We start from the raw sequence: 57,671 nt of genomic DNA on the forward strand, positions 1-57,671 counted from the left end.
ATCTTTAACAAATAACGATTGTCACTAGCTGTCACTTTATATTTATTTGGCCACTGGTATCATTGCGGATATACATATAGGAAAAATATAAGTTTCTCGCAGACGCAGAACAAAAAAAGAAAAATTAAGTATAATGGTTGCATCTTCACAAACATTGGCCGCGATCGACCACGAAGTGGTCAAATATGGGTAGCCCCGAGAAAGGAACGTAACTCGGGGTTAGAAACGAAAACAGGGAAATCAAAATCCTTTGCATCCATTGCGAAACCTTCTTTTCCTTTGCGGTAAAAAATATACCTCACGCAGGAGGCGCCAAGACGCAAAGAACTCTAATTTCAAATCCTAGGAATTAAATCCCTTGCGCTCTATGAGAAACATTAGCGCCCATTGCGGTAAGAAATATCATTTTTTCTGACTTTGTTATTCTGATCCTAAAAAAAGCCAACATCAATTCGCATATTTGCAAATCAAAAACACACCTGTTTGTAAAGGTGTGATGTTTCATCAAGTAAAAATTTTAAATGTCTAACCAACAGATCAACATTACACTTCCCGACGGTTCTGTCAGGGAGTATGAAAAGGGAGTTTCGGGGCTACAAATTGCACTTAGTATCAGCGAGGGTCTAGCCAGAAATGTACTTGCAGCAAAAGTAAACGGTGAGGTTTGGGACTCAAGCAGACCCATTCACCAAGATTCCAAAGTCCAACTTTTGACTTGGAATGACACTGAAGGGAAAAACACTTTTTGGCACTCCTCCGCCCACTTGATGGCAGAAGCTTTGGAAGCGCTTTATCCCGGTACAAAATTCGGAATCGGTCCTCCTATCGAAAATGGATTTTACTACGATGTGGATTTTGGAGACAAATCTCTTGACGGCTCAGAGCTTGAAAAGATTGAAGCCAAAATGATGGAATTGGCCAAACTGAAAAGCGACTTTATCAGAAAGGAAGTTCCTAAGAAAGAAGCAGTAGCCTATTTCACAGAAAAAAATGATCCCTACAAACTTGATTTGTTGGAAGGCCTTGAAGATGGTTCAATTACTTTCTATGAGCAGGGCAACTTTACCGACCTTTGCCGTGGTCCGCATATTCCAAACACGGGTTTTATCAAATCTGTAAAGCTTCTCAATATTGCAGGAGCTTATTGGAGAGGGGACGAGAAAAACAAGATGCTGACCCGTCTGTATGGCATCACGTTTCCAAAAGCCAAAGAACTTCAGGATTACCTTTTTATGCTTGAAGAAGCCAAAAAGCGTGACCATAGAAAGTTAGGCAGGGAGTTAGAGTTGTTTACCTTCTCTGAAAAAGTTGGGATGGGATTACCGCTTTGGTTGCCGAAGGGAACACTGCTTCGTGAGCGGTTGGTAAACTTCATGAAGAAGGCCCAGGATAAATCAGGGTACCAACAAGTGGTGACACCACATATTGGACATAAGGCACTTTATGAAACTTCCGGTCACTATGAGAAGTACGGGAAGGATTCCTTTCAACCCATCCATACCCCAAATGAAGGGGAGGAATTTTTGTTGAAGCCAATGAATTGCCCTCATCACTGCGAAATTTATAAGCACAAGCCTAGGTCATATAAGGATCTTCCGATTAGATATGCTGAGTTTGGAACTGTTTACAGGTATGAGCAAAGTGGGGAATTGCATGGATTGACTAGGGTTCGTGGATTTACACAGGATGATGCGCATATTTTCTGCAGGCCTGATCAGGTCAAGGAGGAATTCATTAAAGTCATTGACTTGGTTTTATATGTATTCAAAGCCTTGGGATTTGATGATTATACAGCTCAGATATCATTGAGAGATCCTGAGAAAAAGGAAAAATACATCGGAACGGACGAAGCTTGGGAAAAAGCAGAGTCTGCTATTGTAGAAGCAGCCGCTGAGAAAGGATTGGAAACTGTCACTGAACTTGGTGAAGCCGCCTTCTATGGACCGAAACTTGATTTCATGGTCAAAGATGCTTTGGGAAGAAAATGGCAGCTTGGAACTATTCAAGTTGACTATAACCTACCGGAAAGATTCCAATTGGAATACATTGGTTCTGATAACCAAAAACACAGACCTGTCATGATTCACAGGGCGCCATTTGGTTCCTTGGAAAGATTTGTGGCGGTATTGATCGAGCATTGCGCCGGAAATTTCCCGCTTTGGCTTTCTCCCGAACAGATTACAATTTTGCCGATTTCTGAGAAATTCATTGAATATGCAGAGGAAATAAAAGGAATCCTTGAGGATGAGGACATCATCGGAATGATTGACAACCGGGACGAAAAAATCGGAAGGAAAATCCGGGATGCTGAAGTTAAGAAAATCCCTTTCATGCTTATCGTGGGAGAGAAAGAGCAACAGGAAGGTAAGATTTCTGTCAGGAAGCACGGAGAAGGAGATCTTGGAAGTCTTTCCCCGGCTGAGTTTGTATCCTATTTCAAAAAAATAATAGGAGAGTCTTTAAAAAATTAAATTAATCGGTAATAATGAAGCAGATTTTTTAAATCTCAAATTAATTCCGATATTTGTACGCAATTTCATTAAATAACCATAAGAATTTGAAAGGAAAACCACCGTTCAGACAGAGACAAGAAGAACCTTATAAGGTTAACGACAGGATCAGAGCAAGAGAAGTCAGGGTCGTAGGAGACTACGTAGAAGGCGGAAACGCTGTTTTGACACTCGCTCAGGCCTTGAAAGTAGCTGAAGAGAATGAACTTGATCTCGTAGAAATTTCCCCAAATGCCACTCCACCTGTATGTAAGGTGATTGACTATGCGAAATTTAAATACGAACAGAAAAAGAAGCAGAAGGAGATCAAAGCCAATGCAGCTAAGACTGTTCTCAAAGAAATCCGATTCGGACCCAATACAGATGACCATGATTTCAATTTTAAATTGAAACACGCGATCAACTTCTTAAAGGAGGGGGCAAAAGTAAAAGCTTATGTCCATTTCGTGGGAAGATCTATTGTATTCAAGGAAAGAGGAGAGATGCTGTTATTGAAATTTGCACAGGAGCTGGAGGAGTATGCACAAGTGGAGCAACTTCCAAAACTGGAAGGGAAACGTATGTTTCTATTCTTGGCGCCGAAGTCATCAAAGAAATAATTTCAACAAACAAACACAGTTATGCCTAAAGTAAAAACAAAATCAGGTGCAAAAAAGAGGTTCACCCTTACGGGAACCGGTAAAATCAGGAGAAAGCATGCTTACAAAAGCCACATTCTGACCAAAAAATCAACCAAAAGGAAGAGAAATCTTACCAAAATGGGAATGGTTCATGAATCAGATGAAGGAAGAGTAAAAGCAATGTTGAGAATCGGTTGATCCGATCTTTAATTTCGATTGACAATTAGGTTTATTTATTCACCAGGCGCTTCGGTCTACAAGATCAACTGAGAAAAAGGTTGACACCAAGAGTCAAAAAATCAAAAAATTATGCCAAGATCAGTAAACGCCGTCGCTTCCAGAGCAAGAAGAAAAAAAGTTCTAAAAGCAACAAGAGGCTACTTCGGAAGAGGTAAAAACGTTTGGACCGTAGCCAAAAACAAATACGAAAAAGGTTTACAGTACGCTTACAGAGACAGGAAAGCAAAGAAGAGAGAATTCAGAGCTTTATGGATCCAGCGTATCAATGCAGGTGCCAGACAATTTGGTATCTCATACTCACAATTTATGGGATTGTTGAAAAAAGCGGACATCGAATTGAACAGAAAAGTTCTTGCAGATTTGGCCATGAATCATCCCGAGGCATTCAAAGCTGTTGTTGAAAAAGTAAAATAAGAACGCACTTTCTTATTTTAATATAAAAAGCCCCTTTTTGGGGCTTTTTTTTGTACCTATTTTTTGGATGATTGAAGTCTACTTGGGATTTTTTCTTATATTACAATTGTGCAAAAAATAGTAAAACCGATCATAAAAACTCTTGGATACATGGTTTTGAGAAATTGGTTTTAAAGCAAAAAAGCTTCTCAGGAGGAGAAGCTTTGTGTAGCGAGGAGGGATCCCGATAGCTATCGGGAGAACCCCTGTCCGCCGCGGCGGATATGAATCCAAGCTAGATGTAAAGTGGAAGAATGTTTGTTTTAATCCAATCTCTTCCCTTTCCTGATTTGAGTTCAGTTTCCCTTTGGAGTGCCATTGATTTATCATCAAAAAACTCCACATAGATGCAGTACCAAGGTCTAAATTGAGTTGTGAAACCTTCGATTCCTTTCTCGTTGTGAAACTTAAAACGGGTTATGAGATCTGAAGTCATTCCGGTGTAAAATCTGGAGGCCGAAAAGGAATAGAGAACGTAGACAGTATACATATTTAAAAATAATAGAAATAAAAAAAGCTTCTCAGAAGGAGAAGCTAAAAGTAGCGAGGAGGGATCCCGATAGCTATCGGGAGAACCCCTGTCCGCCGCGGCGGATATGAATCCAAGCTAGATGTAAAGTGGAAGAATGTTTGTTTTAATCCAATCTCTTCCCTTTCCTGATTTGAGTTCAGTTTCCCTTTGGAGTGCCATTGATTTATCATCAAAAAACTCCACATAGATGCAGTACCAAGGTCTAAATTGAGTTGTGAAACCTTCGATTCCTTTCTCGTTGTGAAACTTAAAACGGGTTATGAGATCTGAAGTCATTCCGGTGTAAAATCTGGAGGCCGAAAAGGAATAGAGAACGTAGACAGTATACATATTTAAAAATAATAGAAATAAAAAAAGCTTCTCAGAAGGAGAAGCTTAAAGTAGCGAGGAGGGGAGTTGAACCCCTGACCTCAGGGTTATGAATCCTGCGCTCTAACCAACTGAGCTACCTCGCCAGGTAATGATATAAGGAAATGAACAGGTACTATCAGTTTAGATCGGAAACCCTGTCCGCCGCGGCGGATATGAATCCTGCGCTCTAACCGACTGAGCTACCTCGCCAGGTAATGTAAGGAACGGTAATCTTTGACTCCGGATAACTTTCAAAAATAGTACCTTTCCAAATCGGATTGCAAATATGAGGTCTTAAGTCATGAATTGCAAACAAAATGCTCCAAAAAAAGTGACTTTTTGTTAACTAAAATAAAGTAATAATGGTAAAAAATAAGTTTGTTGCTGATTATCAAATCAATACTTCCAAGAAAATTCTATTCCCTTATTTAAGTACGGCTAGTGGTTTGGCTGAATGGTTTGCGGATGATGTAAATATCAATGAAGATAAAACCTATAAGTTTCATTTCGATGGCGAGGACCATTATGCAAGAATTACAGCATTAAGGACTAACATCCACGTGAAGTTTGAATTTTTTGACCCGACCATTCAAGAAGAAAAGGACCATTCTTTCATTGAATTTAAGATAGACGAAAATGAATTGACACAAACCATGTTTCTGAAAGTCATAGATTATAGCGATTCGTATGATGGTGATGAGTTGGAGTCAATCTGGGAAAGTTTAATCCACACACTCAAAGAAATTATTGGTGGTTAATTGACGGTATTTTCTTTTCTTTTGAAAATATTTCCAACCTTTGCCGTTACATTCCTTCGTAAGGGTTTTCATAATTAATGAAGAAAATAGATAAATTGATTTTGGGGTCTTTTATAGGCCCCTTCTTTTTGACCTTTGTAGTGGTGGATTTTATTCTACTCACTGTCAACATGCTCAAATATTTCGACGAAATCTTTGGTAAAGGCCTGAGTTTTTGGATTTATATGGAGCTGTTTTCTTATTTTGTAATCAGCATTTCCCCCATGGCCTTGCCTTTGGCTGTGCTGCTTTCAGCATTGATGACTTTTGGAAATCTGGGAGAGCATTTTGAATTGACCGCATTGAAAAGTGCCGGTATATCCTTGGTCAGGGCCTTAATGCCTATCGGAGTGTTTGTGTTGTTGCTGACCATCGCAGCTTTTCTCTCAAACAATTACCTGGTTCCTAAGGTCAACCTCAAAACATTTGGACTCCTATATGATATCAGAATGAAGTCGCCTGCACTGGACATCAAAGAAGGTGTTTTTTACAATGGAATTCCAAATTATAGTATCAAAGTCAACCGCAAATTAGATGAAGTGAGATTGAACGATATTATCATCTACAACCACGCGGATGGACAGGGTAATATCAATGTAATTATGGCCGATTCCGGTAGGATGGAACCTTTTTTCAATAATAACTACATGAAGTTGACCTTATATAACGGGGTCAGTTATAAAGAATCAAGGTCACAGAGAGGAATTACTGAAAAACCTGCTGATTTGAGCAGAACCCTTTTTTCAGAAAATCAAATTGTCTTTGACCTCGCATCTTTTCAATTGAACCGAACCCCCGAGGATTTATGGTCTACAAACCGGTCGATAAAAAACATTGCCCAACTCAAACTCGGGCTCGATTCCATGAATTCGGAAATCAACCAAATTGTGTATTACAATTACCTTAATACCGAATCTTCCTTTCCTTATTTTACAAGAGATAGAAAATTATCTCCTCCTTTGGAGGTTGTAAGGAGAAAAGAAAGAGATGATTCAATTAAAATCGCGAAAGCTGGTTTGCAAAAAAAGGCAGAAGAAGCGGTTTTATCAGGTTCCAAATCAATGGATTCACTTAACCTAATGGCTTTTCCAAAAGGTGCAGATTCCATGATTACGTTGGATAGAGAATTGATTTTTCAGAAAGATTCCATTCCGGATTTATCAAAAATAGAGTCGATTGTAAATAATAAGACTGCAAACGGTTCAAATGACACCTCAATAAATGTAGACAGGAATGTTCCAAAACGTAACATCAACAGGAAAGTGTTAAAAATTAATGCACCGACCACTGCCATTGATTCTTTGGTTCCTAAATCCAATATTGACAGTATTGTCTCCCCCGGAAATACCCCTAACAATACCATTACTCCACAAAAGACCGCCGTATTTACAGATGCTAAAAGAGCTGCAATGGATTCCATAATTTCGAAAGGTGATTACAATTCAAAAGCAGCGACTGTTGGAATGAATAATGCCCGAACGATAAAGAATAACTTCAGTACAAAATTGACGCAGGTAGATGCCCTGGAAAGGGAATTCCGGCGGTTTGAAATCGCCTGGTATCAGAAATATACTACGGCTTTTGCCTGCATTGTCATGTTTATGATTGGAGCCCCTTTGGGAGCGATTATTAAAAAAGGTGGCTTGGGCATGCCTGTTTTGATGTCAATTATATTCTTTATTCTGTTCTATATGTTGACGATTACGGGTGAAAAATGGGCGAAAGAAGGAATAACCAATACCGTATTTGGAACCTGGTTTTCAAATCTTGTTTTGCTTCCATTCGGATTCTTCTTTTTGAGGCAGGCAAGAAAGGACGCAAGGTTGTTTGAACCGGATACCTATACCAATTTTTTTAAGAAGATTAAGGCCAAATTCACCGTAAAACCAGCTAAATCTCAAGCCTGATTTTTGAATTTCAATTATAAGGATTACCTTTGTACCTGTTTTAAAAATTAAAATAATTAACTAGGCATGTATTTAACATCAGAGAAAAAAGCGGAGTTGTTCAAAAATCATGGCAGGTTAAAGGCTGAAACCGATACCGGTTCTTCGGAATCACAGATCGCACTGTTCACCTTCAGAATTCAGCATTTGACGGACCATTTGAAAACAAACAAGAAAGACCACTCTTCAAGATTGGGTCTTTTGAAATTAGTAGGTAAAAGAAGAAGCCTTCTCAATTACCTTATCAAGAATGATATCGAAAGATATAGAGCTATTATCACCGAATTAGGAATTAGAAAATAACTCAATTTAATGTAAGGTTCTCATGGGAGAACCTTACTTTTTTATTTACCCCTGATATTAAGCCTTACTTTTAAAACTATTCTACACCTATTATTATTTACAAAATTGTATGTTACCAAACGTAATTTCTAAAACTATCGTCCTTGAAGACGGCAGGGAGATCATCATTGAAACAGGGGCATTGGCAAAACAAGCCGATGGGGCAGTAGTTGTCCGCATGGGAAAAGCCATGTTGTTGGCCACTGTTGTTTCTAAAAAAGAAGCTGGCGAAGGAGTCGATTTTCTCCCGATGTCTGTGGATTACCAAGAAAAATTTGCTGCATCCGGAAAGATTCCCGGAGGTTTTTTGAAAAGAGAAGGAAGACTTTCCGACTATGAAATATTGATCAGCCGTATTGTAGACAGGGCTATCAGACCGATTTTCCCCGATGATTACCACGCTGACACACAAATCGGCATTACTTTGATGTCCGCTGACTCTGAGGTTCTTCCTGATTGTTTGGCAGGTCTTGCGGCTTCTGCAGCCTTGGCCGTATCCGACATTCCTTTTAACGGGCCTATATCTGAAGTCCGAGTAGGAAAGATCAATGGGAAGTTGCTTATCAATCCTACTCCTGCGCAGCTCGAAACAGCTTCTTTGGAGTTTATTGTAGCAGGTTCCGAAGAATACATTTTGATGGTAGAGGGAGAGGCCAACGAAATTTCTGAAGATGAAATGGTAGAGGCACTCCAGTTTGCACATGAAGAAATTAAAAAACACTGCAAAATTCAGAAAGAATTGACCATTGCAGTCGGAAAAGAGAAGAAGAGAGAATACAACCATGAAAAATCAGATACTGCATTGTATGAAAAAATGCATGCTGAATTATACGGGAAGTGTTACGAAGTAGTGGCAAGGTTGATTGCCAATAAATCTGAAAGATATGACCTGATCAAGGCTGTCAAGGAAGAGTTCGTAGCATCTTTGGGCGAAGGCCATGGCTTTGAAGCAAGTTTGATTGGACCATATTTCTCTAAAATCCATAAAGAAGCTGCAAGGAACCTTACATTAAATGAGAAAAAGAGACTTGACGGCAGAAGATTGGACGAAATCAGGCCAATTTGGTCAGTTATTGACTACTTGCCATCAGCTCACGGTTCCGCAGTGTTTACAAGAGGAGAAACACAGTCTGTTACCACTTGTACTTTAGGTACCAAAATGGACGAGCAGATGATTGACGGGGCAATGATATCCGGATATAACAAGTTTTATCTTCATTACAACTTCCCGGGATTCTCTACAGGTGAAGTAAAACCTAATAGAGGAGTTGGAAGAAGAGAAGTGGGTCATGGTAACTTAGCCATGAGAGCTTTGAAAAAAGTCCTTCCTTCAGGTGATGAAAATCCTTACACTATCAGGATTGTTTCCGATATCTTGGAATCAAACGGATCATCTTCTATGGCTACCGTTTGCGCGGGATCTTTGGCTTTGATGGATGCGGGCATTCAGATCAAAGCTCCGGTAACCGGAATCGCAATGGGAATGATCTCTGATGCAAAAACAGGAAAATATTCTATTCTTTCCGACATCTTGGGCGATGAAGATCACCTTGGCGATATGGACTTCAAAGTTACGGGAACTGAAAAAGGAATCACAGCCTGTCAGATGGACCTTAAAGTTGAAGGTCTTGATTATAGTGTGTTGAAAGAAGCTTTGTATCAAGCAAAAGATGGCAGACTTCATATCATGAATGAGATCAAAAAGACCATTTCAGCCCCTAAGCCGGATCTCAAGCCGCATACTCCAAGGTCATTTATGATGAGTATTCCTAAGGAGCTAATCGGAGCAGTGATCGGTCCAGGAGGAAAAGTCATTCAGGAAATCCAAAAAGATACCGGAGCCACCATCATCATTGAGGAAAAAGATAATATGGGAAAAATCAATATTTTCTCAAACAATCAGGAATCTATGAATGCGGCAATTTCAAGAATCAGGGCTATCGTAGCCATGCCTGAAATCGGAGAGACCTACACAGGCAAAGTGAAAAACATCATGCCTTTTGGGGCTTTTGTAGAATTTATGCCAGGTAAAGACGGATTGTTACATATTTCTGAAATCAAGTGGGAAAGACTTGAAAATATGGAAGGTGTCCTCGAACCGGGAGAAGAAATCATGGTCAAACTGATTGATGTAGACAAAAAAACAGGGAAGTTTAAGCTTTCCAGAAAAGTATTATTGCCAAAACCGGAAAAATCTGATAAAAACGACTAAGTTCAATAGAGTATTTGTTATTTTGAACTTTGTTTATTTGGATTCCTGTTATTAATTGAATCTTAACTGAAAATTATATTCTTGAATGAGGCAGCTAAAAATTAGCAAACAGATCACCAACAGGGAAAGTCAGTCCCTTGATAAATATCTACAGGAGATTGGAAAAGTAGATCTATTGACAGCCGATGAGGAAGTGGTTCTTGCCAAAAGAATCAGAGAAGGCGATCAATTGGCATTAGAAAAACTTACAAAAGCCAACCTCCGATTTGTTGTTTCTGTAGCCAAACAATATCAAAACCAAGGACTTTCGTTGGGCGATCTGATCAACGAAGGAAATCTCGGTCTGATCAAAGCAGCCCAAAGATTTGACGAAACCAGAGGTTTCAAGTTTATTTCTTATGCTGTGTGGTGGATCAGACAATCGATCCTTCAGGCATTGGCTGAACAATCCAGAATTGTAAGGCTTCCTCTGAACAGGGTCGGATCTTTGAACAAGATCAGCAAGACCTTCAGCGAACTGGAGCAAAAATTTGAAAGAGAACCATCTCCTGAAGAATTGGCTGAAGTGCTCGAAGTGACTGCTGCTGAAGTAGTGGATACCATGAAAATTTCAGGTAGACACGTTTCTATGGATGCTCCTTTTGTTCAGGGTGAAGAAAACAGTTTGTTGGATGTTCTTGAAAATGATGGAGATGAAAAGCCGGATGACGGCTTGATGACTGATTCCTTGAGAAAAGAAGTTCAAAGAGCGCTTTCAACCCTTACCCAAAGAGAAGCAGATGTAATTACACTTTACTTTGGTTTGAATGGCGAACATGCAATGACCTTGGAAGAAATCGGTGAAAAATTCAACCTCACCAGAGAAAGAGTAAGACAAATTAAAGAAAAGGCTATCAGGAGATTAAGGCATACTTCCAGAAGTAAAACATTAAAGCCTTATCTTGGGTAATCTTATTTAATGATTTGGATTAAAATATAAAGGGGATTTATCCCCTTTTTTTATTTAATTACTTATCGAAAGACATTTTAAAAATAAACTCCCTGATCATCACTTCATAATACCTCAATTAGGGAATTTTAACACCCATTAACTTTGTTGTGAAGGGGATTTTAACAAAATTTGCCAACTTCAAAAAATTCAATCAAATGACTTCCGAAATTGAAAAAATCAAAGTCTTGATAATTGGTTCAGGGCCGGCAGGATACACCGCTGCGATTTATGCGTCTCGGGCGGGCCTAAATCCGGTTCTCTATACAGGTGGACAGCCTGGCGGCCAACTTACGATTACTACCGATGTAGAAAATTATCCCGGATACCCGGAAGGAATCCAAGGTCCGGAAATGATGGAGGACTTTAGAAAACAAGCTGAAAGATTTGGAACCAAAGTCAGGTATGGGGTAGTGACCTCTGTTGACTTTGATTCTTTTCCACATAAGGTGATAGTTGATGACCAACTTGAAGTACATGCCGATACAGTGATAATTTCTACTGGTGCTTCCGCCAAATGGCTAGGATTGGAAAGTGAAACAAGGCTGAATGGGAGGGGAGTTTCTGCGTGTGCGGTTTGTGATGGATTTTTCTTTAGAGGTCAGGATGTGGCCATTGTCGGTGCAGGGGATACCGCCTGTGAGGAAGCTTCCTATCTTTCAAATATTTGCAGCAAGGTCTACATGATCGTCAGAAAAGGCGAAATGCGGGCTTCACAAATCATGCAAAGAAGGGTTTTGAACAACCCTAAAATTGAAGTCCTTTGGAATACTGAAACAGAAGAGATCCTTGGTGAAGATGAGGTAAAAGGGGTGAGGCTGTATAACAACGTCACTAAAGAATCAAAAGAACTGCAAATAACCGGGTTCTTCGTCGCCATTGGACATCATCCCAATACTGATATTTTTAAAAATATCATTGACATGGATGAAAATGGATATATCAAGACTATTCCGGGAAGTACCCGGACCAATAAAGAAGGCGTATTTGCCTGTGGGGATGCCCAAGACCATATTTATAGACAAGCAGTCACCGCCGCAGGTACAGGTTGTATGGCAGCTCTGGATGCAGAAAGATTTCTCGCTGCAAAAGAATCTGCGTAATTTAAAAAAATGAAAGTAAAAGGTCTCTGGATATTGATAATTGTATTTTTGGGCATGGGATCTATTCAATCCCATGCCCAAAATTTTCCAAAGATAATTAAGAAAAAATCTGGAGAAAAACCTAAATCCAACCCTCTGACAAGGGATTTAAGACTTTTTGATCCTGACAAATACCTTCAGGATATTACCAAATCTACAGATTCATTGTTTTTTAAAGATTATGTAGAATTAAAAAAACGCCTAAGCATTGTTGCTGAAGATACGATTTCCTTGGATTGGGCACCCACAAATCAATTGGTGCAAGTTTCGGAACAGGTACTCATAGACAGTATTTGGGTGACAGCATTCGAGTATTATTCTTCTTGGGACAGTAAAAAAATCAATATCTATGATTTTAATCCAAAGGAATTCAAAGACACTGTTCAGATAAAACTGTTCGACCCGTTTTTTGGAACAGATTGGAAAATGCCTTTGGACGAAACCCGTATTACCTCCGAATTTGGGTTTAGGCGATACCGTTGGCACCACGGAACAGACCTCAAGCTGAATGTCGGCGATCCGGTTTACAGTTCATTTGATGGAATCGTGAGAATACGGTCATATGACAGAACAGGTTATGGCTATTACGTTGTAGTAAGGCATAAAAACGGTTTGGAAACATTGTATGGTCACCTATCAAAATTTCGTGTAGAAATCGGACAGGAAGTCAAAGCAGGTGAATTGATAGGTCTGGGAGGCAATACAGGAAGAAGCACAGGACCGCATCTGCATTTCGAAATCAGATACCAAGGTCTCTCCATTAATCCCACCGAAGTTTTTGATTTTAATCTGGGGAGTATCAAAGCACAATACTATGACATTACCTCTTCTAGCTTTGACCATGTGGTCAAAACCCAGGAGGCTGTATACCACAAAGTCAGAAGTGGGGAAACATTAAGTGCCATTGCAAGGAGATATGGAGTCAGAGTCAGCACCTTGACAAGACTGAATGGAATTTCCACCAATACGATTCTCAAGGTTGGAAGAAGACTGAGAGTGAAATAGTGAAAAGGAGATTATCTTTCTCAAAATCCAAAATTTATGAAATTAGACATCTTAGTCATCGCTGCACATCCCGATGATGCTGAATTGGCCTGTTCCGGTACGATTGCGGCGCAAATTGCGAAAGGCTATAAAGTTGGTATACTCGACCTGACCAAAGGTGAGATGGGAACAAGAGGTACACCTGAAATCAGGATGCAGGAATCTGAGGAATCTTCCAAAATTCTCGGCATTGCGGTGCGCGAGAATATCGGCTTCAAAGACATTTTCTTTAAAGATGATGACCATCACCGCCTTGAAATAATCAAAATTATAAGAAAGTACCAACCGGAAATTGTGCTGGCAAATGCCGTCACCGACAGGCATCCCGATCATGGGAAAGGGGGTTCCGTGGCTTCTAATGCGTGTTTTATGAGTGGATTAAGAAAAATTGAGACGACCCTAGAGGGAATTTCCCAAGATCCATGGAGGCCAAAATACGTTTACCATTACATTCAAAACAACTATATCAAGCCTGACTTTGTAGTGGACATTACGGATTTTTGGGAGACTAAAATCGAAAGCATTAAGGTTTTCAAGTCGCAATTTTATGATCCGAGCAACAAAGAACCTGCAAGTTTTATTTCTTCAGCAGAATTTTTGGATTTTATTGAAGCAAGGTCTCGGGAATTAGGCCACAGTATTATGGTCAAATATGGTGAAGGTTTTACCGTGGAAAGAACTTTGGGAATCACGGATTTATTTGACCTAAAATAAATCCGCTATTCCCTTAATGGACTTAAGGAGCAAGCCTTTCGATTTTCCATGAAGCTTCACCTTCTTTTTGATAATGAATCCTGTCGTGAAGCCTGCTTGATCTTCCTTGCCAAAACTCTACCTCTTCCGGCATCAACCGGTAACCTCCCCAATGCTGGGGCCTTGTAATATTTTCCTCATTTATTTGAGTTAATAGTTGGGCTTCTTTGTCCTCCAAAAAGGCCCTGTTCGGAATTACTTCGCTTTGAGGCGATGCCCAAGCTCCGACTTGACTGGCAAAAGGCCTTGAAAAATAATATTCATCAGATTCTTCAGGAGAAATTTTTGAAACCTTTCCCATAAACCTGACCTGCCTTTCCAATACCGGCCAAAAAAACGTAATGGCAGCATAGGGATTGTTCTCCAATTCTTTTCCTTTGGCACTATTATAGTTAGTAAAAAAAACCAAACCAGTGTCCACATCTTTGAGAAGGACAATCCTTGAATTAGGCCTTCCGTCGGGGCGAACAGTTGAAAGGTTCATCGCATTCCATTCATTGACTTTGGATTGGTGAGCTTCTTCCACCCAAATTTTAAATTGATCAATCGGAGAAGCATGTACATCCTTCTCATCAAGTGATTTTAATGTATAATCAATTCGGATATCGGCTAGTTTCATAAGGTATTATAATTTTCTTCTAAAATTACCAGACTTATTGCATTTATAAAATTTAGATATAACTTAAGAAAATTATCAGACACTTTTTCTATGAGCCAAAGCTTTAAAAAAACTCCATTAGCAGGTCAATTATTGATATCTGAGCCTTTTTTGCAGGATGAGAATTTTGTGCGTTCTGTTATTCTTTTATGTGAAAACAATGATAAAGGCTCGTTTGGGCTTGTTCTGAACAAGCTCTCGATCTTGAAAATCAGTGAACTTGTAGAAGATTTGTTTTTTCTTGACTTAGATGTGTATGTTGGTGGTCCGGTGGAGCAGAATACCCTGCATTTTGTTTATTCAGGCGAGGAAATCCTTTCGGGAAGCATCAAGCTTGGGGAAGGCTTATGGTGGGGCGGAGATTTTGAAACCCTGATCCAAAAACTCAAAAACGGGGAGTTGAACAATGGAAATATCAGGTTTTTCATTGGGTATTCGGGATGGACAGAAGGACAGCTTAACGAAGAATTGGAAGAGAAAACATGGATCGTCTGTGAAAAAATTGAACCACAAAATATATTCAACGATTCTCCGGTAGAATTATGGAGAAATATTTTGAAAACCATGGGAGGAGAATTTCAGCTGTTGGCAAATTATCCCATTGATCCGAGGCTAAATTGATCCAATTTTATTACTTTTGTTTTAGACGTCCTGCAAAAAAGTATCAGTTTTATTATGAGCAATGAAAAAGAAGTGTCTGAAGAAGACAAGGTGACCCAAACCAATGAAGTAATTCAGGAAGCAGAGGGTAGTGAAATTACAAATGAAAAAATGCCAGAACCTGAAGCGGTGGAGCATGAACCTGAAGAGGAAATTTCAGAAACAGTTGATTACTCTGATTTATCCAAAAGCCAACTCCTTGCCACATTGAAGCAACTTGTGGAATCAGGTAAATTCCTAAAAATAGATGGTCAGGTCAATGAAATAAAAGCCCATTTTGACGAGATTTTTCATAAAGAAAAAGAAGCTGCACTGGAGGAATTTACCAAAAACGGTGGTTCCGCTGATGATTTTGAATACAGACCGTCTGAGGAAGACAGGTCCTTGTTTGCAGTAATCAATGAATTCAGAGAGAAAAAAATAGAATTCCTGAAAGAACAGGAAAAAAATAAAGAAAAAAATCTCATTGCCAAAAATACAATTCTCGACAGGTTAAGAGAACTTGTAGATGGCGAGGAAACCACCCACAGCATCAACACCATCAAGCATATTCAGGATGATTGGAAGAAAATCGGACCTGTACCTGCCGCCCAAAACAAAAACTTATGGGCGTCTTTCAATGCATTGATGGACAGGTTCTATGACAATAGAAGTATCTACTTTGAGTTAAAAGAGCTTGACCGAAAGAAAAACCTAACCCATAAACTTGAAATATGCGAAAAAGCGGAGGCTTTGGTAGCGATGGGGGATTTGAAGGATGCAATCAAAATCTTGAATGACCTTCATGAAGAATTTAAGCACGTAGGTCCCGTTCCCAGGGAAGAGCAAGAAACCCTTTGGAACAGATTCAAAGAAGCTTCTGATGCTGTTTACTCCCGTAGAAAAGAGTTTTATGATGGCCAAAAAGAAGGTTTGAAAGAAAATCTACTAAAAAAAGAAGCGCTCATTAAAAAACTGGAGGTAGACGCTGATTATAAAGGATCAAAAATCAAGGACTGGAACAGTAAAACAAAAGAAATTTTGGGGCTTCAAAAAGAATGGGAAGCCATTGGGCCTGTGCCTAGAGAAAATGGAAAAGAGATAAACAAGCAATTCTGGGGCTTGTTTAAGCATTTCTTTCAAAAGAAAAACCATTTTTTCAAAGAGTTGGACGAAATCCGTCAGTTGAACAAGAAAAAAGCCGAAGAACTGATTGCAAAAGCTGAATCGCTTAAGGAAAATAAAGATTGGCAGCAAACAGCCAATCAGATGATTTCTTTGCAACAGGACTGGAAACAAATAGGTCCCACTCCCGAAAAAGTGAGAGACGATCTTTATCAGAGATTCAAGACTGCCTGCGATGCTTTCTTTGAAAATAGAAGAAACTCCAACAAGCAGGTAAACAAGGAGTTTGATCAAAATCTGTTAGCCAAAGAAGAACTCATCAAAAAGATTAAAGAAGAGGCAGGAAGCGGTTCTACTAAGGAAAGTTCTTTGGAGGAATACATCGCCAAGTTTAATTCTTTGGGATTTGTTCCGCGCAAAAACATGAAGGAGATCGTTCATAAGTTCAATGAGGCAGTAGATGAATACGTCAAAAACCTTGGCTTTGCAGGAGGGGCGAAGGATGATTTCTTGTTCAGGTTGAATCTGAACAAGCTTCAATCAGATCCAAACAGTAACCGTGTTCTCAATAAAAAAGAACATGGAATCAGAAAACAGATTGCTGACCTTGAAAACAACGTGACACTTTGGAGAAACAATATCGAATTTTTTGCTTCCTCAAAGACTGCAGATAAGCTCAAAAACCAATTTGACGAGAAAATCCAAAAGGCCGAAAGTGAAATCGATAAGCTGAAGAAAAAATTAACAATTCTGAAAGAATTTTAATACACTCATAAATAAGGAGATACCAAATGTCTCCTTATTTTTTTTGTATTTCTTTTTGCACGATTGCATGATACGGCTATATTTGCACCACGATTTGAGACAACGGTCGATTTCGAATTACAAACCTTCTTATTTATCGCCTCCTTAGCTCAGCTGGTAGAGCAACTGACTTGTAATCAGTAGGTCGCTGGTTCGATCCCGGCAGGGGGCTCAAAAGGGTAGCAATAGCTACCCTTTTTTCGTATATCCAAATTCGATGATTTCATTAAATCGGGAAATATTCTTTAAAACAAAGAATATTTTTTTTAGGCATTTTTTCAATATTGAAATAAAACTAGAATTGAAGTACAATTGCAATGGCTAAGGACTATTGACCGTGATCGGATTTTCTGAATTTTTGATCTCAAAATTCACTTTGTTGAAAAGAACCTGATAATCATTTAAAAGGTATCTCCATTTTATTCAATTAAGTTTTTTCATTTAGCTTTTTTACAGGCCATTAAATCACCTATATTGATATATCATATCAAACACCGGTAGTGGGTTTAATACCTATAAATATTTATCCCAAACCAAACTAAGACCATTGATGCAGAGTGTTTTTTCACATATCGCCACCTTTCAATATTTCCATGAGTACCATGCAATGAAAAGTGCCGATATTTTTCAATTGAAAATTCCTAAGGAAACCCAAAAAATACTATCGAATTTAAATCTGATTATTAAACCATTTGAGTCTGGGTTTCATCTTTTGTCAGGAAACTCTTCACTGTTGCCGAATGAATTGAAACCTTTGAGATTTCACTTTCAGGTCAAAGATCCGCTATTTTGGAATTACACTGAATTAGAAGGATTCTATCCTCAAAAGAATTTGATATTTCATAGTAATTTGTTTCCAACAGAAGAAAATGAAACCGAAACCAAAGGAAAACTTATAGACCAAAATGCACTCTTCAACATTTATAAAGGTATGAAATTCCCCTTTGAACTTATCACTTCCCAAAATCCTATTGTTCTGGATGAATTGGGAAATTCAATAGAGGTAGATCCAAATGGATCACTTGGAGAAGAAATAGAAGAAGAAGGGAGCTTCACTTTACCTTCAAATACAGAGGTAAAGAAAATCTATTTCTTTCCAGACCAACTTTTTGTGTTACCGGGCATGGTTTTTTCCTTGCATATAGCAAAGCTTCTTGAAGATATCCTGTCCAATTACCCAATTTCATACCAAGTAAATTTCAAAGCCAGAGCTACTAAGTGGCGGTATATATTGGCCGATCAAGACTTAAACAAAAAACCTAGTTTAGGAATAAAGGATCTGAGAACAAACAGCTACACTTTTACAGAAAAACAAATAGAGATCAATGGCCCAGGAACAGTTAGGTGTTTTGAGTCCGATCAGGAGATTATACTTAAAAATTCAGCAACTGTAGATTTTCAACTGGTAGAAAATTCCAAACTGGAAGAAGGTGAAAAAATAGTTATTTCACATCTACCAACTGCCACTCCCGAATATCTGCATCATGAAGATTCTTCCCCAAATCATATCTATTCACATATTTTTATCTAACCAATATTTCACTAAAAATTAAAACCTGTGGAACAACCACTAATGACTCCCGGCGTCTACATCGAAGAGAAAAACGCCTTTCCTGGTTCTGTTGTAGAAGTTGCTACGGCCATACCTGCATTTATTGGCTACACTGAAAAGGCTTCCCGCAACGGTAAATCGCTTTTAAATATCCCCACAAGGATTACTTCCTTCGCGGAATATGTAGAATTATTTGGTGGTGCTTTTAATCCATTATTCAAACTTGAAACACCACAAGACGGAGACAAAAACAGGGTTAGTATTAGAGATACTGAATTTGTTATAAAATATGCGAAGGACAACCACCTGCTTTTTTATAACAGCATCAAGCTGTTTTATGCCAATGGGGGAGGGACTTGTTATATAGTATCAGTGGGGACTTATGAGGGAAAAGATTCCCTAAAGATTAATAAGGATCAGCTTTTGGGTTATGGCAAGGATGAAAATGGTAAACCTATTGATGGGGGTTTGCACTCATTGGAAAAAGAACAGGAACCTACTATGGTAGGTATACCGGAGGCGGTTTTATTGGGAAAGGAATGTTATGAGATTTACAGAGAGGTGTTGGCGCATTGTAATCACATGCAAAACAGAATCGGGATTTTTGACCTCTTTGATGGATATAAAAGCAGAGAGAAAGGAGACGATCCAATTGATTTTTTTAGAGATAATATAGGTATAGATTTTTTGAGTTATGCGGCTGCCTATTATCCATGGCTTTATACCACAGTGGTCCAAAAAGGTGAAGTGAGTTTTAAAAACCTTGATCCTGAAATAGATTTGGAATCAATACTTCCTGAGTCAAATGCTCAAAAATTGATATTGGAATTTCCAAAAAATGAAGATGATTTTAGAATTGCCTTTCAAAAGGAATTTCCCAATATTTCACAAATACCTGAGGTTGCTCTTAATGACTTTTTCAATAAGAAAAAAGACCACTTACACTTGGGCTTGATGGCAACAAGTCCAACGTATGCCTCGATTTTGGAAGAAATAAGGAGTATGATGAATTTATTGCCATCCGCTGCGGCTTTGGCAGGAATATATACGATGGTGGACAATAACAGAGGAGTTTGGAAATCTCCGGCAAATGTTTCCCTGAATGCCGTGATTAAGCCTGCTGTGGAGATATCCCATGAAGAACAGGAGAACTTAAATGTACATGTCTCAGGAAAATCAATCAATGCGATCAGGACCTTTCCCGGAGTCGGAACTTTGGTATGGGGTGCAAGGACCCTCGATGGCAACAGCTTAGATTGGCGATATATCAATGTCAGGAGAACCATCATCATGGTCGAGCAATCAATCAAACTTGCACTCAGAGCTTATGTCTTTGAACCTAATGATGCCAATACTTGGATCACTGTCAAGAGTATGATTGTCAGTTTCTTGACTGAAAAGTGGAAGCAGGGTGCATTAGCTGGTTCATCTCCTGAGGATGCCTTTGATGTTCAGATCGGCTTGGGTGCTACGATGACAGGGTTGGACATTTTGCAAGGAAAAATGCTAGTTTCAGTCAAATTGGCAATTGTCAGACCTGCAGAATTTATTGTAGTCACTTTCCAACAACAAATGCAGAAATCATAATCATTTAAAACATTGACATAAATCTATTTTTCTTTTCACTTCAATTTTTAAAATTTAACCAAAACCATAAAAAAACAAAATCATGGCAGGAGAAGCACAAGATAGCGATTGGCCATTACCCAAGTTTTACTTTAAAGTAGATTTGGGAAGCACCACAGACGTTCCTTTTCAGGAAGTAAGTGGCCTGGAAGTGACTGCACAGCCCATTGAATACAGACATGGCAACAGCCCGGTATTCTCGACGATCAATATGCCCGGAATTGTCAAAAACAACAATGTGACATTGAAAAAGGGCGTGTTTGCAAAGGACAATAAGTTCTTTGATTGGTACACCAAGATCAAAATGAACACAGTTGAACGTCAAAATGTCGTCATCAAGTTATGTGACGAAGGTGGAAATCCTACAATGACCTGGACTTTAGCCAATGCTTGGCCAACAAAAATCAGCTCAACGGATATGAAATCTGATGCCAATGAAGTAGCTGTGGAAACTATCGAAATTTCACACGAGGGGCTAACTATTGCTAACGGTTAATCAGCATGGATACCTCAAGTTTCTTTACGCAGGGGTATGTACCACCTATTGCTTTCTATTTTGAAGTAGTTTTTATAAGAAACGGAAACTCCAAGATGGACAGCAGTTTTCAGGAAGTATCCGGATTGAAAGTGACGATTGAAACGATGGAAAAAAAAAGAAGGCGAGGACAATATTTTTGTCCACCACCTTCCCAAATCCATTAAATATGATGATTTAGTTTTGTAGAGGTGTCTAATGAAAGGTTTGAATTTAGAAAGTTGGTGTAGGGATGCAATTGAAAATTTCAAATTCAAGCCATTCGACATCAGTTTGAGATTGGTATCTTCCAAATCAGAAGCAAATGAAGGTGTAGCCAATATTCCACTGGCCGTATGGTCTTTTGAACAGGCATTTCCTATTTCTTGGGAACTTGCAGCCATAGGATATGAGAAAAATGAATTTACGATAGAGACCTTAACATTGAAGTACCGAAATTTTTACAAAACCCTATAGGACATGACATTGATCATTAAAGAACTAATCATAAAAGGTGAAGTAACGGATGAAAATCCTGATTTTGAAAAAGTGAAATGATTGAAGAAAAACTGAAAGAATATCTATACCAACTCAAAAAGGAAATAGAGAATGATTGTATTGACAGAATTATGGAAAAGCTCCAAAACCGTTCACAAAGATAAAATCCAAACAAATGGCTGATATCCTCAAAGAGTCCTCCGACCCGATTTCTCTATCCATCAAGATCAATGGAAGTACAATAAAAGACACTGTTGAAATACTTTCAGTCAGTGTTTCAAAAGAAGTAAATAGGATTTCCAGTGCAAAGTTTATCGTTATGGAAGGGAGTGCATTTGGGGTTTCAAACGAGTCATTTTCAAATGCAGAAGGCCCTGATTTTGTTCCCGGCAATGTAGTCGAAATAGAGATGGGATATGGAAATAGTAGGGAACTGGTATATGCCGGAATTTTGCTTTCCCAAAGAATGATTGTAAAAAAAACCAAATCTTATCTGGAAATCACCTGTAAAGACAAAGCAGTCCAACTTACCAAAGGGAGGTTTACCAATGTTTATACTGAAGCAACGGATAGCGATACATTTGGGAAAATTGCAGGAAAATTTGGTTTGGAAAATAACATTGACAGCACCAATGTGACATTTGGCCAAATGGTGCAACATCATTGTTCCTATTGGGATTTTATTCTCATGAGGGCCGAGATGAATAACCAAATTGTTATTACTGAGAATAATCAACTTAAAATAAAAGAAATCGATCTAAGTTCTTCCCCTGTGATATCTATTCAGGCAGATACGGTTGTGCTGGAAGCTGATCTGGATATTGATGCTGAGGATATAGTGAAAGAGTTCAATGTTGTGTCCTGGGATGAAAGTAGTCAACAGATCGCTTCTGCCACATCGAATGTAAGTGATTCGCTAAATCTTGGGAATATAACGACCCAAAAACTTTCAGATGTTCTTTCCGGAATTTCAAGTAACCGGTTAAGTTCTGCCTCCTTGACCAAAGAGGAACTGCAAAATATCGGTAAGAGTGCAGCAAACCGGGTTGTCTTGAATAAAATAAAGGGGAGAATTAAGCTCCCTGGAACTTCCAAAGTCCTGCCTGGAAATATTGTTGAATTAAAGGGATTTAATCAAAGATTCAACGGAAATGCCTTCGTTTCCAAAGTAATTCATGAAATGGAAGAAGGGGATTGGATCACTTCACTGTATATAGGAATGTCCTCCAGTTTCCATTCCTCTTTTCCAGATCTGGAGGAACACGATGCAGGAGGGAATTTACCGGCTGCAAAGGGTTTGCATATCGGTAAGGTGGCAGCTATTCACGGTGATCCTGACGCTAATTATAGAGTCAAAATAACAATGCCTTCCTTTAAGGGAGAGGTTGAAGAATATGTCTGGGCAAGAATGACTTTCGATTATGCTTCAAATCAATGTGGATTTTTCTTTTATCCTGAAATTGGGGATGAAGTATTGGTAGGTTTTGTCAATAACGATCCGCGTTTTCCTGTCATTATGGGGGGGCTTTACAGTAAAAAGAACAATCCAAAAGAGGAACCTGATGAAAAAAACCAATTCAAATCCATTGTAACCAAGTCAGGAATTACTATAAAGTTTGATGATGAAGAAAAAATTCTGACGATTTCTACACCCGGAGGTAATAAATGGGTGATGAATGATAAAGAAAAAATGATAGAGTTCGAGGATACGAATGGAAACAAATTAACGATGAATGACAGTGGAATTTCTATGGAAAGTCCTAAAGACATCAAGATATCAGCAAAAGGAAAAATCTCCCTAGATGCAATGGGGGAGATCGGGATTTCTTCCAATGCTGATATAATTTCCAAAGGTTTGAATGTAAGTCTTGAAGCTCAGGTAGGATTCAAAGCTAAGGGAAATGCATCAGCTGAATTGTCAGCTTCAGGGCAGACCACCGTAAAAGGTGCCATGGTAATGATCAATTAAATGGGAAAATAGATGCCTTTAGCAGCTAGATTAACAGATATGCACGTCTGCCCGATGCAGACTCCCGGTTTGCCACCAATTCCCCATGTGGGAGGACCAATCATTGGCCCCGGAGTTCCAAATGTTTTGATTGGAAAAATGCCGGCTGCCGTCTTAGGAGATTCCCTGGTTTGTAAAGGGCCACCTGACTCAATTATCAAAGGCTCTTCCACAGTGATGATAGGAGGGAAACCAGCAGCTAGAATGGGAGATGCTACTGCACATGGGGGTAGTATTGTTTTAGGATGTCCAACAGTGATGATCGGGGGATAAGATGGATAATTCTGAAAAATCATTTTTGGAAATTATAGAATCGGAGCAAAATTTCATCAATAAGGCAACTATAGAATTTCAATATTCCAATAGAAATCTCGCCATTCGCTGTAATGAATTAATTGAGAAGATTTTTGCCACCCAAATTTTGTCGAAAATGGATGAAGCCTTTGGCTTCAAGTCTTTCCATGGAATTAATCTGGAATTGGCGAGCTACGATGACAGGGTTGGACATTTTGCAAGGAAAAATGCTGGTTTCAGTCAAATTGGCTATAGTAAGACCTGCAGAATTCATTATTGTTACCTTCCAGCAACAAATGCAAAAATGATAATGAGATGAAACAAGGCCATATTGCATCTAAAGAAAGAATGCTTACCTACAAAGAAGGAAAAGTACCTGCTGATGGCAAATGGCATGATATCTTGGCAGGTCTCACAGGATGCCATGCATATGAAATCATGGCCTATTCAGGAGTTGAAGGAAAAGGAAAATATGCATTGATGCATGCCATCGCGATAAGCACTTTCGGAAAATCCAAATCAAAGATATCCAAGACGTGCGCCCATTACGGCTTTTGGTGGAATAAGATCAACCTAAGATGGGTAGGAGAGACCAAAAACTTTGGCTTACAAATTAAGACAATGAGTAATTACGGAGATGGAAATGAAATATATTTCAGAATATCCACCCTCTGGGATAGTACTATAATGTAAGACATAAAATAAGCATAGAAGAGAGCTTTAAAGTTTTTCAATAAATGATCAGCTCAAATAGAGTTTGGATTTTTATACTAATTTATATTTCTTTTTCCCCACACCATCTAAAAAGGATAAACCTTTAACTCAATCCCCCAAATCAGCGGTAACAGATAATAGGTAAATAGAGTGATGATAATGATGGAAACAAAGTTCATCCACAACCCGGCTTTGACCATGTCGGGAATCCGGAGGTAACCCGAACCAAATACCACGGCATTGGGCGGTGTCGCTACAGGAAGCATAAATGCACAACTGGCCGCCATCGTCGCACCGACCATCAATCCAAAAGGATGAACACCCATGGAGTAGGAGACAGCCGCCAAAATCGGAAGGATCATCGATGCAGTGGCTACATTGGAAGTGATTTCTGTCAGGAAATTAACCGCAGCGATGATTATCAACAAAAACAGTCCAAAGGCAATGAAATCAAGGAACACAAACTGATTGCCGATCCAGGAAGCCAATCCGGTTGATTTGAATCCTTCTGCCAATGACAAACCGCCGCCAAAAAGCAATAATATTCCCCAAGGAATGCTTTCAGCAGTTTTCCAATCTAGCAGTTTAGTTTTCGGTTTGGAAGAGGGGAGGACAAATAGCACCAAAACCCCAGCAATCGCAATGATTGTATCGTCCAAGGCAGGAATTAAATCTTGAAGTAAAAATGTCCTGCTGATCCAGGCAAAACTCACGGAACCGAAAACCCAAGCAACCCGCTTTTCTTCCCTTGTCATCGGGCCCAATAGGGAAAGTTGTCGTTGGATTTCTTCTTTACCGCCTTCAATCTTAAAGTTCTTCTCAAAAGGGAAGGCATATTTCACCAAATAAAACCAGCAAAATGCCAAAAGCAATACTGCAACGGGAAAGCCGTACAGCATCCATTGGGAAAAGCTGATTTCATAGCCATACATGTCCTTGATGACTCCGGCCAAAATGATGTTGGTAGGCGTGCCAATTAAGGTAGCCATACCGCCAATAGATGCACTATATGCAATTCCCAACATCAATGCTTTTCCGAGGTTGTTTGGAAGGACTTCCTTGATGGCCGCATTGGGAGTCAACTGTGTCACCACAGCCACACCGATGGGCAACATCATCAGGGAAGTAGCGGTATTGGAAATCCACATGGAAAGGAAGGCCGTCGCCACCATAAATCCCAAAATGATCTTTTGGATGTCAGTGCCGATAAAAGAGATGATACTCAAAGCAATCCGCTTGTGCAGACTCCATTTTTCGATCGCCATAGCAATCATAAAACCTCCCATATACAGCAATACCATCGGGTGGGAATAGGAAGCTGCCGTCTCGGCAATCGGCAATACATTCAAAGTAGGTAAAAGCACCAAAGGCAACAAGGCGGTAGCTGCAATCGGAATCGCTTCTGTAATCCACCAAGTCGCTATCCAAACAGTCACAGCCATCATAGCCAAAGCTTCTTTAGACATTGCTGCAGGCTTTACAAAAAATAAAATTAGTAGAAATAAAATCGGTCCAAGAATGATTCCGATGCGTGAGGTAAGGTTAGGGTTCATATCAGCAATTAAATCCTATAATTACCAAAAAATTCAGGCAATTCAAACCGCAATCATGAGAGTGGTGGATTATGCTCAGCGATCTTGTAAATATAGAGATATCGTATTGTGTCCGATTGTATTTAACATAATGTAAATTATATAACAACTGTTTTCTATAATCCTGATTCCAACTATTTAGTCATATTTGTCAGCCATTACTTTTCTCCGTGTAAGCGCCATCTTAGGGTTTCAGGCATCGGTATAGAGGTATAGGATTTGGTGAGAAGGCCACCGCCACGCATCCACCACGTAGCGTAATTTTTACTGCAACAATTTCACCTAATAATATTCGTTATCTCCTACTTCTTCTGTACTCCAAAGGCGCTACACCGGTAATTTTTTTAAATACACGCGCGAAATGATTTTGATATTCAAATTTTAAGAGGTAAGCAATCTCTGAGACAGAATAACTAGTATGGGCCAAATAGTTTTGTGCTTTTTGAATCAGCACTTCATGTACAATGGTCAATGTTGACTTGCCACTCACTTTTCTACATATACGGTTTAAGTGTGCCGGTGTAATGCCGATGTCTTTGGCAAGGGATGGAATGCGTCTAGTCTGATTTTCGTTCTTTAACATTTTCTGAAACCGTGCGTAGTAGTCCAGACTTTTATTTTGTTTGGAAAAATTGGCATCATTATTTTTACCAATTCGATAAATAATCAATAATAACCTTTTTAAAACAGCCTCGAGCATTAGTTTCTTTTCCGCATGGTCAGAGAACAACTCGTGACTAGCGGTTCTTATCAAATTCATGACTTCATCAAAATTTATAGATTTTTCTTCAGGAAATGAAATCAATTGTAGCTTTTCCAGTACCATCATAACGGCAGAAGATTGGGGGAAAAGCATTTCAACTACATAGTCCGACAGCGTTAATATCTGACCATTTACATCCGTGCTATAATGCAATCCATGGAGCGAACTCGGTGGAACAAAAAGAATACAGGGTGCTTCTATAGACGTTTCTTGTGATATTCCGATAAACTTCACACTGCCTGATTCAATAAAAAAAAGTTGATACAAGTGAGAGTGAATATGGGGGTAAATCACCCAATCAAATCCCTTGCTTCGCGTTTCAATAGCTTCCAAAAACACATACTCGGCATCGAGCTTATGACTTATATCTCCATAAAGTCCTTCGTAGTGCCTCAGTTTGGGAGATGTTCGAATTGTATCCATATAATTCTAAAATGTAGCCATTTTATAAATGAGAATCATGCTTTTTTATGAAATTATTCGAATAGTTTCTAAGTTGTTCCAGATTTATAAAAAGACTATGATAAAACTAACCAAGCTCTACGTCACATTTTTGCTTTTGCTCTTCTTGAGTCACACCACTCATTCACAGCAATCAGGCAAGATCAACACTGATCATATCAAAAAAAAATGGCTGGATGTGGAGTATGCAACGATATCACCTGCACAAAAGCTGGACATTTATTTACCTGATGAAGAAGGCAAAGGCCCCTATCCTATTATCATCAGCATACATGGAGGTGCTTTTATGTTTGGTGATAAAGCCGACAATCAACTAAAACCAATGCTTGAAGGTTTGAAGTACGGCTATGCCGTCGTATCTATCAACTATAGGATGAGCGGAGAAGCATTGTTTCCTAAAAATATTAATGATGTCAAAGCGGCTATTCGTTGGATAAAAGCAAATGCAAACCAGTATAACCTCAATGCGAATAAGGTCGCACTATGGGGAGGTTCTGCTGGTGGAAATTTATCGGCATTGGCAGGTACTTCTGGGGATGTGAAAGAATTAGAAGACATGAGTTTGGGAAACGCCGATCAATCCAGTCGGGTCCAAGCTGTGGTCAATTGGTTTGGTCCTACTGACTTTTTAGCTATGGATGATCAATTAAGAGAAACCGGCAACGGCATACCCGATCACAGCGAGGCGAACTCACCAGAATCTAAAGTATTGGGGCAAAAAATTACTGAGATACCCGAAAAGGTAAAGGAAGCAAATCCTGAAACTTATATTACCAGCGATGATCCACCATTTTTTATACAACATGGCACAAAAGACCATCTTGTGCCTACTCAACAGTCTATCAATTTTGCAAAAAAGCTTGAAGCAGTTTTAGGCAAAGAAAAAGTCACGCTTGTGTTATTGGAAGGCAGTAAGCATGGTGGTCCTGCATTTGAAACTCCAGAAAATATTGAATTAGTCTTTGTCTTCCTGGATACCTACTTGAAATAAGGCGATGGCTTCAGGAGAATTTCCATTGGACTACAAATCAAAACTGACTTCAACTCATTATGGAGTAATCTTGATTTGTTTCCTGATGAATATGTGTGATGGCATGAATGTTATGGTAATCTCATATACGGCTAATTCTATTACTTCATCCTGGAATATAAATCCATCCGGTTTTGGTATTGTGTTTAGTGTTGGATTATTAGGTATGGCTTTAGGCGCCATGCTGTTGGCACCAAAGGCCGATGTAATCGGGCGAAAGCCAATGATCTTATTATGTGCCTTGTGGATGGGCTTGGGTTCTTTTGTTACTGCTTACGCACTTTCCTTGGAGCAATTAATCTTCTTGCGATTCTTTACCGGCATTGGGATTGGCAGTATGCTGGCGTGCACTTCCACCCTTGCTTCAGAATATGCACCCCAGCGTACAAAAAATTTCTGGGTTAGTTTCGTGATGTCGGGCTATCCGGTTGGTGCGGTACTTTCAGGACTTGTGGCAACTCAATTGATTGCGCACCAAGGATGGCCTTCCATGTATATCTTTTCTGGGATCGTTACGCTGTTAACCATTCCTCTAGGATTTTTTTTCCTGAAAGAGTCCATCGATTTCCTTTTAAAAAAACAACCCACACAAGCGCTACAAAAAATTAATTCAATTTTATTAAGCATGAAGTTGAAAAGTATTTCAACGCTGCCCTCCATTGACCAGAATCAGGCAAAGACAAACGTAACGATGCTCTTCAATGCCGATCTAAAGAGTGCCACCATCCTTACCTGGACTGCCTTTCTTATGTGCTTCGCTGCACTGTATTTTCTGACAAGTTGGATACCTAAGTTAGCCTTTATTACTGGGCTATCAAATTCACTTTCAATCTATGCAGGAATACTTTTTAATCTGGGAGCTTTCGTAGGTATCCTTACACAAGGCTATCTTTCAGCAAAGTTTGGATTGCGAAAAGTGATTTGTTTTTTTTTATTGGCCACTGCCCTACTCATGATGCTTTTCGGGTTTTTTACGGGTACAGCACTTACCTTGATCTTTTTTGGACTTATAGGATTTGGGATTCAAGGTGGCTTCATTGGATTATATTCTGTGGCAGCTCGCATTTATTCCACCGAGGTTCGAAGTACTGGTATAGGTTGGGCAATAGGCTTTGGAAGATTGGGAGCCATCATCGGACCCTTTGTGGGCGGCCTTTTAATCAGCAGTGGCTGGTCCGTAGACTTAAACTTCATCGCTTTTGCTTTGCCATTAGTTGTTGCCGGTGTTGTTACTCTTTTTATAAAATCATCTGAACTAAGTTGAAAAATGAAGAAAGAAATCATTTGGGATATCGCACATTTGGCTCATGTGGAATTGTTAACGCCAAAACTCGATGAAAGTGCCCGCTTCTTTACCGAAATTATGGGCATGTCGGTAAGCGATGTAAAAGGAGATTCTGTTTATCTTCGGTCATATGATGATTACGAACATCATTCCCTGAAGCTAACAGCAAACAAATATCCCGGGATGCGCCACTTTGCCTGGCGCGCCAGAAGTGAGCAAGCGTTGCAACGAAGGGTTGATGCTATTCAATCCACTAAATTGGGAATAGGTTGGCACGATGGCGACATCGGGCATGGTCGTGCTTTTAGTTTCCATACCCCCGACGGACATCTGGCCGAAATATATTTCGACACGCAGAAGTATAAAGCATCAACCAAGAATATGTCAGCATTAAAAAATACTGCGAGCAAATTCCCAGGAAAGGGCATAAATGTAAGGCGCATTGATCACTTGAATTTATTTGCTAAAGATGTACGTGCCTTCCGAGATTTCCAATTGCAAAACTTAGGTGGTATGCTTACAGAAACCATTGTGGATGACACCACCGATATGAACCCAAAAGCTGTTTGGTTTGCCGTTAATTCCAAGTCATACGACTTGGCTGTTACCGAAGACCACACAAACTTGAACGGTCGGTTTCATCATCTTACTTTTGCCACCAACAGTCGCGAAGAAATTTTGATTGCTGCTGATATATTTTTGGAAAACGGAATCACCATAGAAACTGGTCCACACAAGCATGCCATTCAGCAAACATTCTTTTTATATGTTTATGAACCGGGGGGCAACCGAATTGAAGTAGCAAATTCAACAGCGCGACTTGTTCTTGATCCGGATTATCAAACAATTATCTGGACAATAGAGGAACGTAAAAAAGGACAGGCTTGGGGTTTAGCTACAGTACCTAGTTTTCACACTCGAGGTACACCGATGCCGGAAGATTTGATGTAATTATTTAATTTAAATAATATGAATAAAAGGCTTTTGATAGTGGGCGCACATTCAGGTGATTTTGTTTGGCGTGCTGCCGGAACGATTGCTAAAACAATTGAAGAGGGAGGGACTACATTGGTAATCGCAATGTCATATGGAGAGCGGGGAGAATCAGGTGAACTATGGAAAGAAGATCCGAATCGCACTGAAGAAAGCGTTAAAATCATTCGACACGAGCAAGCTTCCAAAGCTGCGGCCATACTGGGTACACCGATTCAATTTTTAGATTGGGGCGATTACCCAATGCTCCTCACGGATGATCGTATAAAGCAGCTGACAACGATCATCGGTGATTTTGAACCCAACGTAATTCTAACCCATTCTGAAAAAGACCCCTTCAATCCCGATCATCCAGTGGCATTTCAGGCTGTGCAGCGCGCACGACTTCTTTCATCTGGAGCAGGAGTACCAAGTGCATTCAAAAATATTGATCCGCCAGCATGGTATTCCTTTGAACCACATCAACCCGAATTGTCAAGCTTTGTACCAGATACATTTGTAGACATCAGCTCTGTGATGGACAAAAAAAATGAGGCTATGAGTTGCATGGGCGCACAGAACTATCTGAAAGATTATTATGCTGAGTTAGCCTCACGCAGGGCAAATCATGTAAGAAGAATTTCGGGCAAAAAAGACATCAAGTTTGCTGAAGCATACCAAAGTCAGGTGCCACGGATTGTATCCAGTATTTTCTAACAATAATGAGCATGAACAAGATCGAAGAATTATGCAAGTTTTCCTCCGCTACTATTCATGAAGCGATGGGCCGGAATGGAAATCTACCCTCTGGTATTAAGCCTATTCATTCAAAAATGAAGGTTTATGGTCGCGCTTATACAGTCATGACAATGCCCCGGGATAATGTTTTGTTGCATCGGGCCTACGCTTATGCGAAACCTGGTGATGTGATTGTTGCGAGTTGTTGCGGCTTTTATGAAGCAGGATATTGGGGTGACTTAATGAGTCTCGGAGCAAAGACAAAAGGCATTGCTGGTTTAGTAATTGATGGGTGCGTGCGCGATGCCGATGATATAGAAGCGATGGGTTTTCCGGTGTTCAGTCGCGGGTTATGCATACGAGGCACCAGCAACCATGGTGATGGTACGTTGAACGAACCGATTATCATTGGTGACTGTATGATTCATCCGGGAGATATTATAATTGGTGATCGTGATGGAGTTGTAGTAGTGCCTCAAGATAGAATGGATGAGGCGATTGAGAAATCGAGGGCACGAGAGGAAAAAGAAGAAAAAGTTAGAAAGCAATTGAGAGAAGGAAAAACATCCATACAAATTTATGGATGGGATAAAAAATTTGGTTACTGATGGATAAATTGCACATTGCCATTCTTGGTTTGGGTGAAGCGGGAAGTCGATTTGCAAATGACTTAGTGAAATTGGGCGTTCGCGTTTCTGGCTGGGATCCTAATCTGATAAGAGAATTAAATGTAGCTGTTTTTGTTGCAAAGAGTAATCTGGAAGCATGCCGTGATGCTGATATTATTTTAAGTGTAAATCTTTCATCCGTTTCGGAAGCGGTGGCAAGGGAAGTTTTACCTGTCTTAAATAGCAAAAAGATTTATGCCGAAATGAATACATCATCTCCTGAGATGAAAGTAGGAATCAATACTATTTTGCAATCATCAGGAGTTCATTTTGTGGATGTTGCAATCATGGCTCCCGTGCCGCCTAGTGGTATTTTTACTCCTCTGTTAACCTCTGGACCCGGAGCCTTAATCTTGAAAGAAAAGTTAAACCATCTTAATCTATACCTTTCGGTCTTGAGTGAAACCGTCGGCGATGCATCCACCCGAAAACTACTTCGCTCCATTGTATACAAAGGAATTGCCGCAGTCATATGTGAGGCCGTTGAGGCAGGAAAAGTTTTTGAATTGGAAGGCTACGTGCGCGAACAGATTCAATCCATCATCGGTGGGAACGATGAATTGATTGACCGGTTTATTGAAGGTAGTGTTACTCATGCCGAAAGGCGCATGCACGAAATGGAAGCGGTAGCAAAAATGCTGGAGTCCAAAGGAATCGAACCGTTTCTTTCAAAAGCTGTATATGATAATCTCACTAAATTAAAAAACAGAAAATAATTACCATGCAAACATCAATACCTTTTATGTTATTTCGTGGTGGAAGTTCCAAAGCACTTTTTTTTCATCTTGCAGATTTACCTGCTGATGTAGCAACTCGTGATAAGTACATTTTGGCAGCCATGGAGGGAGTTGGTCAGGGAGATCTGCGACAAATTGATGGAATGGGTGGAGCCACATCGCTTACAAGCAAAGTTGCGGTCGTTAGTCCATCTAAAGAAAAAAATGCTGACCTCGACTATTTATTTTTACAAGTTGTAATTGGCAAAGGAAAGATTTCAACTACACAAACGTGCGGTAATATTCTAGCAGCAGTTGTACCCTTCGCCATTGAATCAGGATTGATAAAAGCGAATAATCCATCAACTACAGCCATTGTCAATCTCGTAAACACAGGTGGACATTGCGAAGTCACGGTAGAAACACCCAATGGTATTGTAAACTATAACGGCCAGACTAAAGTGGATGGAGTTCCGGGAACTTCCGCACCCATACTCTGCAATTACCTTGGTACTGAGGGTGCAACCTGTGGAAGTTTATTTCCTACGGGTAACTTGCTCGATATTGTAGATGGAATTTCTGTCACCTGCATTGACAACGGCATGCCCGAAATACTTATCCGCGCAAGCGATCTACTTATATCAGGAAATGAATCACCATTAGAGTTAAACTCAAATGAAGAATTAAAAAGAAAACTGGAGCATATTCGATTGCAGATGGGCCCAAAAATGAATTTAGGTGATGTGACAAACCAAACTATTCCCAAAATTTGTGTGGTATCAGTTCCTCTTAATGGCGGCGCTATCAACACAAGAACCTTCATTCCTCATGTATGCCATGAAGCCATTGGCGTGCTCGGTGCGGTATCCACAGCAACGGCTTGCATCATAGCCGGAACAGTTGCTAATAAAATAGCTTCCCTCCCATCAAGTCATGAAGCAGGTTTATCTATCGAACATCCCACTGGGGAGTTCACTGTGAAACTAATAACAGAAAAGACCGAGGGGAAAATCTCTATTAAGAAGTCAATTGTCTTACGCACCTCTAGGCTTATCAGCATGGGAGAAGTTTATATCCCGAAGCATATATAAAATATGCAATGCTATGGATAATAAACGTATTTCAACACACACTGTCTAGCCTGCACAGGCTGATACTAAGACAAAAGCCTATTCAACCAAAGTTTCGATTGTATCTATACCTTTTTACCTTTTGAACTTGCAATTCAAATCCATAAACATAATGAAATTGCTTTCTTCATTTTCAATCAAAACCATCTTCCTAAATACAATACCGTTATTCGAAATATATAGCTGTAGAACCCATGAAAAATCTCCGCTCATTATTCTTCATGATTTTAACTTTGGCTTTTCTGAGCAGCTGTACGGCAACAAGGACTTTTTCAACGACAGATGGAAGCTACGAAGGCATAGGAATTTATACAGTCAAGACACCTGAAAAAAAATTTAAAGAAATCAAATTATCCATGTTAAGGGTGGATGGCCATCAGGTTCAAAAGGAATGATGGATATATTGGTAAAAAGAGCAAAAAGAGAAGGTACAAATGGTTTGATAAATGTCCAGTACAATAGATTCCAAGTTGAAGCTTCGATTTCTGGAACAGCTGTCAAATTTAAGGAATTGGTCGAATAAGGCACTTCCTCATTTTTTAATTTTTCATTACTCCCCTTTTTCCTAATTCCCGGACTCTCCCCTTGAAGTATATTTCTCCTTTAACTTAACTAACTATTCTTCTTACCCTACTCAATTGACGCATTTTTATTCGGTCATTTTTTCAAAAAAAAAATCAAAAACCCCTGATGACATTCGGGCCTCCTTTTCGATATGATCTTAGGTAGTAATATTTAAAAAACCATCTCCATGAAAAGCCTCCTCAAAATTTTGGCAATAGCAACAGCCACTTTGTTTTCTACACTTTATTGCTTTGCCCAAAATACTCCAAACACCGCTACGATGAAGAAGCAAGAAAATCAGGATTATACGGAATTTGAGCGGACAAGGATCCAAGACAACATTGGTTTCAGTCGGCCTGTGGAAGCATTTAGCCTGTTGGTTCCCAAAGGATGGAGTGTCGATGGCGGGATCATGTGGAACCAACCCGGGACTGTCTGTGCAGGAAATAACCTGGGAATCAAAGCGGTTTCGCCTGATAATAAATACAGTTTTGAACTGTTGCCAAACTTCATGTGGAGTTATTCTTCTGATCCACAAATGGCCCAGATCCAACAACAGCAACAATATCCCAAATATTGCGCCTTTGGTCAGCCATTGAATGCCGAGGCGTTTTTCAAGCAGGTTTTTGTTCCTTACGAACTAGGAAATCCAAGAATAATCAGTGTAAAGGAAAACCTCAGCGGAACTCAGGCTTTGGAAGAAAATACAGCCAAAACTCGTCAAGAGCTGATGAAATACGGCGCAAGCCAGGTTAACTTTTATCCTAGTGGCATCACTGCTGAGGTAGATTTAGGTAAAGGTCAGGAAGCGATTGTCATGGTCGGAGTAGTAATTATCGAAACCGTCATACCCAATCCCTATAATGGAACCTACAGCAAATCATATACAAGTACCGCTTCTGAACGGGTCGTGTTCTCCTACCCGTCAGGAGAAAAGGACAAAGCAAGCAATATCCTTGCGGTAATGATGGGCAGCTTTCGGACCAATACCTACTGGAAACAATCCGTGGATGATTTTTGGTTAAGTGTCAGGACGCAGAGTAACAGAGTACACATTGGAAATATCAAGTTGATCGATGAGCGAACCAGACAAATCGGAAATCAGGCGATCCAAAAAGGGCAACAAAATGCTGCTACAATGGATTCCAACATGAGGAGTTGGGAAGCCTCCCAACAATCCCAAGACCGCATCCATACCAATTTCGTGAAGGCAATCAGGGAAGTAGAAAATTACCGGGATGAATCCGGGACCTTTGAGTTGAGCTCTGGTTATAACCATGCATGGAGCCGAGGAGACGGAACCAATTTTCTAATGACAGATAGTCCAAATTTTGATCCCGCAGCTGTTTTTTTGGATACTAATTGGAAGGAGATGAAACGGGTGGATTGAGTAGTTTAATGTCCAAATAGAATCAAACCAAACAAACGCCGGTCATTCTTCCCCTAGTTGATAAGCAGGACATAGGCGCCTTTGCATCATTTTGATATCTTTTTGGGTTTCGATAGACATAACCGGAATACTGTTGCTACTTTTTCTTGGCGTTTCTGCGTCTCTGCGTAATTTTTTTTGACCATCAGGAAGGAGAAGCTTCTCTAAGCAATTGGTCAAGGATACTTGTTTGGCCTAGCCTTTTGCAATTTCCAAAATACTTCTATCTTCGTGTTAAGGCATAATTCTAAATTTTTCAGAATTATATTCTACTTGCCCATCTAACAGTAATCATATCCCGATGCAAGAAATCACAGAAAACCGAAAAGTGCCAAAACTCAAGCAGGTTACGATAGATAATCAACTTTTTTTCCAAATTCTGAATGTCGACCAAATGCGGCCATTCTTTATGAGCATTGTAAGCAGCTCCAATCATTGGATGTTTATAAGCAGTAACGGTGGTTTGAGTGCAGGTAGAAAAAACGCAGAATATGCGTTGTTTCCATACTATACGGATGATAAAATTACAGAGTCTGCAGACATCACAGGATCGAAGTCCATTTTTTCAGTCTCCCTATCCGGCCAATCTGTAATCTGGGAACCGTTTTCAATCAGAAGTTCAGAAAAGTATAAAATCCAGCGGAACCTTTACAAGAATGTATACGGCAATACGATCCTGTTCGAAGAAATCAATTTCGATTTGAACCTGACATTTCAGTACCAATGGAATACAAGTCATCGATATGGTTTTGTTAAAAAAAGCAGGTTGATTAATAATAATTCAATACCGGTTGACATTTCTGTTCTTGATGGGATCCAAAATATTGTTCCTTACGGGGTGCCAAGTTCAACCCAAAATCAGGTAAGCAATCTGGTGGATGCCTACAAGCGGAACGAACTTGATAAAGAAAGCGGAGTTGGAATCTTTGCTCTCAGTGTGATTATTGTGGATAAGCCTGAACCAAGCGAGGCTTTAAAGGCAAATATTGCATGGTCTCTTGGTTTAGAAAACCCCAAGCACCTACTTTCATCCCTGCAGCTCGAGAATTTTAGAAAAGGGATTGCAATCAGAGAAGAATCAGATATCAAAGCCGAAAAGGGAGCATATTTTGTGAATGGCGATATTTCAATTTCTCCCGGAAAAGAAAAGGAATGGCTGATCGTCGCCAATGTGAACAACAGTGTCACACAAGTTATTGAAATAGCCAATCAGATAAAAAATGATCCCCAATTGGCACAAAAGGTTATCGCAGATATTGAAGCCGGAACAAGACAGTTGATCCAACTGAATGCTGCCGCCGATGGGCTGCAATTGACCAAAGATACATTGAGGGATACCCGGCATTTTGCCAACTCCCTGTTTAACATTATGCGGGGTGGAATTTTTGATAACAACTACCGACTCGACAAAAAAGACATCACCGATTATTTTTCGAAGGCAAACAAACAGGTTTTGACCTACTGGCAAAAACTCAGCGAAAACCTTCCACTACAGCTTTCACTCAGTAGTTTTAAAGAACTGATAATCAATTCAAAAGATTCTGATTTTAGAAGATTGTGCGTTGAATATCTACCCTTAAAGTTCAGCCGACGGCATGGGGATCCAAGCCGGCCTTGGAATAAATTCTCTATAAACACTTATAATGAAACTGACGGGTCAAAAATCCTTGATTATCAGGGAAATTGGAGAGATATATTTCAGAATTGGGAGGCATTGGTCCACTCCTACCCTGAGTTTATTGAAGGAATGATTTTCAAATTTCTGAATGCTTCCACTTTTGATGGGTACAATCCTTATCGGGTGACCAAGGATGGCATTGATTGGGAAAGAATTGAGCCGGACGATCCGTGGTCATATATCGGTTATTGGGGCGATCACCAAATCATTTATTTGCTGAAGTTTCTGGAGTTCATTGAGAAATATTATCCAGGAAGGATAGAAAGCTATTTTGAAAGGCGGGATTTTGTCTATGCCAATGTACCTTATAAGATAAAGAGCTACGAAGACATATTAAAAAACCCAAAAGACACGATAGATTTCGATCATGGACTTGATACCAAGATCAAGGAACGTTGGCTTTGGCTTGGTGCCGACAGTGCCTTGCTTCAGGATAGACAAGGGTCGATTTATCATGTCAATTTTGTAGAGAAGATTTTAGCGACGCTGTTGGCAAAGATGTCCAATTTTATTCCTGAAGGTGGTATTTGGATGAATACCCAGCGTCCCGAATGGAATGACGCCAACAATGCCTTGGTCGGAAATGGATTATCCATGGTGACATTGTATTACCTCAGGAGGTTTCTTACTTTTTTTGATGGAATTCTTGAAAATACAAAATCGAAAGAAGTTGAGATTTCGGAGGAATTGATGACTTTCTTTAAGGGTGTGTCGGATACGCTTAAGAAAAATAAACACCTTCTTGAAGTCTCTTTTACTGACAAGGATCGCAAAATGGTTTTGGATGGTGTTGGATTAGCTGGAAGCAAATTTAGAAATCATATCTATGAACAATCCTTTAGCGGCAATCAGGAGGCTATTCAAATCCAAGACCTCCGGGATTTCACCCAAATATGTCTTGCCTATTTAGAACACAGCATTCGCGCAAATAAAAGAAAAGACGGCCTTTATCATGGCTATAACCTGATGACGGTTGAAGATCAGGATGAAATTTCTGTTTCTTACCTGAGTGAAATGTTAGAGGGTCAGGTTGCGGTTTTAAGTTCAGGCTACTTGTCATCTTCCGAGGTGTTGGATTTATTAGATGCAATGAGAAGCAGTGCACTTTACAGAAAAGATCAAAATAGCTACATCCTTTATCCCAATAAGAACCTAAAAGGTTTTCTGGAGAAGAACAATATTTCTCAGGCTGCGATTTCAAGTTCGCCGCTGCTCATGATGCTTGTCAATGAGGGAAATAAGCAGATAGTAGAGAAAGATGTGAACGGAGGCTACCATTTTAATGGCAATTTTAAAAATGCAAAAGACCTTCGAAATGAATTGGAATTACTTTCCAAAACCAATTACAAACAGATCAATGAATCGGATATAAAGAAAGCCCTGGAGATATTCGAAGAAATTTTTGACCATAAATCCTTTACGGGAAGATCAGGGACATTTTTCGGTTATGAAGGTTTGGGGTCAATTTATTGGCACATGGTTTCAAAATTGTCTTTGGCAGTACAGGAATGTTGTCTTGAAGCTGTAAAAAGTAATGAAAAAGAGGACCTGATTCATGGCATTCAAAATCATTATTATGAAATCAATGAAGGAATTGGACTGCATAAATCCCCTACCCTTTACGGCGCTTTCCCGACTGACCCCTACTCGCATACCCCATTGGGGAAAGGTGTACAACAGCCGGGAATGACAGGTCAGGTAAAAGAAGATGTTTTAAGTCGATTTGGAGAGCTTGGAGTGTCTGTAATTGATGGAAAGTTGGGATTTAATGCCTCTATGCTAAGAAAGGATGAGTTTCTTACTGAGGCAAAAATCTTTGAATATGGAGATGTCAATTCAGAATGGTTGAAATTGAAGTTAGAACCTGGATCTCTAGGCTTTACTTATTGTCAGATCCCAATTGTCTATAAACTTGCTGATCATTCTGAACTTGATGTAATAATGAAAAATGGCTATATTTCAAATAGTCCAAATCTTACTCTTGATATTGATTTTAGCCAAAGTATATTTGGACGAACCGGAGAAATCAGTCAAATTATTGTTCATTTGGATAGAAAAGCATTCAAATGATACTTGAACTTCCTCCTTACTTAAGAATTTTGGATTATACTTAATCAGTTTTTTACAGAACCAACCGGATGGGTAAAGAAGAAATGACTTTTCAAATCATTGAAAAAAAAATCGACTCATTGCTTGAAAGGATGACCATCGATGAAATGATAGGTCAGATGACGCAAGTAAGACATTTTGATGATATCTCCGGAGATGATATTCAAACAAAGTTAATTGGTTCGGTCATCCATACCCAAGGCCCGCTTCCCGGTATTTCTGCTACAGAATGGCAAGCCAAAGTAACTGATCTGCAAAAACAAGCCCTTTCCACACGCTTAGGAATTCCATTGTTATTTGGTTTAGATGCTGTGCATGGCCAAAATACATTTGAAGGCGCTACGATTTTTCCACATAATATTGGTCTTGGAGCTTCAGCAAATCCGGACCTTGTCCATCAAGCCGCTAAAATAACAGCCATAGAAACGCAGGCAACAGGGTTTAATTGGGTATTTTCACCCTGTGTGGCCATTCCATACAACGAAAAATGGGGAAGAGTTTACGAAGCTTTTTCTGAAAGCACGGATATAGCCGTGGAATTGACTAAAGCTTCGGTCCGTGGACACCAAGGTGATCTCAGCCAAAGTGAAAATGTGCTGGCAACAGCAAAACACTTCATTGGCGATGGTTCTACGGATTTTGGTGTCGAAGGAGGAAACTCCTCCTTATCCCTTGATGAGGTAAAAACAAGACTCCTTCCCCCCTATCAGGCTGCAGTTGATGAAGGCGTGGGTGCGGTTATGGCATCTTTTAACAAAATGGAAGGCATTTCGATGCACGCGCATAAAGCGTTGATCACAGATCTATTAAAGGGCGAAATGAAATTTGATGGAATCGTTGTTTCAGACTGGAAAGGATATTCGAGGTTTGGGGAAAATGATATCATCAATGCGGGCATTGACATGGTAATGGCTGTAGATGGTGATTTGGAAGGATTTCAAAACGGACTGAAAGAAGCGGTTTCAAGCGGAGTTGTTCCGGTGACGAGGATTAAGGATGCCGTGCGTAGAATTTTGAGACAAAAATTCAGAATTGGGTTATTTGACAATCCCTTCCCTGATAACAAACTCATCAATAAAATAGGCCTTAAAAAGCACAGAGAAGTAGCAAGACAAGCGGTGCGGGAGTCACTTGTTTTGTTAAAAAATGAAGACAATATATTACCTCTAAAAAGAGACGCTAAAATAGTGGTAGTGGGTGAATTTGGAGATAACTCAGGATTGCAGTCAGGTGGATGGACGGTCAACTGGCAGGGAACCAATGAAAACTATCGTGGGGCAACAACCATTTTGGAAGGTTTTAAAAAAATCTCATCAGTTGAAGTCGCTTATGACAAAGATGGAATTGGAAATGATGATGCCGATATAGCGGTGATTGTGGTTGGGGAATCTCCCTATGCAGAGTTTTTTGGGGACATAGGCGGAGAAATCAATGCTTATCAACTTACGCTTACTGAAATCCATCAGAATTATATCGACACCTATATTAAGCTAGGGAAAAAAACAGTAGTGGTACTTGTTTGCGGCAGGCCATTGGTTGTAACCCCCCAAATTGAACAATCGGATGCATTTGTTGTGGCTTGGTTGCCGGGGTCCGAAGGTCATGGCATTGCTGAAGTACTTTATGGTGAGTATGACTTTAAAGGAAAACTACCCCACTCCTGGCCAAAATCTGTAGATGATTACAATGGGAAACACGGTCCTAATTTTTGGGATGATAAAATTCATCCCCTATTTCCTCTTGGATTTGGGTTAAATTATAAGTCTTGATCAAATAAAAAGTGTAATGGATATAACCATAAATAAAGGAATGTGTATGAAGTCATCGTTGAAAATAATTATTGCAGGTGCAATCTTAGCTTTTTGCTTTGCCTGTGCCAAAAAAGAAGAATCAAATCAACTAAACAAGAAAGAAGTGACGGCAAAAGAAATACTAGGAAATCCAGAATACGTTGCCATATCCTATGAAGGATATCGGCAAAAATCAAGAGAAACCCAGCCTACTGTTGAGGAACTAAAAGAAGATATCAGAATCTTATCTGCTATGGGAATTAGGATTTTGAGAACCTACAATGTTCAAATGCCTCATGCTTCAAATGTCCTTAAGGCGATCCGGGAGCTTAAAAATGAAAATCCGGATTTTGAGATGTATGTGATGCTTGGTGCTTGGATAGATTGTAAAAACGCATGGACAGACCAAACTCCCGATCACGAAATAGAAAGCGAGCAAAATGAAGGAGAGATTGGCCGAGCCGTGGCTCTTGCGAATCAATACCCTGATATTGTAAAGATCCTTGCAGTAGGCAATGAAGCAATGGTCAGGTGGGCGACTAGTTATTTTGTGCAACCTTCAGTCATACTCAAATGGGTAAATCACCTGCAATCTTTGAAGTCCGAAGGCAAACTCCCTAAAGAATTATGGATTACCTGTTCTGATGATTTTTCCTCCTGGGGAGGCGCTGATTCTAGCTACCACACCGAAGACCTCGCAAAACTGGTTAAAGCTGTAGATTATATTTCCCTACACACCTATCCTTACCACAACACGCATTATAATCCTGCTTTTTGGTTTGTCCCTGAAGACCAAAGCCAAAATTCAGATATTGAAAAAATAGATGCAGCCATGTTAAGGGCAAAAGATTTTGCCAAAATGCAGTATGATTCTGTTGCTAATTATATCAAAAGTTTGGGAGTTGAAAAACCGATCCATATCGGTGAGACCGGTTGGGCTTCTGAATCTGATGGATTTTATGGATCAGAAGGATCTAGGGCAACGGACGAATACAAGCAAGGACTTTATTACAAACACATGCGTGAATGGACTTCTGCTTCCGGAATTTCCTGTTTTTATTTTGAAGCTTTCAATGAGCAATGGAAAGATGCTGGAAATCCTAACGGTTCGGAAAATCATTTCGGGCTTTTCACACTTAAAGGTGAAGCAAAATATGCGCTTTGGGATTTGGTTGACAAAGGTATTTTTGAGGGTTTGGGCAGGGATGGTAACCCAATAGTAAAAACCTATGGTGGAGACAAGGAAGCCCTGCTAAAGGAAGTAATGGCACCACCAGCCAAATAAAATTTAACCATAAAATTCTCATTTTATTTTCGATCTAAAAGTCAACAACAAACCCTAATAACAATGTCAACCACCTCGAGTAAAGTCCCGATGGGCCAAAAAATAGCCTTCGGCGTTGGTATGTTAGCCAACCAAATGTTTCCTGCTTCCCTAGGGATATTTATGGTGGTGCTGGTTCAAAACCTGGGATTCCCAGGTTGGATGTGGGGAATCGTTTACTTTATTCCGCGTGTCCTCGATGCTGTAACAGACCCCATCATGGGCTTTATCTCAGATAATACCAAATCCCGATGGGGAAGGCGGAGACAATATGTATTTCTCGGCGCTATTTTAATGGGGATTACCTTTTCTGTCATGTGGCAACTTTATGGGGATAACAGTGTGAATTATAACTTCACCTATTTCCTATTTGGCTCTTTTGCCTTTTACATCGGGCTTACTATTTTCAGTGTCCCTTATGTAGCCATGGGCTATGAAATGAGCGAGGATTTTCATGAGCGTACCCAAATTATGGCCATAGCCCAATGGATTGGGCAGTGGGCTTGGGTGATTGCTCCATGGTTTTGGGTCATTATGTACGAGCCAAGTTGGTTCCCATCCCCGGAAGCTGCCACACGTGAATTATCGATTTGGGTCGGAGTGATTTTTGCTTTATGCGCGATGGTTCCTGCTATTTTCATTCCCAGTAAATCTACCAAAAATGAAAATTTTTCCCCGCTGACATTCAATGCAATAGGTGATAGTATTTCCCAAATCATCAGAGGGTTCAAAGAAGCCTTTTCCTCAACACCATTTAGAAAATTGTGTATTTCCACATTTTTTATCTTCAATGCTTTTAATACCGTTGCAGGCTTTGTCTTTTTTATTGTGGTTTGGCATTTGTTTAATGGCGATGCTGGGGCAGCCGGCTATTGGACGCCATTATTCGGAAGTATCGGTGCGTTGGTCACTACCTTTATTGTCATTCCTGTGGTAGCTAGGATGTCTAGGAAGATTGGTAAGAAGAATGCCTTCATGGTATCCCAAGGCATTGCCTTGGTAGGCTACCTTTCTTTGTGGTTCCTTTTTGTGCCCGGCAAGCCTTGGATGTTCATCTTTTCCCTTCCATTACATTCTTTTGGAATCGGGAGTCTTTTTGTGTTGATGATGTCAATGACTGCCGATGTGATCGACTTAGACGAACTGAATTACGGAAAACGAAGGGAAGGGGTATTCGGCGCCATTTATTGGTATATGGTGAAGTTCGGATTTGCCATTGCAGGCGGTTTGAGTGGTTTGATTCTGACTATAGTAGGTTTCGATGGAAATGCAGCAGTTCAGCCCGAAGGTGCTGTGGATGGTCTGAGGATTTTCTTCTCGGGGCTTCCGATGTTGGGAACCATGGCGGCCATGTACCTCATGCATGACTATGATGTGGATGAAAAAAGGGCCAACGAAATCCGTGAAGAATTAAAAAAGCGGGCAGAGGCCAAAAAAAACCTTGAAAACCCATATTCACAAAATGAAAATTCAGCGGTATTGGCCAAAGTGCACAATGCAACTTCTCCCAAAACAGACATTGATTTTTCAAATAAATCCAACACCGAAATAAAGCAACTCTTTTCCAAAACACTTGATTCGGGCATTCATGGCCTATGCTTTAGCCCCTATTTGGAAGGTCAGAATGTAGGTGACCAATTATCCGAGAATCAAATCCGGAGGAGAATGGACTTGGTTTCAAAACATGTCAAATGGGTTCGCTCTTTTTCATGTACAGACGGAAATGAATACATTCCCAAAGCAGCCCATGAAAAAGGACTTAAGACGATGGTGGGCGCTTGGATTGGAGTCGATAAAGCGAAAAATGAACAGGAGATTAAAAATCTGATCAGCTTGGCACAACAAGGATTTGTGGATATCGCCGTCGTTGGCAATGAGGTTTTACTTCGAAATGAATTGACGGAGCAGGAAATAATAGATTACATCAAGGAAGTGAAAGAATCCCTACCCAATACGCCTGTCAGCTACGTCGATACCTATTTTCAACACCAAAAGCATCCATTACTTGTGGATGCCTGTGATATCATTTTAGCAAACTGTTATCCTTTTTGGGAAGGAAAAAGTATTGAAGAAGCATCTTCCCATTTGCAGCAAATGTATATGTCTACAAAAGGCATTGCAAATGGTAAAAAAATCATCATCACAGAAACAGGTTGGCCGAATCAGGGAGATAAAGTCCAAGACGCCGAACCTTCTGAAGAGAACGCAATGAAATACTTTATCAATGCCAACAATTGGTCCCAACAAGAGAAGGTGGACATGTTCTATTTTTCCTCATTCGATGAGTCATGGAAAATACACCATGAGGGTGATGTCGGTCAACGTTGGGGAATTTGGGATAAGAATGAAAACTTAAAATACATCTAGGAATGTCTTCAAAAGCTGAAAAATTATTATCGTTGGCCGGAGTTTCATTTGAAGGTGCTTCTTTTGAAACCTTGAAGGAATTGTATGGAAAGGTCCTGGATTTTGGGATGCATGGGATTGGCTTCAGCCCATACACAGAAGGACAAAAACCCGGAGATATCATTTCAGAGGAACAGATAAGAAGGAGATTGGAAATCATCCGGCCCTATACATCTTGGGTTCGCTCTTTCTCCTGTACGGATGGCAATGAGCTGATTCCAAAAATCGCCAAGGAATATGGGTTGAAAACTTTAGTAGGCGCATGGCTGGGTAAGGATGACAAAATCAATCAGTTGGAGATAGAAAATCTGATCAAGCTCTCCAATGAAGGATATGTGGACATTGCCGCAGTTGGAAATGAAGTCATGTACCGCGAGGACCTCACCGAGGACGAGCTTTTAACCTTCATGCAAAAAGTAAAATCGGCAATTAAGGGGATTCCAGTTGGTTATGTAGATGCCTATTATGAATTTGAGGATTATCCAAAAATCGCTGAAGCCTGTGATATTATCTTGGCCAATTGCTATCCTTATTGGGAAGGATGTCACATAGACTATTCATTGTTATACATGAAGGAAATGTATAACAGGGCAAAACGTGCCGCCAAAGGCAAACCTGTTATTATCAGTGAAACCGGTTGGCCGAGTCAAGGAACCAGCCTAGGAGCTGCCATGCCTTCTGATGAAAATTTTATCAAATATTTCATCAATTCACAGAAGTGGTCAAAAGAAGAGAATATTGAAATTTTTTATTTTTCATCATTTGATGAGTCATGGAAGGTTGGAGCGGAAGGAGATGTGGGCGCCTTTTGGGGTCTTTGGGACAAAGATGAAAAGCTTAAATATTAATCAATTTAGGAGTTGAAAAAATCCCTGTAATTTTTAGGAATGGCAACGATTTCACTATAAATGCAACAATCAATCGGCCACCACACCCGGAATTGCCATGGCTACTGCAGCTTTCCAATTATAGGCTCCTTCACGGATAAAACGAATGGATGCGGGCTGCATCAAAAATGCACATGATCCTATCATGATCGGAAAAGCAACCTGCGGCGACATTCCAAGCGCAAAAACCAAAGCCATACAAGGGACATACAAACCTATCCCATCATTATATTATCTTGTGAAAATTTTCAAAGTAAGATCATTTATAATGAGGCGAAAAATCCCAGAGTCAACTCTACCAAAACTCGATCGCTCACAATTTATTACTTCCGAAGGATTACAAAAATTAAAAGAAGAACATGATCATTTGTGGCGGGTTGAACGTCCGGACGTTACCGCTAAGGTTGCGTGGGCCGCAAGTTTGGGAGATCGTTCAGAAAATGCCGATTACCATTACAACAAAAAACGTCTCCGAGAAATTGATAATCGCCTACGCTATTTGCGAAAGTGTATTGATGACTTTAAAGTTATTGACTATCACCCCAACCAAGAAGGAAAAGTGAATTTTGGTGCTTGGGTAGAAATTAAAAACGAAAAGAAAGGTCTTCAAAATCGTCTTCGAATTGTTGGTTACGAGGAGTTAATAGGCAACAAAAATTACATCTCTATGGACTCTCCCATGGCTAAATCGCTTCTTGATAAAACTGTTGGAGATGAGGTGATAGTTAAAACCAAAATGGGTGATTTTGTATGGAGAATTCTTAAAATAGAGTACCAAAAGTAGTTTTGCTAATCATAGCTATAAGGAATTGCTTCGCATAAGGTAGTATATAATACACCTTTCTTTCTTCGTGTTGGTAAACTGCAGTTCTTCTAATTCATTTTTCCTAATTGTAATTTCAAAATAATTCCAAATCACTTTTTCTCCAAATCCATACTCAATTCCTATTGAACCAATCCAGCTCTCAGCATCACTGTGGAAGTGTAAAGAATAACGACAATCACAAGCCATCTGAGAATATCCAATGGCAACGATTTCACTATAAATGCAGCAATCAATACGGCTAAAATACCCGGAATTGCCATGGCTACAGCAGCTTTTCTATTATAGGCTCCTTCACGGATAAAACGAATGGATGCGGGCGGCATCAAAAAAGCACATGATCCCATCATGATCGGAAAAGCCACCTGTGGCGACATCCCAAGCGCAAAAACCAAAGCCATACAAGGAGCATACAAACCAATACCGGCAGTCATCAACGCACCTAGGAAAAAGTTGGCAACGATCGCAATCAGAAGCTTACCTCCTTCAAGGCCGATAGCCTCGCCACCTCCCTGAATCCAATCCAAGTTGCGGGCAAGCATAAAACCGGCTGTAATAAGCAAAGCAAATCCCATAGTCAGCCTGATTTTTCGTTCGGAAAGTTTTGAAATTACTCCTGCACCCACGATGGCACCTATTGCAGCCGAGACTAGCATTAGAATAAGGGTTTTTGGCTCGACTTCAATGATCGTGATAAAAATCAGAGCCTGTAACAACACAGGAAGAGTATTGGCAACATTCATCGTACCCGGGATGAGCTTGTCCTCGGTTTGTTTGGTGAATTTTAACAACGCTGTTTGAGGAGCAAAGGCACCAATACCCAACACATCAAAAAAATTGACCACAAATCCGATCACGGAAGTTTTTCTCCAGCTGCTAGGTTCCAACCTGTTTTTATGTCTGAGAAAATCCCTCGTCAATACAAGGGTAAACCAAACCGTAAGAATGGCGAGTGAAATCCAAATAAATGCCACCATTGAGTCTAGCTACTTAGAAATAATTATATTTCTTATCATGCGAATCCTTCATACCATTATCAAGAAAGAAATTTATCATGAAATATCTCAACAAATTGAACAGAAATTCAGCTTTTGCAATAATAAAGGAATTACCTCTACCGGATACTCCCCTCCTAATAATCCAAACTACTTTCTCCTTATTCTTCTAGGAAAAACCTTCAATTAAATAATACATTTTCCAAGTACCTCTATTCTTTATTTCGAAACTTCCTCTGTATTCACAATCAAACTCCTCGCTGATGAGATCATAGGTCGTTTCGGAAAGGTTGATTTTTCCAGGGACTGAATTAGATTCCATCCTGGAGGCAATATTGACAGTGTCTCCCCATATGTCATATTGCCATTTTTTAATTCCGACTATTCCCGCCACAACAGGACCTGTATGGATCCCTACCCGCATTTCAAAGGCACAAATGCCCTCATCTGATTTACTTTTTACAAACGCCATCATCTCTTTGGCAGCGAGAACCACGTCACGGGGATGCGTTTGGTTTTCCTTTGGAAGCCCACCGACGCACATATAGGAATCGCCAATGGTCTTGATCTTTTCCAAATTATTCCGTGTGCATATCTCATCAAATTTTTTGAAATAGTAATCCAAACTTTTTACCAACAGCTCGGGTGAAATATTTTCCGCGGTAGCGCTGAAATTTTTGAAATCTGTAAATAAAACGGTGACGGATTCGTTTCGCAGAACTTTGACTGAACCATATTCTTTCAGTTCTTCCGCCGTTTCTGCGGGCAAAATATTCAATAGAAGTTTTTCCGACCGGTCTTTTTCTTTTTCGATAATCTGTTTGGCCTGTTTCTCATAGAGAAAACGCCGGTAAACTACAAATGCCAGCAATGCAATTAAGATCATCGCGATCATCACTCCATAAATGATAAACCTTTGTCTTTTAGTCTGGAGATCTTTGATGAAAGCTTCTTTTTCCAATAGGTCCACTTCTATTTGTTTCTGAGAAACTTCATAATCAGTCCTTAGATTTGCCATCTCCTGCACGGCGCTGATGTTATTGACACTGTCACGATAAATGATGTGTTTTTTGTAGTATTCCAAAGCTTTTTGAGGTAGGCCATCCTGCTCATATATTTTGGAAAGGGTCAGATTGGAATTGCTGATTTGGTCTTTAAGTCCATAGTGATTGGCTAGTTCCAGGCTTCGGTTGGCATAATTCAAGGCGCGAGCCCGATCTCCGCTTTCCAAATAAATGGTGGACATGAATTCCAGGTATACCGAAATGGGATAGAATTCATTGTATGCTTCCAGAATGCTGATTGCCTTATTGATATTCTCTTCCGCGGCAGTATTATTACCGTTTTGGGCATTGATCATCCCGAGATTCCCAAAGCAATACGCCTCACCGATCGGGTAATTGACCTTCTTGAAAATGCCTAAGGCCTCTTCGGTAAAAAGTAGCGCAGAGTCAAGTTTCCCAAGATTTAGGTACTCATCGCCGGCATTGAATATGCTACTCGCGAGGGCTAATGAATCATTTCCATTTCTCAAAATTTCTATGCTTCTGCCATAGTAAATGGCGGCATTCTGACTGTTTTCACTTTGGGAGTAGGTATCTGCTATCGCCAAAAAAACTTTTCCCCTACCCTCTTGGTAGCCGGCTTTATCAGCATAAGCGAGACTTTGAAAGTAAAAATCCAAACCTTGTGAAAGTTCGCCTTTCAATACGTGGCCGTTTCCTAATTGTAAGTAGCCGTAATATGCGCCTTTATAATCAGATTTAACCAACGTTTTATCAATTAGAATCTGACCATACTTTAGGATACTATCCGGATTAGGGTCTTTTTGAAGGATAGATTCCAAAAGTCCCATATCACCATTTCCCTGGAAATAAAGCTTTTTCAAACTGTCCAGTATAGAAAGATTCTTTTCCACATCCATTTCTGATTGCGAAAAAGCGCAATTAAAAGAGATAAAAAATAAAAAGGGAATCAGGAATTTTTTCATTTCCACATCACAAAATCATGGGAAATCAAATAACTCGGATTTTTGGGTCGATCTTAAATTTTCTTTCCAACCCACCTGAATTAACTAGAAAGTGAATTCTATACTCTTCTTCCGCCCCATGCTTTGCTTTGCCGACATGTCCATCTTTGTGTGTTTTTCCGGAGCTTTTCCCATCATCATAAAGTTTGATCAGAGATTTTTTCTTATTTACTACAATCTTCGTGATTATAACGAAATCCTCGACACTTTCCATGATATGCATAGCAGCTCCAACCCAAGCCAATTTTGACTTATCTCGGATATTGCTCACAAAATTTTCCTTTTTTGGTTGATCGTTGTGATTGTCTCCGATCAGAATGCATTCTAAAACCTCTTCTTTGCTTGGTTTTTCTTTTAAAGCAATGATCTTTTTGGTGTTTACATACAGCGTGATAATGGTATCTTTCATTTTTTCTGGGGGTTATTATTTCATTGTCAAAATTTTGTTTGGTAAAAAAAACCGGTTGTACTCCTATTAAATTAAAACTAAAATTGGTAAAATACAACAATCATAATTTATATTTTAAAAGATAAATACGCCTGTGTTTCGATCTTTATCTCACCTTCAAGCTCCCTACATAATAATCCACATCAACCGTCAGGTCCGAGTTTTTTTCCAAAGTCACCTGAGTCCATTTCGTTGTTGGTTCAATTCTTACTTTCTTTTCTCCCAAGTTCAAGTCCACAGGCATTTCAAATGATGTAATGCAGTTTGCCCATCGGAAGTTAAAGGTCTGATCATCTGAAAAAAAGTATTCCAAAATGGGAACAGTACTGTTTCTGAGGTATTGGTCAAAAAAGCTAGAAAGGTCTATTCCTGCCTCTTGGGAAATGTAATCTTCCACCTGTGCCGTAGTGACCGTTTGATGGTAAAATTCGCTGTTCAATCCCCTAAGGATCTTTCTCCATTTTTCATCGTCATTCACAATTTCACGAAGTGTATTCAGGATATTCCCACCTTTGTAGTACATATCTCCCGAACCTCGGCTATTGACGCTGTATCTTCCGATGATAGGAAGTTTGTTATCTATTCGGGTTCTCGTACCCCGCACATATTCCTGTCCGGCTTCTTTTCCATAGAAATAATCGAGATACAGGCTTTCCGAATAGTTGGTAAAGCTCTCGTGGATCCACATGTCCGCCACATCCTTGTAAGTGATGTTATTGGCAAACCACTCGTGACCGGATTCATGGATGATGATAAAGTCAAATTTCATCCCCCAACCTGTTCCGCTAAGGTCCGTGCCGCGATAGCCGTTTTGGTAGCCGTTACCATAAGTGACCGAACTCTGATGTTCCATACCGAGATAAGGCGCTTCCACGAGTTTGTAGCTGTCTTCGTAAAATGGATAAGGCCCAAACCAATGCTCAAAAGCCTCCATCATCCGTCCTGCATCCATGAATTGTTTTTTGGCTTTCTCCAGATTGTCCCGCATCACATAATATTCCATGTCGAGAAGGCCTTTTTCGCCCTGATATTTCTCCGAAAAATGGACATAGTCGCCTATGTTGATATTCACCCCATAGTCATTGATGGGGTTGCTGACAAACCAATGATATGTTTTGGTTTGTCCTTTGGTTTCGGTTTTGACCAACCTGCCGTTGGAAATGTTCATCAGGTTTTTTGGAACCGTGATGCTAATCAGCATGCTGTCCACTTCATCTGCAGGATGGTCTTTGCTTGGCCACCAAATACTCGAACCGATTCCTTGATTGGATGAAGCGATGAAATGGTTTCCGTTTTCATCTTTTTGCCAGGTGATGCCGCCATCCCAAGGTGGCCGCACAGCTTCCTTTGGTTGACCTTCATAAGAGATGATGACTTCTTCAAATGAACCCACAACCTGCTTTTTGGGAAGGCTAATGAAATGGGCGGCTCCCTCCTTTTGGATTTCAAGTTTTTGTCCGTCTTGCTTTGCTTCGATAATCCGTAAAGGTTCCTGCAGGTCTATCTGTAAGACTTGATGTGCTTTCTTTACCTGATACCGGACAGTATTCGTTCCTTTGATGGATTTGGTTTCAGGAAATACTTCCACAGCAAGGTGGTAGTAATTCAAATCCCACCATTCCCTTTCGGGCGTGATGCTTCCCCGCAGCGTATCTGCCCGGGTAAACTTTTCCTGTGCATAGGAAATGGAAACAGTTAGAAAAAAGACTAGCGTGGCAAAGAGTTTGGTGGATAAGTTCATGGGATGATGATTAGCAAAGGGGACTGAATATCGACAATTTTTTGGAAATGGGTTTGGGAAATTATATGAACAACCTCATTTATGAAATCAAAAGACTTCCTTAAAACCACCGCAAAATGATTTAAATCCGAAGTAAGTTAGCTCCTGAGCCAATATCTATCAATATCCAATTTCCATAAATATCAACTTGGATGGAAAATGATTGGATGTTTAGAATTCCTTCCAAATCAACCTTCTCCCAATCTCCTCTCCGATTTGCATCAATGCATCACTCTCTTCTTTGGTAAAATCATAAGGCACAGGCTTGGCGATGCCCAAGGTTCCATACAATTCCCCATCAAGTAACATCGGTACTGCAATGGAACCTTCGACTTTGGTTTCCTTTGCGGCAGGCCTTGCCACCCCGGATGAATCTGTCTGCAGGTTACACATCTCAACAGGCTGTTTTCTTTCTGCAGCGATTCCTGCCATTCCTTTACCGATAGGAATCATTGACATCTTAGGCAACAAAAAATCAGGAATGCCTTTCTGCGATTTAAGCATCAGCAAATTGGTCGATTTGTTAAGGATGTGGATAGTTCCTGTAGTACAATCAAAAGCTGCGATGATGGTTTCCAACAATTCCTGCCAATTGATTTCGCCTTTTGTTTCTTTTATGGATTCGATGATTGATTCTGTCTTGTTCATAATATTTTTTTTCTAATTATATCCTTAAATTCCTTCTACCTCTCACTTTTCACCTTTTACTTCCGTCTTCTGTCTTCCGTCTTTTTCATTCAATCTCAGCCTCAAAACCCAACTTCTTCTCTTCCCCTTCAAAGCTGTTCACAAATGTGATGATAGCCCTTTCCCCTTCAAACCTGATTCGGATGATTTCTGTATGCGGGCTTTCGATATACCTGAGCTGAAGTTCGATGGTATTCACATCTATCCAAGCATAACTTCCGGCGATTTTGAATGGAGCCAAGCCTACCTGTTGGTTTTGGGCAAAAGTGAATAGATTGGGCCCCATCCTAACGGTTTCATCCTTGATCCATCTTCCCGATCCAAAAATCAACCGGTAAGTATTAGGGCCTTGACCATAATTCAAAAGACAGACTCCTTCTTGAAAATTCAGGGAAAAAGCATTGATTTTTTCATTATTGGACGTGATTCTGTAATTTTTCCCATTCAATCTTTTTTCTAATTCAGGATTGCTTTCGCTTTGCAAAGGAGCCAAAGAAAGCTTCTCCAATCTATCTGTTAAAGCTGAATCCTGATCGGAAGAAGCATCAAAAGCAGGCAAAAGATTTTTCCAAACCAAATCAAGTAAACCTTGCATGTCGTTTGTCTCAGAAGTAAGAATAATGACTGCATCCTTTTCCGGAAGAATGAGAATATATTGCCCGAAGGCCCCATCAGCCCGATAAGAATTGTGCCGGCTTCTCCACATTTGATAGGCATATCCTTGAATCCAATCATTAGAACCCATTTTCTCAGGAGAAGCATCCGGTTCCTGAAGTATTTTCAAAGTAGTGGCTTCTTCTATCCATGACTCCGGCAGTATTTGTTTTCCCTCCCAATTCCCTTTTTGCAGGAACAATTGACCGAATTTGGCCATGTCTTCGGTTTTGACACGGATACCCCAACCACCGGTTTGGATTCCTTGTAAATCTGACTCCCAGTCCAAGCCTGAAATTCCCAATGGTTTCAATAATCTTGGCTCCAGATAGTCCAAGAGCGTTTGACCTGTAACTTTTTGGATGATGGCAGACATCATGTAGCTTGCCGAGGTATTGTACAGGAATTTTGTGCCCGGTTCATTTGCAATCGGCATATTCAGAAAGGCTTCCACCCAATTTTCTGTAGTAAAAACCTCATGGTTAAAGCTTTTGTCATGCCCCACGCTCATCGTAAGCAAATCCTTGATTTCTAATTTGGCAAGGTTTGGACTGATTGTTTTGGGCAAGGATTCAGGAAAAAACGAAATGACTTTATCAGTTACTTTGAGTTTTTTCTCGGTGACAGCAAAGCCAATGGCCGTGGAAGTAAAACTCTTGCTGACCGAATACATAGTATGTTTCAGTTCCGGTTTGTAAGGATCCCACCATCCCTCAGCGATTACCTTACCATGTCTCAGCACCATCATGCTGTGAACTTCGTGGTTACTCGATTCCACTGCATATACAAAATCAAGAATGCCTCGAGAGGAAACTTGTTGGGCCTTTGGTGTACTTCTGGGAAGGGAACTTTGCGCAATTGCTGGTAGGTAAACCAGAAAAAGTGTAAAGAAGATAGTGGTTATTTTCATTGTCAGGGTCTATAGGTTTGAAGTTGATTTTGAAGTATTGGAGAAAAAAAATTCTCTTATATTCTTCAATGGGAATTCATAAGGTAATCAAACCTGACCTCTTCCACAACTTCGATATGATTTTTGAAATCTGGAAATTCGGGATTGATCAAAAGGTTATGTTCCAAAGGATAAAAAGACAAGTTCAGTCTTGCAGATGGAACTTTCAAAAATGGAAATTCTTTTTCCTGCAACCATGCCCTCCCAAAATCCTGTGTGACCTTAGCATGAGGCAAGACATTCCAATTTTCAGGTAAACTGTCTTTTTCCAAAGTCCCAATCAAATCCGGATCAACAATCCCAAATTCAATCATATACCACGATTTTCCGGAAACAGCATTGCCCTTGATGCACAGGTATTCCAATAAAGAAATGGCCGGACCACTTCCGGCATATATCATACCGGTTCCTTTGGGATTCCATCTTCCGGCATTATATGAACAACTGAAAGGGTTTTTGTAGTACGATTCTGACATGATTCTAAAATAGCGCATACTGACTACATCACATTTCCAAAATGAAGGGCATCAAGGGCTTCATCTACCAACTCCAGACCTATCATCGAGGTCAGGTTTTTGATAGGAGCTTCATTGCCAAGGGCCATATTTGGACTGTCAAGCCATTGCTTGAGATAGGTCGTATTGCCAAAAAGGTCCACTCCTTTTTTGATCACCTCATCGATTTTGAAAAACTGATAGGAACCCGGAGTACCTATTGGGCTTTTATTGTCCCACCGGGAAACCGTGCTTGGCGACACAGACGCTGCCTTGGCAATGTCTTGTATCTTGAAGCCGAGAAAATCAATGATAGGCAAAATATCCTCTGAAAGGAGGTTTTTGTCTAATAACTCCCCTACCTCATCCATTCCTTTTGCTTTGGTAAATGCCGGAACAAAAAATCCATAACCGCTTGGAACCTCATATGACTTAACCTGACCTGATCGGCTTACCTTAAATGTCGGACGATCACCATAAGCTGAATTTTGAAAATCCGACACCAAATTTCCAACCTTGGAATCAGGCTCGGGATAGATTTTTGGAATTTTTGAGGATTTAATAGTCATCATTTTTTTATGGGGATAACAACAATTTTTTCATTTGACACAATAAAAATAGTCATTTGACATTGGAATAAAAAATTTATTTACTTTTTTATGATTATCCGCTATCATACCAGTAGCCAAATATCATTTTTCTCCACCTCGGCAAGCTCGGTGAACGGATATCGTGAGATCAGAGGGGGGTGGTAGAAATGCGGCAAAGCCGCATTTCTACCACCCCCCTTCAATATCAATAAATTCCGGTGGTCGAGCTTGCCGAGACCATTCTGTAAGTTATCCTATACTGGTAAGAAGGCGGATATACATATACTTTAGAATTCCCTTTCATCAATTCTCTTTCAATTTCATCCATGTTTCCATTTAAAGCTTGATCAATGATAGAATTCCACCGGGATTGGGCATCCTTATCCAAGCCGTGTCTTGTCCTGGCATCATAGATTTCCTGAAGCCTGTTCATTTCTCTGTAGGAGTTAAAATAAGCATCATTGACCATTGCTTCATAGTTTTCCGGTGTTACCTCCAAAGCTTTCAACCTGTTGATAAGCCTGTTGCCTACCACCCTGGTAACATCAAAATGCCTCTGTTCATGGTTCAAAGCATAATCAGATTTCCCTTGGGTTTTGGCCCAAGAAGATTCAGGAAGCATATAAACTTTGACTTCTACTGGTAGCACCAAAACACCTTCTTCCATAAATGGAGAGCCTTCCATGGCCAAACTGGTAAAAATCGTGGCGTTATATCCACTTGTCCTGCTTGGTTTTTCCCGAAAATCACTCCAAGAAAGTGGTCGGTTGAAATCATAAAAAACTGTATCCTGATCACTTTTTTTCTTTTTTTCAACAATTTCCAACCTGACAGCTTTTGCTAGCTTCCTATTGTGAGTGGCATGATCATTTATCCAATCATTAAAAAAGACAATGGAATTTACTAACCCTCTGTTCAAAATCTGATCAATCAAATCAGTACGGTGGATGGACCTTTGGTAAGTTATCCCTGCTTCATAATCCACCAAATGAATAGGCTCAAATGAGGTTTTAAGGAAATATCCGAATTTGATTTTCAACTCCCCTGAGGCGACCTTGCTACTTGTTTGTTTCTCTGAAATTTTAAATTCCAAAACTCTCATTTGGATGGACCTTCCGGAATCAGTCTTTTTTATTGAGTTTTTATAAAAAGTTCGAATTCCTTCAGCTAATCCATTTTTTATCTTTGCTTTATATATTTGATTATTAGCTATATATACTTTTCCTATTAAAGTCAGATCGTCTTGAATATTCAAGACCTCAGACAAATCAAAACTGCCTTCATTTAAAACGATTTTTTTTGATGCATTCAAGTCAAATTGTTTTTCTTGTGCACTCACATTCCCAGATAGGATTAGAATCAAGTAACCTAAGGCCAATAAATTTTCCTGCATAACAGATTAACGCAAAGCTAAAAACAACAGTTCTGATGATAGTTGGAGATCATCTTTTGGGTTTATGGACTCATACCCTAAATTACCCTAGATTGTAAAAATTTGATGCATTCTCACCAAAAAACTTTCCTTGTTCAAATCTAGAAAATCTAGAATAATAATCTTCTACAATCCAAAAAGCATCAGTATATGGTGCCGCCAAAGTACACACAGGCCAATCAGAACCATACATCAACCTGTCTATTCCAAATGCCTCCAAAGCAATAGCGATATAAGGTTCCAATTGTTCTTTCTCCCAACTTTTCCAATCCGCCTCAGTCACCATTCCTGAGATTTTACAATGAACATTTTCTAGGGAAGCGATTTTTTCCAAACCTTTCTTCCAGAGTTCGGTCTCCTGGCTTTTGATATTCGGCTTAGCTAGGTGGTCTATCACAAAAAGTTGGTTTGGGAACGATTTGGCCAAAGTAAAGGCATTTGGGAGATGCTTGGGATAAATCAAGATATCGTAGGTAAATCCAAACTCCTGAAGCTTGCTTATTCCATGAAGAAATGCTGGACGAAGCATAAAATCTAAGTCAGGTTCATCTTGAATAATATGCCTGAATCCTTTGATTTTTGGATGCATTGAATAATAATGCAAACGATCGGTAAGATCTTTTGACTGTAAGTCAACCCAACCGACGATTCCTTTGATAAAATCATTTTGCTCTGCAAGGGAAAGTAAAAAGTCATTCTCTGACTCGGATTGGCTAGCTTGTACTGCAACACAGCCGTGGATTCCTGCTTTATCCAAGAGAGGTTTCAAATCTTGGGGAAGAAAATCCCTTTTGATAATTTTCATATCCACATTCATCCAAGAATGAACCATTTGATCGTATTTCCAAAAATGTTGGTGGCTATCAATTCTGATCATTCTATTCA

Annotated in this window: 52 protein-coding genes and 2 tRNA genes (1 of these 54 running past the window's edge); 38 read left to right on the top strand and 16 right to left on the bottom strand. The window is 39.9% G+C overall.

Translation table 11 applies throughout. The features are described 5' to 3' along the window. Positions 1–521: 521 nt before the first annotated feature. The 4 genes from thrS (at position 522) to rplT (ending at position 3,784) form a co-directional block, all read left to right on the top strand. Positions 522–2,471: a threonine--tRNA ligase gene (gene thrS, locus MMU05_RS20520; RefSeq protein ID WP_241143534.1), complete on the top strand. Its 1,950-nt coding sequence runs from the start codon at positions 522–524 to the stop codon at positions 2,469–2,471. Between the two features lie 86 nt (positions 2,472–2,557). Next, positions 2,558–3,109, top strand: a complete 552-nt coding sequence (infC, locus tag MMU05_RS20525; RefSeq protein WP_113922168.1) for a translation initiation factor IF-3 — start codon at positions 2,558–2,560, stop codon at positions 3,107–3,109. 21 nt (positions 3,110–3,130) lie between these two features. Beyond that, the gene (gene rpmI, locus MMU05_RS20530) at positions 3,131–3,328 is read left to right on the top strand and encodes a 50S ribosomal protein L35 (protein ID WP_241143535.1); all 198 of its coding nucleotides are present in this window, start codon (positions 3,131–3,133) and stop codon (positions 3,326–3,328) included. Positions 3,329–3,439: 111 nt separating this feature from the next. Continuing rightward, the gene (rplT, locus tag MMU05_RS20535) at positions 3,440–3,784 is read left to right on the top strand and encodes a 50S ribosomal protein L20 (protein WP_113922166.1); all 345 of its coding nucleotides are present in this window, start codon (positions 3,440–3,442) and stop codon (positions 3,782–3,784) included. 274 nt (positions 3,785–4,058) lie between these two features. On the opposite strand, the gene MMU05_RS20540 is transcribed toward rplT, so the two are convergent. The 3 genes from MMU05_RS20540 to MMU05_RS20550 form a co-directional block, all read right to left on the bottom strand. Continuing rightward, positions 4,059–4,313: a GIY-YIG nuclease family protein gene (locus tag MMU05_RS20540; RefSeq protein WP_241143536.1), complete on the bottom strand. Its 255-nt coding sequence runs from the start codon at positions 4,311–4,313 to the stop codon at positions 4,059–4,061. A 117-nt stretch (positions 4,314–4,430) separates the two neighbouring features. Next, a complete protein-coding gene (locus MMU05_RS20545; RefSeq protein WP_241143536.1) occupies positions 4,431–4,685 on the bottom strand; it encodes a GIY-YIG nuclease family protein in 255 nt (84 codons plus the stop codon). 51 nt (positions 4,686–4,736) lie between these two features. Continuing rightward, positions 4,737–4,810, bottom strand: a tRNA-Met gene (locus MMU05_RS20550). A gap of 258 nt (positions 4,811–5,068) precedes the next feature. On the opposite strand from MMU05_RS20550, the gene MMU05_RS20555 reads away from it, so the two are divergent. The 8 genes from MMU05_RS20555 (at position 5,069) to bshB1 (ending at position 13,891) form a co-directional block, all read left to right on the top strand. Continuing rightward, complete coding sequence (locus MMU05_RS20555; protein WP_241143537.1) at positions 5,069–5,464, top strand: START-like domain-containing protein; 396 nt, start codon at positions 5,069–5,071, stop codon at positions 5,462–5,464. Between the two features lie 77 nt (positions 5,465–5,541). Beyond that, positions 5,542–7,410: an LptF/LptG family permease gene (locus MMU05_RS20560; RefSeq protein WP_241143538.1), complete on the top strand. Its 1,869-nt coding sequence runs from the start codon at positions 5,542–5,544 to the stop codon at positions 7,408–7,410. Between the two features lie 66 nt (positions 7,411–7,476). Further along, positions 7,477–7,752: a 30S ribosomal protein S15 gene (rpsO, locus tag MMU05_RS20565; protein WP_241143539.1), complete on the top strand. Its 276-nt coding sequence runs from the start codon at positions 7,477–7,479 to the stop codon at positions 7,750–7,752. 109 nt (positions 7,753–7,861) lie between these two features. Next, positions 7,862–10,003 (top strand): polyribonucleotide nucleotidyltransferase, encoded by a 2,142-nt coding sequence (pnp, locus tag MMU05_RS20570; RefSeq protein WP_241143540.1) that lies wholly within the window; start codon positions 7,862–7,864, stop codon positions 10,001–10,003. 85 nt (positions 10,004–10,088) lie between these two features. After that, positions 10,089–10,952 (top strand): sigma-70 family RNA polymerase sigma factor, encoded by an 864-nt coding sequence (locus tag MMU05_RS20575; protein WP_113922161.1) that lies wholly within the window; start codon positions 10,089–10,091, stop codon positions 10,950–10,952. Positions 10,953–11,149: 197 nt separating this feature from the next. After that, positions 11,150–12,094, top strand: coding sequence for a thioredoxin-disulfide reductase (gene trxB, locus MMU05_RS20580; RefSeq protein WP_241143541.1), 945 nt, complete (start codon positions 11,150–11,152; stop codon positions 12,092–12,094). Between the two features lie 9 nt (positions 12,095–12,103). Next, entirely contained in the window at positions 12,104–13,138 is a 1,035-nt protein-coding gene (locus tag MMU05_RS20585) for a peptidoglycan DD-metalloendopeptidase family protein (RefSeq protein ID WP_241143542.1), read from the top strand. A 36-nt stretch (positions 13,139–13,174) separates the two neighbouring features. After that, positions 13,175–13,891: a bacillithiol biosynthesis deacetylase BshB1 gene (gene bshB1, locus MMU05_RS20590; RefSeq protein ID WP_241143543.1), complete on the top strand. Its 717-nt coding sequence runs from the start codon at positions 13,175–13,177 to the stop codon at positions 13,889–13,891. Positions 13,892–13,913: 22 nt separating this feature from the next. On the opposite strand, the gene pdxH is transcribed toward bshB1, so the two are convergent. Continuing rightward, complete coding sequence (gene pdxH / locus MMU05_RS20595; protein ID WP_241143544.1) at positions 13,914–14,549, bottom strand: pyridoxamine 5'-phosphate oxidase; 636 nt, start codon at positions 14,547–14,549, stop codon at positions 13,914–13,916. A gap of 90 nt (positions 14,550–14,639) precedes the next feature. Between pdxH and MMU05_RS20600 the strand changes: the two genes are divergently transcribed. From MMU05_RS20600 to MMU05_RS20650, 11 genes are all read left to right on the top strand, one after another. Beyond that, entirely contained in the window at positions 14,640–15,209 is a 570-nt protein-coding gene (locus MMU05_RS20600) for a YqgE/AlgH family protein (RefSeq protein WP_241143545.1), read from the top strand. 54 nt (positions 15,210–15,263) lie between these two features. Next, positions 15,264–17,117, top strand: coding sequence for a DUF349 domain-containing protein (locus tag MMU05_RS20605; RefSeq protein ID WP_241143546.1), 1,854 nt, complete (start codon positions 15,264–15,266; stop codon positions 17,115–17,117). A gap of 138 nt (positions 17,118–17,255) precedes the next feature. Next, a tRNA-Thr gene (locus MMU05_RS20610) sits at positions 17,256–17,328 on the top strand. Positions 17,329–17,706: 378 nt separating this feature from the next. Next, the gene (locus MMU05_RS20615; RefSeq protein ID WP_241143547.1) at positions 17,707–18,687 is read left to right on the top strand and encodes a hypothetical protein; all 981 of its coding nucleotides are present in this window, start codon (positions 17,707–17,709) and stop codon (positions 18,685–18,687) included. Between the two features lie 27 nt (positions 18,688–18,714). Next, a complete protein-coding gene (locus tag MMU05_RS20620; RefSeq protein WP_241143548.1) occupies positions 18,715–20,295 on the top strand; it encodes a phage tail sheath family protein in 1,581 nt (526 codons plus the stop codon). An 82-nt stretch (positions 20,296–20,377) separates the two neighbouring features. Continuing rightward, positions 20,378–20,830, top strand: coding sequence for a phage tail protein (locus MMU05_RS20625; RefSeq protein ID WP_241143549.1), 453 nt, complete (start codon positions 20,378–20,380; stop codon positions 20,828–20,830). Positions 20,831–21,076: 246 nt separating this feature from the next. Further along, positions 21,077–21,325, top strand: coding sequence for a phage tail protein (locus tag MMU05_RS20630; RefSeq protein WP_241143550.1), 249 nt, complete (start codon positions 21,077–21,079; stop codon positions 21,323–21,325). A gap of 196 nt (positions 21,326–21,521) precedes the next feature. Then, the gene (locus MMU05_RS20635) at positions 21,522–23,315 is read left to right on the top strand and encodes a phage baseplate assembly protein V (RefSeq protein WP_241143551.1); all 1,794 of its coding nucleotides are present in this window, start codon (positions 21,522–21,524) and stop codon (positions 23,313–23,315) included. Positions 23,316–23,327: 12 nt separating this feature from the next. Beyond that, positions 23,328–23,627: a PAAR domain-containing protein gene (locus tag MMU05_RS20640; protein ID WP_241143552.1), complete on the top strand. Its 300-nt coding sequence runs from the start codon at positions 23,328–23,330 to the stop codon at positions 23,625–23,627. Between the two features lies 1 nt (position 23,628). Further along, positions 23,629–23,967 carry a hypothetical protein gene (locus MMU05_RS20645; protein WP_241143553.1) on the top strand — a complete coding sequence of 113 codons (339 nt, stop codon included), beginning with the start codon at positions 23,629–23,631 and terminating at the stop codon, positions 23,965–23,967. Further along, positions 23,964–24,341, top strand: coding sequence for a hypothetical protein (locus MMU05_RS20650; protein ID WP_241143554.1), 378 nt, complete (start codon positions 23,964–23,966; stop codon positions 24,339–24,341). Before MMU05_RS20645 ends, MMU05_RS20650 begins: the two co-directional genes overlap by 4 nt. Before the next feature lie 107 nt (positions 24,342–24,448). On the opposite strand, the gene MMU05_RS20655 is transcribed toward MMU05_RS20650, so the two are convergent. Beyond that, on the bottom strand, positions 24,449–25,915 hold the full coding sequence (locus tag MMU05_RS20655) for an SLC13 family permease (RefSeq protein ID WP_241143555.1): 1,467 nt from the start codon (positions 25,913–25,915) through the stop codon (positions 24,449–24,451). 334 nt (positions 25,916–26,249) lie between these two features. Continuing rightward, positions 26,250–27,140, bottom strand: coding sequence for an AraC family transcriptional regulator (locus tag MMU05_RS20660; RefSeq protein ID WP_241143556.1), 891 nt, complete (start codon positions 27,138–27,140; stop codon positions 26,250–26,252). A 37-nt stretch (positions 27,141–27,177) separates the two neighbouring features. On the opposite strand from MMU05_RS20660, the gene MMU05_RS20665 reads away from it, so the two are divergent. The 15 genes from MMU05_RS20665 (at position 27,178) to greB (ending at position 46,689) form a co-directional block, all read left to right on the top strand. Beyond that, a complete protein-coding gene (locus MMU05_RS20665) occupies positions 27,178–28,170 on the top strand; it encodes an alpha/beta hydrolase (protein WP_241143557.1) in 993 nt (330 codons plus the stop codon). A gap of 4 nt (positions 28,171–28,174) precedes the next feature. Continuing rightward, on the top strand, positions 28,175–29,473 hold the full coding sequence (locus MMU05_RS20670; protein ID WP_241143558.1) for an MFS transporter: 1,299 nt from the start codon (positions 28,175–28,177) through the stop codon (positions 29,471–29,473). Between the two features lie 3 nt (positions 29,474–29,476). Further along, on the top strand, positions 29,477–30,445 hold the full coding sequence (locus tag MMU05_RS20675) for a VOC family protein (RefSeq protein ID WP_241143559.1): 969 nt from the start codon (positions 29,477–29,479) through the stop codon (positions 30,443–30,445). Between the two features lie 18 nt (positions 30,446–30,463). After that, on the top strand, positions 30,464–31,183 hold the full coding sequence (locus MMU05_RS20680) for a PIG-L deacetylase family protein (RefSeq protein WP_241143560.1): 720 nt from the start codon (positions 30,464–30,466) through the stop codon (positions 31,181–31,183). Positions 31,184–31,194: 11 nt separating this feature from the next. Continuing rightward, entirely contained in the window at positions 31,195–31,812 is a 618-nt protein-coding gene (locus MMU05_RS20685) for a 4-carboxy-4-hydroxy-2-oxoadipate aldolase/oxaloacetate decarboxylase (RefSeq protein WP_241143561.1), read from the top strand. Continuing rightward, on the top strand, positions 31,812–32,588 hold the full coding sequence (locus MMU05_RS20690; RefSeq protein ID WP_241143562.1) for an NAD(P)-binding domain-containing protein: 777 nt from the start codon (positions 31,812–31,814) through the stop codon (positions 32,586–32,588). Before MMU05_RS20685 ends, MMU05_RS20690 begins: the two co-directional genes overlap by 1 nt. A gap of 5 nt (positions 32,589–32,593) precedes the next feature. After that, the gene (locus tag MMU05_RS20695) at positions 32,594–33,679 is read left to right on the top strand and encodes a 4-oxalomesaconate tautomerase (RefSeq protein ID WP_241143563.1); all 1,086 of its coding nucleotides are present in this window, start codon (positions 32,594–32,596) and stop codon (positions 33,677–33,679) included. Positions 33,680–33,912: 233 nt separating this feature from the next. After that, positions 33,913–34,113 carry a hypothetical protein gene (locus tag MMU05_RS20700; protein WP_241143564.1) on the top strand — a complete coding sequence of 67 codons (201 nt, stop codon included), beginning with the start codon at positions 33,913–33,915 and terminating at the stop codon, positions 34,111–34,113. A 356-nt stretch (positions 34,114–34,469) separates the two neighbouring features. Continuing rightward, positions 34,470–35,672 carry a hypothetical protein gene (locus MMU05_RS20705; protein WP_241143565.1) on the top strand — a complete coding sequence of 401 codons (1,203 nt, stop codon included), beginning with the start codon at positions 34,470–34,472 and terminating at the stop codon, positions 35,670–35,672. 340 nt (positions 35,673–36,012) lie between these two features. Further along, positions 36,013–39,459 carry a hypothetical protein gene (locus MMU05_RS20710; RefSeq protein ID WP_241143566.1) on the top strand — a complete coding sequence of 1,149 codons (3,447 nt, stop codon included), beginning with the start codon at positions 36,013–36,015 and terminating at the stop codon, positions 39,457–39,459. 68 nt (positions 39,460–39,527) lie between these two features. Next, on the top strand, positions 39,528–41,267 hold the full coding sequence (locus tag MMU05_RS20715) for a glycoside hydrolase family 3 protein (protein WP_241143567.1): 1,740 nt from the start codon (positions 39,528–39,530) through the stop codon (positions 41,265–41,267). Between the two features lie 16 nt (positions 41,268–41,283). After that, positions 41,284–42,573, top strand: a complete 1,290-nt coding sequence (locus MMU05_RS20720; RefSeq protein WP_241143568.1) for a glycosyl hydrolase family 17 protein — start codon at positions 41,284–41,286, stop codon at positions 42,571–42,573. 63 nt (positions 42,574–42,636) lie between these two features. Beyond that, positions 42,637–44,979 (top strand): MFS transporter, encoded by a 2,343-nt coding sequence (locus MMU05_RS20725; RefSeq protein WP_241143569.1) that lies wholly within the window; start codon positions 42,637–42,639, stop codon positions 44,977–44,979. A 2-nt stretch (positions 44,980–44,981) separates the two neighbouring features. After that, positions 44,982–45,866, top strand: a complete 885-nt coding sequence (locus tag MMU05_RS20730; protein ID WP_241143570.1) for a glycoside hydrolase family 17 protein — start codon at positions 44,982–44,984, stop codon at positions 45,864–45,866. A gap of 184 nt (positions 45,867–46,050) precedes the next feature. After that, a complete protein-coding gene (gene greB / locus MMU05_RS20735) occupies positions 46,051–46,689 on the top strand; it encodes a transcription elongation factor GreB (protein ID WP_241143571.1) in 639 nt (212 codons plus the stop codon). A gap of 161 nt (positions 46,690–46,850) precedes the next feature. Here the strand turns inward: greB and MMU05_RS20740 are convergent, their stop codons facing one another. The 10 genes from MMU05_RS20740 to MMU05_RS20785 all read right to left on the bottom strand — a co-directional run. Then, positions 46,851–47,705: a sulfite exporter TauE/SafE family protein gene (locus MMU05_RS20740; RefSeq protein ID WP_241143572.1), complete on the bottom strand. Its 855-nt coding sequence runs from the start codon at positions 47,703–47,705 to the stop codon at positions 46,851–46,853. Positions 47,706–47,892: 187 nt separating this feature from the next. Continuing rightward, on the bottom strand, positions 47,893–49,647 hold the full coding sequence (locus MMU05_RS23120; protein ID WP_418884484.1) for an adenylate/guanylate cyclase domain-containing protein: 1,755 nt from the start codon (positions 49,645–49,647) through the stop codon (positions 47,893–47,895). A 91-nt stretch (positions 49,648–49,738) separates the two neighbouring features. Beyond that, positions 49,739–50,161, bottom strand: a complete 423-nt coding sequence (locus tag MMU05_RS20750; protein ID WP_241143574.1) for a hypothetical protein — start codon at positions 50,159–50,161, stop codon at positions 49,739–49,741. A 145-nt stretch (positions 50,162–50,306) separates the two neighbouring features. Next, positions 50,307–51,941 (bottom strand): M1 family metallopeptidase, encoded by a 1,635-nt coding sequence (locus MMU05_RS20755; RefSeq protein WP_241143575.1) that lies wholly within the window; start codon positions 51,939–51,941, stop codon positions 50,307–50,309. A 210-nt stretch (positions 51,942–52,151) separates the two neighbouring features. Next, positions 52,152–52,628, bottom strand: coding sequence for a GAF domain-containing protein (locus tag MMU05_RS20760; RefSeq protein ID WP_241143576.1), 477 nt, complete (start codon positions 52,626–52,628; stop codon positions 52,152–52,154). A gap of 85 nt (positions 52,629–52,713) precedes the next feature. Further along, positions 52,714–54,231, bottom strand: coding sequence for a serine hydrolase domain-containing protein (locus MMU05_RS20765; RefSeq protein ID WP_241143577.1), 1,518 nt, complete (start codon positions 54,229–54,231; stop codon positions 52,714–52,716). Positions 54,232–54,296: 65 nt separating this feature from the next. Beyond that, on the bottom strand, positions 54,297–54,746 hold the full coding sequence (locus MMU05_RS20770) for an RES family NAD+ phosphorylase (protein ID WP_241143578.1): 450 nt from the start codon (positions 54,744–54,746) through the stop codon (positions 54,297–54,299). 23 nt (positions 54,747–54,769) lie between these two features. Continuing rightward, positions 54,770–55,336 (bottom strand): antitoxin Xre/MbcA/ParS toxin-binding domain-containing protein, encoded by a 567-nt coding sequence (locus MMU05_RS20775; RefSeq protein ID WP_241143579.1) that lies wholly within the window; start codon positions 55,334–55,336, stop codon positions 54,770–54,772. A 223-nt stretch (positions 55,337–55,559) separates the two neighbouring features. Beyond that, positions 55,560–56,447, bottom strand: coding sequence for a DUF922 domain-containing protein (locus MMU05_RS20780; protein WP_241143580.1), 888 nt, complete (start codon positions 56,445–56,447; stop codon positions 55,560–55,562). A gap of 382 nt (positions 56,448–56,829) precedes the next feature. Further along, positions 56,830–57,671, bottom strand: partial view of an amidohydrolase family protein gene (locus tag MMU05_RS20785; RefSeq protein ID WP_241143581.1) — the 3' portion only. It continues 1 nt past the right edge of the window; the window shows 842 of its 843 coding nt (coding positions 2–843); the start codon is cut by the window's right edge — 2 of its three bases fall inside, at positions 57,670–57,671; it ends in the stop codon at positions 56,830–56,832.

The sequence above is a fragment of the Cognataquiflexum rubidum genome (genome assembly GCF_022538115.1).
GTDB classification, from domain to species: domain Bacteria; phylum Bacteroidota; class Bacteroidia; order Cytophagales; family Cyclobacteriaceae; genus Cognataquiflexum; species Cognataquiflexum rubidum.

Excerpts from the sequence above, each read along its gene's own strand:
- thrS (WP_241143534.1), top strand. The coding sequence starts at position 522 with ATGTCTAACCAACAGATCAACATTACACTTCCCGACGGTTCTGTCAGG.
- rpmI (WP_241143535.1), top strand. The coding sequence starts at position 3,131 with ATGCCTAAAGTAAAAACAAAATCAGGTGCAAAAAAGAGGTTCACCCTT.
- rplT (WP_113922166.1), top strand. The coding sequence starts at position 3,440 with ATGCCAAGATCAGTAAACGCCGTCGCTTCCAGAGCAAGAAGAAAAAAA.
- MMU05_RS20540 (WP_241143536.1), bottom strand. The coding sequence starts at position 4,313 with ATGTATACTGTCTACGTTCTCTATTCCTTTTCGGCCTCCAGATTTTAC.
- MMU05_RS20545 (WP_241143536.1), bottom strand. The coding sequence starts at position 4,685 with ATGTATACTGTCTACGTTCTCTATTCCTTTTCGGCCTCCAGATTTTAC.
- MMU05_RS20555 (WP_241143537.1), top strand. The coding sequence starts at position 5,069 with ATGGTAAAAAATAAGTTTGTTGCTGATTATCAAATCAATACTTCCAAG.
- MMU05_RS20560 (WP_241143538.1), top strand. The coding sequence starts at position 5,542 with ATGAAGAAAATAGATAAATTGATTTTGGGGTCTTTTATAGGCCCCTTC.
- rpsO (WP_241143539.1), top strand. The coding sequence starts at position 7,477 with ATGTATTTAACATCAGAGAAAAAAGCGGAGTTGTTCAAAAATCATGGC.
- pnp (WP_241143540.1), top strand. The coding sequence starts at position 7,862 with ATGTTACCAAACGTAATTTCTAAAACTATCGTCCTTGAAGACGGCAGG.
- MMU05_RS20575 (WP_113922161.1), top strand. The coding sequence starts at position 10,089 with ATGAGGCAGCTAAAAATTAGCAAACAGATCACCAACAGGGAAAGTCAG.
- trxB (WP_241143541.1), top strand. The coding sequence starts at position 11,150 with ATGACTTCCGAAATTGAAAAAATCAAAGTCTTGATAATTGGTTCAGGG.
- MMU05_RS20585 (WP_241143542.1), top strand. The coding sequence starts at position 12,104 with ATGAAAGTAAAAGGTCTCTGGATATTGATAATTGTATTTTTGGGCATG.
- bshB1 (WP_241143543.1), top strand. The coding sequence starts at position 13,175 with ATGAAATTAGACATCTTAGTCATCGCTGCACATCCCGATGATGCTGAA.
- pdxH (WP_241143544.1), bottom strand. The coding sequence starts at position 14,549 with ATGAAACTAGCCGATATCCGAATTGATTATACATTAAAATCACTTGAT.
- MMU05_RS20600 (WP_241143545.1), top strand. The coding sequence starts at position 14,640 with ATGAGCCAAAGCTTTAAAAAAACTCCATTAGCAGGTCAATTATTGATA.
- MMU05_RS20605 (WP_241143546.1), top strand. The coding sequence starts at position 15,264 with ATGAGCAATGAAAAAGAAGTGTCTGAAGAAGACAAGGTGACCCAAACC.
- MMU05_RS20615 (WP_241143547.1), top strand. The coding sequence starts at position 17,707 with ATGCAGAGTGTTTTTTCACATATCGCCACCTTTCAATATTTCCATGAG.
- MMU05_RS20625 (WP_241143549.1), top strand. The coding sequence starts at position 20,378 with ATGGCAGGAGAAGCACAAGATAGCGATTGGCCATTACCCAAGTTTTAC.
- MMU05_RS20635 (WP_241143551.1), top strand. The coding sequence starts at position 21,522 with ATGGCTGATATCCTCAAAGAGTCCTCCGACCCGATTTCTCTATCCATC.
- MMU05_RS20640 (WP_241143552.1), top strand. The coding sequence starts at position 23,328 with ATGCCTTTAGCAGCTAGATTAACAGATATGCACGTCTGCCCGATGCAG.
- MMU05_RS20645 (WP_241143553.1), top strand. The coding sequence starts at position 23,629 with ATGGATAATTCTGAAAAATCATTTTTGGAAATTATAGAATCGGAGCAA.
- MMU05_RS20650 (WP_241143554.1), top strand. The coding sequence starts at position 23,964 with ATGAAACAAGGCCATATTGCATCTAAAGAAAGAATGCTTACCTACAAA.
- MMU05_RS20655 (WP_241143555.1), bottom strand. The coding sequence starts at position 25,915 with ATGAACCCTAACCTTACCTCACGCATCGGAATCATTCTTGGACCGATT.
- MMU05_RS20660 (WP_241143556.1), bottom strand. The coding sequence starts at position 27,140 with ATGGATACAATTCGAACATCTCCCAAACTGAGGCACTACGAAGGACTT.
- MMU05_RS20665 (WP_241143557.1), top strand. The coding sequence starts at position 27,178 with ATGCTTTTTTATGAAATTATTCGAATAGTTTCTAAGTTGTTCCAGATT.
- MMU05_RS20670 (WP_241143558.1), top strand. The coding sequence starts at position 28,175 with ATGGCTTCAGGAGAATTTCCATTGGACTACAAATCAAAACTGACTTCA.
- MMU05_RS20675 (WP_241143559.1), top strand. The coding sequence starts at position 29,477 with ATGAAGAAAGAAATCATTTGGGATATCGCACATTTGGCTCATGTGGAA.
- MMU05_RS20680 (WP_241143560.1), top strand. The coding sequence starts at position 30,464 with ATGAATAAAAGGCTTTTGATAGTGGGCGCACATTCAGGTGATTTTGTT.
- MMU05_RS20685 (WP_241143561.1), top strand. The coding sequence starts at position 31,195 with ATGAACAAGATCGAAGAATTATGCAAGTTTTCCTCCGCTACTATTCAT.
- MMU05_RS20690 (WP_241143562.1), top strand. The coding sequence starts at position 31,812 with ATGGATAAATTGCACATTGCCATTCTTGGTTTGGGTGAAGCGGGAAGT.
- MMU05_RS20695 (WP_241143563.1), top strand. The coding sequence starts at position 32,594 with ATGCAAACATCAATACCTTTTATGTTATTTCGTGGTGGAAGTTCCAAA.
- MMU05_RS20700 (WP_241143564.1), top strand. The coding sequence starts at position 33,913 with ATGAAAAATCTCCGCTCATTATTCTTCATGATTTTAACTTTGGCTTTT.
- MMU05_RS20705 (WP_241143565.1), top strand. The coding sequence starts at position 34,470 with ATGAAAAGCCTCCTCAAAATTTTGGCAATAGCAACAGCCACTTTGTTT.
- MMU05_RS20710 (WP_241143566.1), top strand. The coding sequence starts at position 36,013 with ATGCAAGAAATCACAGAAAACCGAAAAGTGCCAAAACTCAAGCAGGTT.
- MMU05_RS20715 (WP_241143567.1), top strand. The coding sequence starts at position 39,528 with ATGGGTAAAGAAGAAATGACTTTTCAAATCATTGAAAAAAAAATCGAC.
- MMU05_RS20720 (WP_241143568.1), top strand. The coding sequence starts at position 41,284 with ATGGATATAACCATAAATAAAGGAATGTGTATGAAGTCATCGTTGAAA.
- MMU05_RS20725 (WP_241143569.1), top strand. The coding sequence starts at position 42,637 with ATGTCAACCACCTCGAGTAAAGTCCCGATGGGCCAAAAAATAGCCTTC.
- MMU05_RS20730 (WP_241143570.1), top strand. The coding sequence starts at position 44,982 with ATGTCTTCAAAAGCTGAAAAATTATTATCGTTGGCCGGAGTTTCATTT.
- greB (WP_241143571.1), top strand. The coding sequence starts at position 46,051 with ATGATCGGAAAAGCAACCTGCGGCGACATTCCAAGCGCAAAAACCAAA.
- MMU05_RS20740 (WP_241143572.1), bottom strand. The coding sequence starts at position 47,705 with ATGGTGGCATTTATTTGGATTTCACTCGCCATTCTTACGGTTTGGTTT.
- MMU05_RS23120 (WP_418884484.1), bottom strand. The coding sequence starts at position 49,647 with ATGGATGTGGAAAAGAATCTTTCTATACTGGACAGTTTGAAAAAGCTT.
- MMU05_RS20750 (WP_241143574.1), bottom strand. The coding sequence starts at position 50,161 with ATGAAAGATACCATTATCACGCTGTATGTAAACACCAAAAAGATCATT.
- MMU05_RS20755 (WP_241143575.1), bottom strand. The coding sequence starts at position 51,941 with ATGAACTTATCCACCAAACTCTTTGCCACGCTAGTCTTTTTTCTAACT.
- MMU05_RS20760 (WP_241143576.1), bottom strand. The coding sequence starts at position 52,628 with ATGAACAAGACAGAATCAATCATCGAATCCATAAAAGAAACAAAAGGC.
- MMU05_RS20765 (WP_241143577.1), bottom strand. The coding sequence starts at position 54,231 with ATGAAAATAACCACTATCTTCTTTACACTTTTTCTGGTTTACCTACCA.
- MMU05_RS20770 (WP_241143578.1), bottom strand. The coding sequence starts at position 54,746 with ATGTCAGAATCGTACTACAAAAACCCTTTCAGTTGTTCATATAATGCC.
- MMU05_RS20775 (WP_241143579.1), bottom strand. The coding sequence starts at position 55,336 with ATGATGACTATTAAATCCTCAAAAATTCCAAAAATCTATCCCGAGCCT.